The following is a 53247-nucleotide window of genomic DNA, read 5'->3' on the forward strand; positions in this document are numbered from 1 at the left end:
CATGGCGGCCGCTCTGGCTCTGTTTATCAAGCTCATTCCTCTGTATGTAACGGTCGCTCTTGGCTGGATTGCCGGGCGTTATCTGCAGGCCAGTGGCAAACATATCGCCGGAATCATGCTTTACATCGTAACGCCCTCGGTGGTGTTCTCGGGTGTGATGGCGGCGCCGCTGACGCCGCAGGTGATATTGCTGCCGGCGCTGGTGTTTGGCTTGTGTACCTTCATTGCCCTGGTGCATCTGGCCATTGCCCGCAAGGTGCTGACCGATGGCAGCGCGCCGATCATTCCGTTGTCGGTGGGCACGGGCAACACCGGCTACTTCGGCATCCCTGTGGCGTTGTTGCTGTTTGGTGAGCAGGGGCTGGCGCTGTACATTGTCTGCATGCTTGGCACCACGCTGTTCGAGAATTCGGTTGGTTTCTATCTGGCGGCGCGGGGCAAGTACAGCATCCGTGCTGCGCTGGTGCGGGTGGCAAGGCTGCCGTCGGTGTATGCATTTGCCGCGGCGGTGGCGTTGAATCTGTCCGGGGTGTCGATCCCATCGGTGTTTACGCCGCTGTTTGATAACCTGCGCGGCGCCTACAGCATTCTGGGGATGATGATTATTGGCATGGGCATACTGAGTTTCCGGGGTCTGGCTGGCAATCCGGTGTTCACCGGTCTGGCCTTCTTTGGCAAGTTTGTCAGCTGGCCGTTGCTGGCCCTGGCGTTCTGGTGGCTGGATGCTCACGTGCTGGGTATTTACGACCTGGCAGTGCACCAGGCCATTTTCCTGATTTCCATCACCCCGATAGCGGCCAATACGGTGGTGATTGCCACCCTGCTGGACGCGGCCCCAAGACAGGCGGCCGGCACCACACTGCTCAGCACGCTGTTTGCGCTCGGTTTTATTCCGCTGATGATTGCCTGGGTGTTCGGAGCGTAAGCAGGCTCAGCCCAGCGAAGACTGTCCCTCCAGCAAAGCCCAGGGCGTGAGCCTGCCAAACCACGGCCCCTCCGATGAGGGTGGCGGTATCGGTCAGGCCCAGCCCGGTTGACTCCATCACCAGTTTGCCGGTCAGCAGGGCCATAATGCTGGCAGACAGCACCCGCTCGCGCCTAAAACCATGAATGGCAAAGATCGCAATCAGCCCGTGCAGGCAGCCAGAAAAGCCCCGGTAGCCGGGCAGGTCTGGTGTAACAACCAGAAGTCCGCCGGAAATAAACATCGTCAGCCAGATCAGGGCTAGTGCCAGGGGTCGAAATGGCAGCGCTCGCGGGTAGAGGGTCAGCACCAAGGCAAGCCCCGCAAGGTTGAGTGCCAGGTGCCAGCCGTTCAGGTGAACCAGATGGCCGGTGACCAGTCGCCACCATTCGCCCGAGCGAGCCAGGTCTGGCCGCCACTCAAGGCTGCCGGCCGGCACCAGGAACAGGGCAGCCAGCAGAATCATCAGTGCCAGGGCAGGCTTGTTAACTGTTCGATACCCCAAGCGGGACGTACTCCTCATAAATACAGATTGTTACGGTAACTGGCTGGCTTGCCGGCTCTACTGTCTCTAGTTTGCGCGAAATCTTGAAAGCTGAACAGAAAGGGCTGCTCCTTGTGATACGTAAGTTCCGTTTGATGACCACCTTCGTGTTCCTGATGATGACCTTGCCGGCTAACGCAGAAACATCGGAAACACTGCAGTTGTGGATCGATGGCCAGAGCTATGACGTTGCCTTGACTGGCAATGAACGGTTGGCCTCGGCTCTGGGCACACAGCAGAATCAGAGCCAGGGCCGCCACTATCGTGGAAAACTCGCTGAAGATTCAGAAAGCTGGGTGCGGGTCTCCCGCCTCGACGGCGGCTGGGAGGGGCTGGCCTTCGTATTTGGGCGAATGCACGTAGTGGGCGGTGATTCTTCGCGCAACCAGTTAGCCAATCAGAGCTTCAGCTTCCAGAGTGCGCCCCAGTGCGGCCTGGACCACGCTCACACCGAGGCAGAAATTTCCCCGGATTCGATCATGTCGCCGATGATGGCGCAGGCCGTGTCTGCCAGTTATGACAGCCTGTGTGAGAACCGGGTGGCGGGCGCCTGTCTGCTGCTGGAGCTGGAGGTGGCGTTTGATCGGCAGTTTCAGGACCGGTTCCCGGGTGACTATCTGGACCGGGCCCTGAGCATTCTGAACATAGTGGAGGGCTTTTATTTCGAGCAGTTGGGTATCGGGCTGGATGTCCTGAGCATGACATTCCTCGACTCCGACGTATTCACTACCTCAAGCAGCGCCAGCGATTTGTTGAACGATGTCAGTGCAAAGGTTCTGGCGGGTAGCCTGCCTTTTCAGCAGAGCCGCCAGGCATTGTTTCACCTGATTACGGGCAGGGGCTTTGATGGCAACACCGCGGGCGTAGCTTTCGTTGGTTCCTTTTGTGGCGGACCAGGGCCGAGAACCGGGGTTTCCCGGTATACCAATTCCAACGTCACCACCGCCGTTGTTGTCGCCCATGAGCTTGGCCATAACCTCGGTTCTTTGCATGATGGCGATGGCAACAGCTGTGGCGACAGCTTTATCATGAGCCCCTTCGCCAGACCAACCGCAAGCACCTTTTCCTCCTGCTCCCAGTCCAGCTTTATATCCACTATCAACAATCGTACATCTCTGGAGCAGTGCTTCAATTTCCCCGCCGATGCGTCTATGGCTGAGAGAGAATCGAATCCGGAGGCGTTGGCTGCCGCAGAGAACTTTGTTGCCTACTTTGATGTGACCTATGAGCAGGCGTCTCAATCGGCTGATTGGTTGGAGGTTTCCGGCGAGATTGAAGGAGAAAGCGCCGCGTTTGAACTGGTGACCCTTGATGGCGCTGCCTGTGAAACGGATGGAAGCACGTATCGCTGCAAAGACATTATTCCCGGCATCAGCGATATGGCTTTGGTTGTTCAGGGCGTGTCCGGTACCGGCGAGGAGCTGGTGATTTCCCAGCGAGTTGCCCTGATCAGCCTGAGTGGCGAGGTACTGGATATTCGACCTGAGAATAACCGGCTGGAGAGTCGATATGCCGTAGAACCAGCCACGGAATCAGAGCCAGACAGCGGCGGTGAGCAGACGGGCGACGGCGATACCATTGTTCGTGCCGACCCGGACCAGACAGGCAATAACGCCTCAGTGGGTTCCGGCGGCAGCAGCGGTGGTGGCAGCATGGGGTTTGGCTGGCTGGTGCTGGCGGCGATGGCTGGTGCTCTGAAGTGGCGCCAGCAGGGGAGGAGGCCAGGGCCTTCTGGCAGTCCCGGGATGTAAAGGGCTATGTCACCCTGGAACAAACCCGCTTCTGCCCGCCTCCTATGCCTTCAGTGCCAGAATCCGGCGTGCCCCGCCCAGCACGATCAGGCCCACGAGGGTGCCGATCACCAGGTCCGGATAACTGGAACCTGTCCACGCCACCAGGGCTCCGGCTGCGATCACACCTACATTGATGACCACATCGTTGGCCGAGAAGATCCAGCTGGCTTTCATATGGGCACCACCATGGCGGTGCTTGGCAATGAGCAGCAGGCAGGCCGTGTTGGCAACCAGGGCAATCAGGGCAACCAGCATCATCGTCGTGGATTCCGGCTCGCTGCCAAACACAAAGCGCCGGCCGACTTCCAGCAGCACGCCCAGCGCCAGAATCAGTTGCAACACGCCGGCAACATGGGCGGCTCGCACCTGAAGTTTGATGCTGCGACCAACCGCAAACAGGGCAAGGCCGTACACGGCGGCATCGGCAAACATATCCAGGGAATCCGCAATCAATGCAGTCGATTGGGCGATGATTCCGGCGGTCATCTCCACCACAAACATGATGGCGTTAATAGCCAGCAGAATGCGAAGGGTGCTGGCTTCCCGGGCTGAGTCAGGTGCGGCACGGCTGGCGGCGTTCAGAGCCTCGGCATCTGCCGGGCGGGTTTCCTGTAATACTGCCCCCAGTCCAAGGGGGGTGAGTGTGCCGGTGATATCAGCCGCCTCGCCGTTGTGAATAACCTCAAGCTGGCGCTTTTGCAGATCGAAAGACAGTGCCTGCACCTGGTCTGCTCCGTTCAGAGCCAGGCGGATCATCCGTTCCTCCGAGGGGCAGTCCATCTTCGGTATGTTGTAAATGCTCAGCCGCTCGCCGCTTACAGCGGACGACTGAGGTGCGGGTGATGCATCTGTCTCTTGCCGGGTATCAGTGCCTGCGTTGCAGCCGCAGCTATTTTTGCCATTGTTGCTCATGCCTGGTTCCAGTTAATCGGTGTTACCGGCGTCGGATTTCGGAAAATGGATGTGCGCCGTCAAGCCGCCCGTCGGCCCGCTGCCGAGTTTGAGGTGGCCCCCGTAGCGATGGGTGATCTCTCGGACAATGGCCAACCCCAGCCCGTGACCGGGGGTTTGCTCGTCCAGCCGGACGCCACGGGTGCCAAGCGACGATAACTGCTGTTCGGGAACGCCCGGGCCGTCGTCAACAACCGCAATCACGGCGTCGTTATCCTGCTCCGCAAGCTGCAATTCCACGCACTCCTGTGCCCACTTGCCGGCGTTGTCCAGCAGGTTGCCCAGAATTTCGTTCAGATCATGTTGCTCTACAGGCCATCGGTGATCGTCGGCCAGTTCGGTGGTCAGCTCAAACGACTTTTCGGGGTAAAGACGACCCAGCATCCAGAGCAGGTCGCGGGCCTGTTTTACCGGCTCGGCGCTTTTGCCAACCTGCGGCCCGGCAAACCGGCTGCGGCGCATCTCAGCTTCGAGTTGCTTGTCGATGTCAATCAGGCGGTTGGCCATTTCAGCGCGTAATGCCGGATCGATGGCCCGGCCGTTGTCTTCCAGTATCTGTCTGACCGCCGCGATCGGGGTTTTTACGCTGTGAGACAGGTTGCCCAGTGCGTTCCGGGAACGCTCCAGCCGTTGATCCAGGGAATCCAGTAGCTGGTTGAGTTGTTTTACCAAAGGCCTGAACTCCTCCGGCGTGCGAACGCTGATGCGTGAAATGCTCCCCTCCTGAAGGCTTTTCAGGGCAGCCTGCAGCGATGCTACCGGCCTCAGTGCCAGCGCAATGCCCACCCAGATAACCGCGACCAGCAGCAGGATCAGAAGGGTAGAGACAATCGCTGTCCAGACATGTAACTCGGCCTGGCTTGCCCTGAGCACATCCATATCTTCGGCAACGATAATCACGATAGGCACCGCGCCAACATCGAGTTCGCGGCGGTAGGCGAGGATGTCTGATGGTGCGCCCGGTATGGACGAGTCCCGAACCCTGATGGCGCCTTGTTGGTCGGTCGAGAACAAGGGCGACAGCACCGGGGCCCAGAAATCCGGGCTGATGGTGGTTTCGGTGGGTGAGTTCAGCGCAAACGCATGATGGAAGACTTTCTCGAAATAATCGCCGGTTTGCAGCTGCTCCAGCTGGCCTTCGGACTGGCGAACCTGCAATTCCAGGAATGCTACCTCGTCGTGCAGCCGGCTCTCCACAAATCCCCGTGACATCCTGTCGAGTAGCAAACCGTGAACGATCCAGGCGATGGCCATCAAAACAATGCCGGACGGCAGCAGCAGCGTCAGCAGAGTGGTTCTGACGGATGCCGGCTTAGAGGCTGGTTTCATTGAACAGGTATCCCTGCCCGCGGCGGGTGGCGATGGTTTCGGCTCCGACCAGTTTCCGTAATCGGCGGATATAGGCCTCGATCACGTTATCACTGGGGTTGTCGTTCAGGTTGTAGAGCTGCTCCATCAACTGTTCCTTGGAGAAGACATGGCCCGGCCGGCTCATCAGGCAGCGCAGCAGACGAAACTCGGTGCCGGTCAGACTGTGCTCGGTGCCGTCGTCTGCCCGGAGGCTTTGCCGGTTTTCATCCAGTTCAAACCGCCCGGCCTTGACCGAGGAAGACACCCTGCCTTCGCTACGCCGGATGATGGCGTTCAGGCGGGCAATCAGCTCTTCGGTCTGGAAGGGCTTGGCCAGGTAGTCATCGGCGCCTGCCTTGAGGCCGTCGACCTTGTCTTGCCAGTCGCCCCGCGCAGTCAGGATAAGAACCGGGAAGTTGATGTGATTGGCGCGCCATTGTTTCAGCACCGTTAAACCGTTGCCATCGGGCAGTCCCAGATCCAGCACGCAGGCGCGATAACTCTCCTGAGAGCCCAATGTGCCGGCGTCTCGTGCCGTTTGGGCACTGTCGACACTGAAGCCGGCTTTCTCGAGCTGCCGTGACAACCCATCGGCCAACAGCCGGTCATCCTCTACCAACAGTAATCTCATCTGGTGCGCACCATCCTGCTCCGTTGCCTGTTGATTCTCACCAATACTATGCCCACGCAATCTGAATTGAGCCTGAACAGCATTTAATCCGGTTTTTCAGAAAGAATTCAGGTTAGTGGGCCATGGTAGCAGCTGCTCAGACATCACTCGAGTGCGATCACCAGCTTTACTGCACTCCAACAACGATAACGTAAAGGAGTTGTTATGTTGAAACATTCAAAGTACGTCATTGCCGCTGCGGCACTGTCTTTATCTTTCACCGCCTTCGGCGCCGGTACCCACGGCCATGGACACGGGGCAGGGGCCGCCACTGGCGAACCGGCAGACGCCTCGGAAGCCACCCGCACCATCACGGTGGCCATGTATGACAATTACTATGAGCCGGAAACCATCAACGTACAAAAGGGCGAAGTGGTTCGCTTTGTGGTGGAGAATCACGGGCAGTTGGTCCACGAGTTTAATATTGGCACCGCCGACACGCACGCAGCCCATCAGGCGGAAATGACGATGATGGTAAAGCATGGCGTGATCCAGGGTGGAACGATCAACCACGCGATGATGGAAATGGATATGGGCGATGGTCATTCGATGAAGCACGACGACCCGAACAGCGTTTTGCTGGAGGCCGGCCAAAGCGGGGAACTGGTCTGGCGTTTTTCCGGTGATGCGACTCTGGAATTCGCATGTAATGTGCCCGGTCATTACCAGGCGGGTATGTACGGCGATGTAAAGTTCCAACAGTAACGGGAGTAGCACTATGACCAAGCGCCTGATTGCGGCCACCTTGGCCCTGCTGATGCCCGTTATGGGTTTGGCGGGCGAGTTCGATCTTACGGTTGATCGGGTAAAGATTGATACCGGCGATTTTGTCAAAGAAGGCATTGGCTACAACGGCAGTTCGCCGGGCCCGGTTCTCCGCTTCAAGGAAGGTGAGGATTTGGTGATCAACGTCACCAACAATCTGAAAGAGACAACCTCCATACATTGGCATGGCCTGATCCTGCCATTTGATCAGGACGGCGTGCCCGGCATCAGCTTTCCCGGCATCAAACCAGGTGAAACCTTTACCTACCGCTTCCCGGCGGTGCAGGCCGGCACTTACTGGTATCACAGCCACTCGGGATTCCAGGAGCCGGACGGCGCCTATGGTGCCATCATTATCGAGCCAAAGGGCCGGGAGCCGTTCAGGTATGACCGTGAGTACGTGGTGCAGCTGACAGATAAGCACCCGCACGCGGGCGACCGCATCATGCGCAACCTGAAGTCGTCGCCCGACTATTACAACCGCCAGCAGCAAACGGTGATGGATTTCTTCACCGAATCCCGCGAGCAAGGCTTTATGGCCACCCTGCGCGATCGCATGATGTGGGGCCAGATGCGCATGATGAAGGCGGATGTGGAAGATGTTCAGGGCTTCACCGGCCTGATCAATGGCAAGGGCCCGGAGCAGAACTGGACGGGGCTGTTCAAGCCCGGTGAACGGGTGCGCCTGAGGTTTATCAATTCCTCCGCCATGACCTACTTTGACATTCGTATTCCGGGCTTGAAGATGACGGTAGTCCAGGCCGATGGCAACAACGTCCAGCCGGTGAGTGTCGACGAGTTTCGGATTGGTGTCGCGGAAACCTACGACGTGATCGTGCACATTCGTGATGAACAGGCCTACACCATCTTTGCCGAGTCCATGGGCCGCTCTGGCTACGCCCGCGGCACGCTGGCACCCCGCGAGGGCATGGTCGCCAAGGTGCCGGAGCTGCGTAAAGCGCCGATGCTGACCATGGCGGATATGGCTGGCCACATGGATCATGGTGATATGGACCACGGCTCAATGAATCATGGCAGCATGAACGATGGCGCGATGGACCATGGCAACATGGATCACGGCAACATGGATCAGGGCTCGATGGACCATGGCGCGATGAATCATGGCAGTATGAGCCAGGGTGGCATGGATCATTCTGCCCACGGTGGTGGCCTTCCGGAAGACCCCTTCTACGCCAGCGGCAGTGGCTTGCTGCCAACGGCCAGTAATGGCGGTAAGTTCCTGTCTTACTCCGATCTCCGGGCACAAAGCCCGCTGTATGACGAGCGTGAGCCAACCCGCGAAATCGAAATGCGGCTGACCGGTAACATGGAGCGTTACGAGTGGAGCATTAACGGCGTCAAATACGAGGATGCCGACCCGGTTGTACTGCAATACGGAGAGCGGGTCCGGTTCAAGTTTGTGAACGAAACCATGATGACACACCCCATGCACCTGCACGGTATGTGGTCGATTCTCGATGTCGGGGCCGGCAAGTGGAATCCGATCAAGCACGTGATCAGCGTGGCACCGGCGACCACGGTGTACATGGAAACCGAGGTGGATGCACCGGGTGAGTGGGCGTTCCATTGCCATCTGTCTTATCATGCAGCGACCGGTATGTTCCGCAAGATTGTGGTTGAGGGCGGCCCGGATGAAGAAGTCGCCGCCGGAAATACAAAACCGCAGGGAGGTGGCGCATGAAAACGTGTAACCCATGGCTCGCCCGGGTCTCTGCTCTGACTTTGCTTGGCCCCGCCGCAGTATTGGCAGACCAGGCGATTGATGCGCACAGTGTCAATGCGTTCTGGGGTGTCAGTGCTGAAAAGTTCGAGTACCGCTACAGCGACTCTGATGAAAAGCTGGCGGTGATTGAGACTGATGCCTGGTACGGCAGTGACGAGCTGAAATTCCGGTGGCAGTTCACGGGGGAGTGGGAGGAAGCCCACAACGCCTGGGAAACCCTGGAAAACCAGCTTCTGGTCCAGACCCCGGTCAGTGATTTCTGGGATGCCAAAGCGGGTATCCGCATCGATACGCCTGAGGGCCCGGACCGGGTTTATGGCGTGATCGGGCTGACGGGCCTGGCGCAGTATTGGTTTGAAATCGACACCAACCTGTATGTCAGTGACGAGGGCGATGCTTCGGTGGATTTCGAGGCTGAGTATGAGCTGCTGATCACCAATTACTGGATTGTCTCCGCCACCTTTGAAACCCTGCTGGCGTTCTCTGAAGACCGGGAAATCGGCGTGGGTAAAGGGATCAACTCGACAGAAGTCGGCTTGCGGCTGAGTTACGACCTGATCGACCGCTCCTTCTCACCCTATGTGGGCGTGGTTCACGAGCGCAAATACGGCGACACAGCCGATCTCGCCCGCGCCAGCGGCGGGGGTACCGAGGACTGGTTTGCCGTGGTCGGCGCGCGGCTGGCATTCTGAACTTTCTGCTCAAAGGCCCGGTTCCCAGCCGGGCCGTTTCCTGCTTCTGCAATTGATACAAGTCACGTCCAATAAATAAGCCTCCTTTGTTTTACCCTTTTTCAGGCTAGTTTCAGTTTCACCTGTTGGGATGGTGGTATGTCACCAAAGGAGGACTTGTCATGATGCACGACAACATGTACGGCTACACTATGTGGGCAGGCCACTGGCTCTGGATGCTGGTGATTGCAATTGCGGTGGTTATTCCAGCCTGGCGCATCTGTCAGCGCACCGGGTATCCCGGTTGGCTTGGTATTCTGATTGTGATCCCGGTGGTTAATCTGGTCCTGCTTTATTTCCTGGCCTTCTCCGACTGGCCGGGTGTCAAGGAAAGTGGAGGTGATGCCTGATGAAGGACATGTCAACGGCAAAACCCGGGGTCTATGAACTGACGGTCCCGGGGATGGGATCGAATCATTGCGCCGGTATTGTCAGCAAAACTCTGAACCGCCTGGACGGCATCGAAGCCGTTACCACCAATATTGCCAACCATAAGGTGCATGTGACCACCGGCGCTGACGGCCCGGATGGAGATGCCCTGAAACGCGCGGTGGAGGGTGCCGGCTACGATGTGGCGCGGGTAAACACGCAAGCCGATGCCAACCCGGACAACGAAGCGGAAGACGAAGAACAATATCTGAAGCAGGCCGTTCGCCGGCTTTGGATAGCGGCGGTGCCGACCACTCTGATCATGCTTTTGATGATACCTCACATGTTCTGGCAGCCTATTCCGGGGTATCTGGCCATTGTTGCTGTACTGGCCTTTCCGGTGGTGTTTCTGTTCGGTGGCGCAGCGACCCATAAGGCGTCTTTCCGTTCCCTGAAGAACGGCACCTTTAATATGGACGTGCTGATCTCAATGGGCAGCCTGCCGCCGTTCATTATTGGTCTGGTGGGCTTTGTGTATCCGATGACATCGTTTATCGAGATGGCGGCGACCATTATGACCTTCCACCTGGTTGGCCGGTATCTGGAGGCCAAAGCCAAGGGTAAGGCTTCTCAGGCGATCCGCAGGTTGCTGACACTCGGTGCCAAGACCGCCCGTGTGGAGCGGGACGGCGAAGAAATCGAAATTCCCGTGAAGGAGCTGGTGCCCGGCGACATCATGGTAGTGCGGCCCGGCGATAAGGTGCCCACCGATGGAGAGGTTGTCGATGGCGAGAGTCACCTGGATGAATCCATCGCCACGGGCGAGTCCATTCCGGTCTATAAAAGCACCGGCGATACGGTTATCGGCGCGACCATCAATAAAGAAGGGCGGCTGAGGGTGAAAGCAACCCGTGTGGGTGGTGATACCTTCCTGGCCCAGGTGGTCAAACTGATCGACGAGGCCCAGGGCTCCAGGGTGCCGATCCAGGAATTTGCCGACCGTATGACCGGTCGCTTCGTGCCGTTGGTTCTTATTATTGCGCTGGGCAGCCTGTTGGCCTGGCTGTTCGCCGCCGATACGTTGCGCCCGATCCTTGAATGGGGTGCAGGATTCCTGCCCTGGGTAGATCCGACGGCGGCGACGCCGGTGCTGGCGATCCTGGCGGCGATTGCGGTGTTGGTGATTGCCTGCCCGTGTGCTCTGGGACTGGCCACGCCAACGGCCCTGATGGTGGGGTCGGGCATTGGTGCCGAGCGCGGCATCCTGATTCGCTCGGGTGAGGCTATCCAGACCTTCAAAGACATCAAGGTGATGGTGCTGGATAAAACCGGGACGATTACCCGGGGTGAGCCAAAACTGACCGAAACCGTTGCCGCCTCCGGAGTATCGGAAACCGAGCTGCTGGAACTGGCTGCGGCCGTGGAAAACGCTTCGGAACATCCCATCGCCCGCGCCATTGTAGACGGTGCCCGGGAACGCGGTGTTAAACCCGGTGATGTGTCTGACTTTCGTTCCACCGGTGCCCGTGGTGTCTCAGGCGTGGTCTCAGGCCAGTCGGTACTGATTGGCAACCGGTTGCTACTTGAAGAGAACGGGGTGGCGGGGCTGGACGCTCTGGACAACGATCTTCAAGAGCTTGAAAGCAAAGGCAGAACCGCCGTGATCGTTGCCCGGGATGGCCAGGCCTGTGGCATCGTCGCTGTTGCCGACACACTGAAGGATGAATCGGTCGCCGCCATCAAAGCCATGCATGAGCACGGGCTGCACGTGGTCATGATTACCGGTGATAACGAGCGTGCCGCTAACGCCGTTGCCAAAGAAGTCGGCATTGATGAGGTGCGTGCCGGCGTATTGCCCGAGGGCAAGGTGGACGCCATCCGGGAGTTGCAGAAAAAATACGGCAACCACGTCGCCATGGTGGGTGACGGTATCAACGACGCTCCCGCGCTGAAACAGGCGAACGTGGGTATTGCCATAGGCGCCGGCGCGGACGTGGCCATCGAAGCCGCCGACGTAACACTGGTGCGTGGCGAGTTGTCTGGTGTTGTAGACGCGATGGTGTTGTCCCGTGCCACCTTCAAGAAGATCGTTGAAAACCTGATATGGGCCAGCGGTTATAACGTCGCCGCTATTCCCATCGCCGCGTCCGGCCTGTTGCACCCGATGATCGGTGTGGTGGCAATGACTGCCAGTTCGCTCTCGGTGATTGGTAATTCGATGTTGCTGAGGCGGCGTTATGACAAAGAGCGCCGCTAAATGGTGAGCAGTGGTTGGCGGCATCACTTATCACCATTATCGGTCTGATTTTCGTTCTGAAAGCAGCGGGCGAAGTCGGGAAGATACCCGAAGTTCGCCCAGGAATTGATTGAGATCAACTCGTTCTCCGAACTGACTGAAGCATTCAGTTTGAATTCAGACCGCTGTGATTACCTAGACTTATCACTTGGTTTTAGGAGCTGGTGAGTCAACATTGCTTGTCACAGCTTCAGGAGAATTCGTTATGAAATTTAGCCGTCGATACTGGATCACCCTTTCGTTCTTCGGTGTGATCGCGCTGGTGCTTCTGTGGGGCGAACACAAAGTCCACATTCTCGGTGCGTTGCCCTGGCTGGTTCTGCTGCTTTGCCCATTGATGCATATATTCATGCATGGCCGTCATGGGGGAGGCCATTCAGGACATCAACAGGGCTCAGAAAAGGAAGATCACCGTGAGTAACGAAACAAGTGACTACGGGCTCTGGAGTCTCGTAATCCTGAACTCAGCTATTTTTATCTTTTTTGCGTTCAGCTTTTTTAAGCCTAAAACGAAGCGCGACTGGCGCTCGTTTGGCGCCTTTAGCGCATTTCTGGTCGCATTGTTCACTGAAATGTACGGCTTTCCCTTAACCATCTACTTTCTCGCTGGCTGGCTGCAAAGCAGTTATCCGGATGTGGATTGGTTTTCTCATGACAGTGGGCACTTGCTGGAAATGTTGTTCGGGTGGCAGGGGTCTCCGCACTTCGGGCCATTTCATTTACTGAGCACGGCGTTTATCGGGGTTGGATTTTATCTGATCGCGGCCGGCTGGCGCGCGCTGTACACCGCTCAGAAAGTGGGCAAACTGGCCACCGGTGGGCTTTATGCCTGGGTTCGTCACCCGCAATATGTCGGGTTTGTACTGATCATGTTTGGTTTTCTGCTGCAATGGCCGACGCTGCTTACCCTGGCAATGTTTCCGGTGCTCCTGTGGATGTATTCACGTCTGTCTATTCATGAGGAGAAAGATATCGAGAAAGAGTTTGGGGAGGCGTGGCGAGACTATGCGGCTAAAACACCGAGGTTTATTCCACGGCTCCAGAATTTTCGGCGCCCGATATAGCTTTATGGTTAAGGGGCCTGATTGGAATCACATAGCTTACGAGATACGTTCAAACCAGTAGGAGAACATCATTATGGAAATCAGAACGATTGGTGAACTGATTAAATCGACCCGGGAATTGCTGGAGGGACTACTGGAGGTGGAAACGAACGAGTCCATACGCCTCGCCCGGCAGATAGAGCGGATGGACGATCTGTGACTTCTTACAGGCTTTCCTGCTTTCTCTTGTTTTCTTTGATTTCTGCCCCTCTTCTGGCGAGCACGCCTTCGGCTGTTTCTTTGATCGAAGGTATGGAACAGACCCTTTGGTCAGACAGCAATCATGGTCAGTACCTTATGCGTATCGAAAGCGAATACTGGACCCGGGAGCTGCTGCTGGAGGCCTGGATGGATCGGCCGGAGCACACCCTGATTCGCATTCACTCACCGAAAAAAGAGGCAGGTATTGGTTCGTTGAGAATCGGCGACGCCATGTGGAATTACCTCCCAAAAGTGGATCGTACCATCAAGATTCCGCCGTCAATGATGCTGCAGCCATGGATGGGGTCCAATTTCAGTAACGATGATCTGGTGAAGGAAAGCTCATTCGTTGACGACTACACCCATGAGTTGGCCGGGGTCGATGATTCTGGCGAGGTGACGGTCTACCGGGTTGTTTCAATGCCGAGGCCCAACGCGCCGGTGGTCTGGAGCCGGCTTGAATTCGAGATCCGTGCGGATGCGATTCCCGTGGCCGTAGCCTACTACGGGGAGCGGAACAAGATCGTCAAACGATTGACCTATGATCAGGTAAAAACCATGGACGGGCGCCGGATTCCGACTCGCTGGACGATGGTCGACGCGGATAAACCCACGGCCCGCACAGTCATCCTTATTGAATCTATCAAATTCGATGTTCCCATGGACGAGGCGCTGTTTTCACTGCGCCGCCTGCGCAACCCGGAATAAGTTCCCGCTATGAGCATCGTCAATGTGCAGCATGTATCGCGGATTTACCGGCAGGATTCCATCGCCGTCAAAGCCCTGAATGACGTATCGGTGGCCATTGAGCCCGGTGAGTTCACCACACTGGTGGGGCCTTCAGGGTCGGGCAAGACCACCCTGTTGAACCAGATCGGCGCCCTGGACGAACCGGATGCAGGGCGCATTCAAGTGGCGGGTGAAGAAATCACCGGACTCAGCCGCAAAAAACGCACCATTTTGCGGTTGTGGAAAATCGGTTTTGTGTTTCAGGAATACAACCTGATCGGTGTGCTGTCGGCTCAGGAGAATGTGGAGTACGTGTTGATGCTTCGCGGCGTTCCGTTTCGGGAACGACGAGCCGAGGCCCGGCGCATTCTTACGGAGGTTGGGCTGCAGGGAATGGAGCAGCGTCTGCCTCACGAACTCTCCGGCGGTCAGCAGCAGCGTGTGGCGGTGGCGAGGGCCATCGTGAGCAAACCTGCCATTGTCCTGGCTGATGAGCCCACCGCCAATCTCGACTCCGCGACCGGTGCCGCGCTGCTGGACCTGATGCGCGGGCTGAATGCGGAGCATGGTATTACCTTTGTGTTTTCCACCCACGATCCGATGGTGATGGAGCGAGCGCGTAGGGTGATTCATATGCGGGATGGCGGCGTTGAGCGAGAGGAGATGCGACCGTGATCGCGTGGCTGCGACTGGCGTTTGGCAACCTTCGGGTCAATCGTCGTCGTACCGGCATTACGCTGTTGTCGATCGCCGTAGGTGTGGGCGGGCTGGTGTTTCTCTGGGCTTTTATTGACGGCATCAATGCCCAGATGGTCAACAATATGACCGGTTATGTGACCGGTGACTTGAAAGTGCATCAGCGTGGATTTCACGACGACCGGGAAATGAACATTGCCATCGCCGAGCACTGGAACCTTGCTGAGGAAATGCTATCCGTAGCCGGTGTTGCGGCGACCACGCCCAGGGTGACGGGCAATGCGCTGGCCAGCCATGCCGACCAGTCACGGGCCTTGCAGGTGATGGGGGTCGACAGCACAACAGAGACGCAGGTAACCCGGCTTGATCGGTCGATCATTCGCGGCCGCTATCTGGAGGGGGACAATGAGATCGTTATGGGCGTGGACGCCGCCAGCGCCCTGAGTACCTCCCCGGGAGATGAACTGGTGCTGGTGGTCCAGGCCGCGGACGGCTCCATTGGCGCAGACCGGTTTAAGGTGGTGGGTGTTTTCGAAACCGGCATCAAACGTATTGATGGCTTTGTAGCCCAGATGCCCCTGGCATCCGCCCAGACATTGTATGCCTTTGACGGTCGGTTTACCGAGATGGCCGCCCGCGTAAAGGACTCTGACCAGCTCCAAGCGGTGGTTGGAAGGCTGCAGAACCAACTGCTGGAGCGCAATGTGGAAGTCCTGGGCTGGCCGGCGCTGATGCCTTCGCTGGTGCAAATGGTCGCATTTCACGACGCCGTCGCCTACATCGTCATCTTCGTGGTGTTTGTGGTGGTGGCGGCCGGCATCGTCAATACCATTCTGATGTCGGTGCTGGAACGTGGTCGGGAATTCGGTGTAATGATGGCCCTGGGTACGCCCAGCAGCCGGATTATCTGGCTTGTGCTCCTGGAAACGACGATTCTGGCCAGCCTGGGTTACCTGTTGGGGCTGGTGCTTGGGCTGTCACTGACCGGCTACTTCGGTTTTCGGGGGCTGGACTTCAGTGCCTATATCAAGGCCATGGATACCATGCCGGGGCTCAGTAGCATCGTCTATCCCGCCATCGAATTCTCTCGCCTGGTGGTGATTGGCATCGTGGTTGTGTCGGTGGCCCTGCTGGCGGCACTGCTCCCGGCCTGGAAAGCCAGCCGCAACAGCCCGCTGGAGGCGATGGGGGCGCGGCGCAATGTGATCAATCGTATCCGCAGAATCCATTGGGAAGTGACATCTGACCACCGGCTGCTGATTTTTGCGCAAATGGCCCTTCGCTCGGTATTCCGTAATCCACGCCGGTCAGTGATTACGGCATCGGCTACCGCGTTCGGGCTGGCCGCCTATCTGTTTCTGTACGCCTTCGCTGATGGTTTCTTCGAGCAGATGATCCACAACTCGACGCAACAGCTCAGCGGGCATGTTCAGGTGATGGAGGAAGGGCACAACGTCGATCTCTCGCCGGCCCTGCGCATTGCTGACAGCCAGATGCTGCACCAGCGACTGCAGGAGCGGCCAGACGTCGAAGCCGCCGCACCCCGGGTGGTGCTCAGAGCCATGGTGGCAAACCCCGGGAAAAGCCTCCCGGTAGAACTGGTGGGTATTGAATCGGAACAGGAGAAGGCCGTTACCGGGCTTTTCGGGTATATGATGCAGGGTGCTTACGTTCAATCTGGAGAGAACGGGATTGTGATCGGCCAAAAGCTGGCCGAGGAGCTGAATGCCCGGTTAGGGGATAAACTGGTGATCACGGTTCAGCAGGCTGGTGGAGATCTTGCCTCCAGTGCCCAGGCCATTCGCGGTATCTACCGTACCGGCAGTGACCTTTTCGACACAGAGTATGCTTTTATAGACATCAATGCTGCCCGAAACCTGGGCGGCCTGCAGGAATACGAAGCTTCACGGATCGTACTGAGACTGTCAGATCGTTCAGACAGTGCGGCCCTGGCACAGACTCTGAACCAGTCGTCGCCTCTGGCCAACCACGGGCTGGTGGCCCAGGACTGGGAAACCTTGCTGCCGGTGGTTGTGCAGATGGTGCAAATGAGCCAGGTGGATTTCTACCTCATTCTGTCGGTGGTCTTTGTGGTGGTCGCGATTGGCGTCATGAACACCATGGTGATGTCGGTGATGGAGCGTACCCCGGAACTGGGCGTTATGCTGGCATTGGGTACGAGGGGCGGACAGTTACAGCTGACGATTCTGTTTGAGGCAATCTTTCTTGCGGTGTTGGGTATGGTGGCAGGAACGGTGGTTGGCGGCCTGCTTGTGTTCTGGCTTGGCCAGACCGGTATTGATCTGTCCTCGGTCAGTCGCTCTCTGGAAGCCATCCCCGGTATCACCGACCGCATCTATCCGGTGTTGATTTTCGATCATGTCTGGCTTCCCAGCCTGCTGTTGTTCCTGTGCTCCGTGCTGGTAGCGCTGTACCCGGCGTGGCGGGCCTCACGACTGGACCCGGTTGAGGCCATTCGGCATGGTTGATCGCACTCCACTGGTGGCGGTGGGCCTGGCCTGGCTGATGCTGGCTTCGAACGCTGTGGCTGACTTCAGCCATTCCGGATCGCTCAAGAACCTCAGTGCCGGGTCGCGCTCGCTGGTTGATGACGATCGTTACTTCTCGAACCTTACCCGCCTGCGTCTGAAACCCCGCTATCGATATGAAAACTGGGTTCTGGATGCGGCCTACGACCTGGAATTGGTGACCGGCAGTTTTCTGGACAGCCCGGAATTCGCCCTGCTCAGAGAGGTTCCCGATCCACGCTACTGGGATCTTCAGGGCGACGTGTATGAGTCAGGGGATGTGTTGGTGCGTCATCAGCTCTACCGTGGCACGATTCAGTGGCGCTCGCCAGCCGGGGATTTCCGGTTTGGGCGCCAACAGGTGAACTGGTCCACGGCCCTGATCTGGAACCCCATGGACATCCTCAACCCTGTCAGCCCCCTCAATCTGGAACCTGATGAACGAATTGGTGTGGACGCCATACTATGGGACAGCTCTTGGGGGACCACCGGCCGAATAAGCGCTATTCATGCACCGCAACACAGTGGCAAAGCAGCCAGCACGGCGGCGAGGGCAAAGCGTTTTGTTGCCGGGGTCGATGCCAGTGTGATGATCGGCGATTTTGCCGGCACGACCAAAGCGGGCGCCAGCGGCAGCGGCTCAGTGGCCGGCACCGGTTGGCGTACTGAGCTCGTCTGGAGCGAAGCAGATATTGGCGACAGTTACTGGCAGGGTGTGGCAGATCTGAACTGGGCGTTTCGCAACGGCTTCAACCTGGCACTGGAGTATTTCTACAACGGTCAGCCCGCGCCGCCGGGTAATCTGGACCTCCTGAGGCTGGTTTCCACCCACCCACTGTATACCGGGCGCCATTATACCGGGCTGATGGCATGGCAGGATATCAATCCGTTCTGGCAATATCGCGTGGTGGCCATCCGCAATGCCGATGATGCCAGTTGGGTACTTTACCCCCGGTCCACATGGATATTGCCAGTGAAAAGGGAAATTTATCTTACGGCGGGAGTCCAGTGGTTCGGAGGTGACGACGACAGTGAATACGGGAGGTTGGAGCCGCTGGGGCTGATGGAGGTACAGTGGTTTTTCTGAACAATACCTGTCGGCCGGGAGCCGCAGATCGGAATGGCCGATCGCCTCCAGGTGAAGGCAATCGGCCGCCTGTTCCAAATCTGAACTGGCTTTAATCCGTGTTCAAAGCATCCTTTTCAGCTCACCATAATCACCACCCGTCCTAAGCACGAGGGTCACATCGTTATTATTGCGGTTCCGAAAGAACCAGCCATGGTTGCCGGTAAAGGCGGCCTCAAGCTCGCCCTCATCCTCGGGAACACCGCGGCCCTTTTGGTAGGAGATGGACCGGCCTCCACCGTCGCCGTGGGTGTCGAAGTTAACCGGGCCACCCTCGGATTCCCAGGAAAACCGGGCGATGGCACCCTCATTCATGGTGAGCTTGAACTCCGTGCCCTGGCCCGGCGTCAGCACAAAACGAACCTCATCTTTCCATTCGGTTTCGTGAGCGGTTGCCGGAGCAGGCTCTTCCTGCGCTGGCTCGGCTTCAGGAGCTGCTTCGGCAGTGGCGGCGGGCTCAACCGCTGCGGGCGCCGGTGCCTGGGTCTGGGGCTGCACTGCCACCATTTGCGCGGCAGCATCGGCGGCCGCTTCTTCGGCCAGCTGTTCCTTGATTTCACCCATCTCGGTCAGGCCCAGAACCCGGCCTGCACCGGTGGGGTCCAGCGCATACTCAGCGGGCATGACCACTGTTACCAGCAGGAGCAGCGCTACAATCGCAGCAATGATGGTTGATCGAACCAGTTTGGCGGTGGTGGGCAGTTCTTCACGGTTTGGTCTATCGGTGTTGTACATAACGAATCTCCAGAATTAAGCGACAAAATAACCGGTGAGCTGATAGCCGAAGAGCAGGAAGCCTGCGCTCATCATGGCCACATTGGCGGTGTAGGCGTGGCGGAAAAAGCCGTCGGTTTTGCGCCAGAAGCTGATGGCAATCAGGATCATGGCCAGGGCGATGAGCTGGCCAATTTCCACACCTACGTTGAATGCGAGCAGGTTTGGCACCAGGCCATCCGGCGAGATGTCGTATTCGATGATTTTTGACGACAGGCCAAAGCCGTGGAAGAACCCGAAGATCAGCGTGGCGGCCTTGGTGTTGGGCTGGAAACCAAACCACCGTTGATAGGCACCGATGTTGTCCAGTGCCTTGTACACGATGGACAGACCGATAATGGCATCAATGAGGTAGCTGTTGATGCCAATGTTGAAATACACACCCAGCAGCATGGTGGTGGAATGGCCCACCGCAAACAGGCTCACGTAGATCGCGATGTGCTTCATCTGGTACAGGAAGAAGATGACACCTAGCAGGAACAGCAGGTGGTCATAGCCGGTGACCATGTGCTTGGCCCCCAGATACATGAAGGCAATCAGATTAACCCCGGTGATCTCCTGGATATAACCTTTATCACCTTCGGCGACGGCATGGGCGAGCACATCGGCGCTCATGCCGAACAGCCCGAGGCCCAGAAAAATCCATAACAGACGGTACCCGCCGGTGGCATGACGCCTACGCCAGACGCCGCCAAGCAAAGTTGACAACATAGAAACTCCAATTGTGTTTGTTCAGTCAGCTGCAGTGCAGCGAGAATCAGCCAATCAGAGCGGGTTTTGGAGGGCGTTCAAGGCGATAACGAAAATTCTGGGGCGAGGCGCCGGCAAACGGCAGGGCTTGCCGGTGTGATATCACGTGCGCAGGTGCGAAGTTGACGGTCAGCCGATCCGCCGTTTCATGGGTATGGTTGCCAGAGTCGTGGTGCTGGTGAGCACTGTGTGAATTCTCGCCGTGATCCTCCAGGTCATGACTGTGGGCATGGTCACCATGATCAGTCCCGTTAAACTCTGTGAGTTCGGCAATGCCATGGGAAGAGGCTTCACCAATGGTGGAGAGCGTCATGCCAGCCAGTGCGATAAGCATAACCATCAGTGGCAACAGTGTTCTGTGGCGAATGGCGGCGATCATGGGCGTTAGTGCATGGGCTCGGTCATGGGCATCGTCGGGATAACCCGGGTTTGGTGGTTGTATTACTCGAGCGAATGAGGATACCTTTCTCGCCAATCGGATAATAATTAAATGTCAAAAATGTTCCCGGGTCGATCGCGCCTGCCCGGGTCTTATGGAGAGCAATACAATGACCTGGCTCATAACCAAATACGCCATCACCGCCGCCCTGGTGGTCTTGATTTCGGAAGTCGCCAAGCGCAGCGACAAACTCGGCGCACTGATTGCGGCGCTGCCCATGGTGACTGTGCTGGCGATGGTCTGGATGTATGTTGAGCATCAGCCGGCAGACAAGATCGCCAACCATGCCTGGTACACCTTCTGGTATGTGCTGCCGACCTTGCCGATGTTTTTGTTGTTTCCGTTCCTGTTGCCCCGTCTTGGGTTCTGGTTATCGCTGGCGGCCAGCGCAGTACTGACCATTGTTTGTTTTGCCTCCCTGGCATTGGTGATGAAACGGTTCGGTGTTGGTTTGATGTAGATTCGGCGGCTGGATCAGGCCGCGTGTCCGATTGTTTTGAGCGAGATCAAAAATCCATCATTTAGAATAAACCTTTCAGTCACAGTTCAGGTTGCCTCTCTAGCATTCTCCGCATTACAGACTTTTGCGGAGAATTCACTTTGCGTTATCTCAGACACCTTCCGAAACTGGGCATGGCCACGATGCTGGCCATCTCAGCCTTGCCCGCAGCGGCTCAGCAGGAGCTGGACCTGACGGCGGCCATTGAAATCGCCCTACAGGATGACCCCTGGCTACAAGGAAGCGTTTATCAGGAACAGGCCCTCAGGGAAGACGCTGTGGCACAGGGTGCGCTACCCGATCCTCGCCTGACGCTGGGGCTGGCAAACCTGCCAACAGACACCTTCGACCTCGGGCAAGAGGCGATGACCCAGACCACCATTGGTTTTACCCAGCGCTTTCCCCGGGGCGACAGTCGCCACATTGCCAAGGCCAGGGTGCTGCAGATGGCGTCGATACAGCCTCGTCAGCGAGACAATCGCGTAGTCAAAGTGACCGAAACGGTCAGCCACCTGTGGCTGGATGTCTGGCGCGCCCAGCAGAGTGTGCAGCTGATTGAGAGCAACCGCGGCCTGTTTGAACAACTGGAAGATGTTGCCCAGGCGGGCTACCGCTCGGCCACGATGGGTGCCCGGCTGCAGGATGTCATCCGTGCATCTGTCGAGCTGACGCGGCTGGATGACCGGCTAACGGCGCTGACAGCAGAGTTGAACTCAAGCCGCGAAGCGCTGGCAGAATGGGTGGCAAGCCGTGTCGACCAAATGGCCGTTGCGAACACCATACCGTCGTATTTAACAGCAGTGCCTGCGAACGGCCGCCCGAGGGTCGACAGTGCATTGGCCATCGACCATCCGATGATACGCGCCACGGATAAACTGATTGAGACGCGGGCTCTGGAGGTTGACCTGGCGAGACAGGCCTACAAACCGGAGTGGTCACTGTCTGCACAATACGGTTACCGCGACAAGGCTCCGAACGGCCAGGACCGGGCCGATTTTTTCTCCGTTGGCATCAGCGTTGATCTCCCCCTGTTCACAGGTAACCGCCAGGACCGGAACCTCAATGCCTCCGTAGCACGGGCAGAGGCGGTTAAAACGGAGCGCACACTGCAGTTACGTCAGCTTCAGGCCTCGGCTCGCAGTGCCCGTGTACGCATCGAACGCCTGGATGAGCGCATCACCCGTTACCGGGAAACCCTGCTGCCCCAGATGGAGCAGCAGGCTGAAGCCGCCCTGAGTGCTTACAACTCCGACGATGGTGATTTTGCTGAAGCCGTGCGGGCGCGTATCGCCGAGCTCAATGCCCGCATCGAGCTGGTTCAGATGGTGGCCGAGCGTGCCAAGTCGCAAGCCAGTTTTAATTACGTCACCGCCGGCGCGGATAACGCCTCACCCTTTTCATCGACTCGTTATCAGGACTGACAACTATGGCCAATTTCATTCGCCCTCTGGGCTTTCTCGTGCTGGGTGGTTTCGCCGGTGCTGGCGCTACCTGGTGGCTGGCGGCTGGCGCCAGCATGGATCACACCGCAGATCCCGCACATTCACAGGCCCGGGAGCCGCTTTACTGGGTGGCCCCCATGGATCCGGATTTCAGAAGAGACAAACCGGGCAAGTCGCCCATGGGGATGGACCTGGTTCCGGTTTATCCGGACGACGGGGCCGCGAATGACCCAGCGGGCACCGTACGGATATCCCCCGCGGTGACCAACAACCTGGGTGTGAGGACCGGCACGGTTATCCAGGGGCGCCTGCCGGTCAACATCACCACCGTCGGGCATGTCCAATATAACGAGGATGCCATGGCCCATGTGCACCCCCGTGTTGAAGGCTGGATTGAGGCGCTGTATGTGAAGGCGGAGGGGGAGCCGGTTGAGCAGGGCAAGGCCTTGTACTCGTTGTATTCGCCTACCTTGGTTAACGCCCAGGAGGAACTGGTCCTGGCGTTAAACCGGGGTAACGAGAATCTGATCCGTGCTGCGGAACAGCGTCTGCTGGCGCTGAATGTCCCGTCCAGTCTGGTGCGTAGCTTGAAGGACACCGGCGAAGTGCGCCGGACCCTGACCATCTATGCTCCGGCGGCCGGGGTTATCGAGAGTCTTAACGTGCGGGAAGGGATGTTTATCAAGCCTGGCGACCAGGTGGTGACCATTGCCTCTCTGGATGAGGTCTGGGTGTTGGGCGAAATGTTCGAGAGCCAGATTGCCGCGGTAAAGCCTGGCGATCGGGCGGTGATGACGCTGGACTATATGCCCGGCCGCCAGTGGCGAGGGAGCCTGGATTATGTCTATCCGGAGATCAACACAACAACCCGCACGGCCCGGGTCAGGCTGCGCTTTGACAACACCGACCGTACCCTGCGCCCCGGCATGTTCGCCCACCTTGATATAGAGGGCGAGAGGGGCGACCGGCGTATGCTCGTGCCCAGGGAGTCCGTGATCCGCACCGGCCAGAATGACCGGCTGGTATTGGCTCTGGAGCAGGGGGCGTTCAAGTCGGTCAACGTGAGTGTTGGCCGGGTAGGCGACCAGTATGCAGAGATTCTGCAGGGGGTGAGGCCCGGCGACACCGTGGTCACCTCTGCCCAGTTTCTGATCGATTCCGAATCCAGCAAAACCTCCGATTTCCTGCGTATGTCGCCTCGGCCGACGGAGCCGGATATGGATCACAGCGCCCATGGTACGCCCCATGAAGGAGGCCACTGATGATTGCTGCGCTGATTCACTGGTCGATCCGCAACCGGTTTTTGGTGCTGATGGCCGCAGTATTGCTGACGGGTCTGGGGCTGTATTCCCTGAAAAATACACCAGTGGATGCACTGCCGGATCTGTCGGATGTCCAGGTCATCATTAAAACCAGCTACCCGGGACAGGCTCCTCAGGTGGTGGAGGATCAGGTTACCTATCCGCTGACCACCGCCATGCTGTCGGTGCCGGGGGCGCAAACCGTTCGAGGCTACTCGTTTTTTGGTGACTCCTACGTTTATGTGATTTTTGATGAAGACACCGATATGTACTGGGCCCGTTCACGGGTGCTTGAATACCTGTCGCAGGTTGCGCCGAACCTGCCGGAACAAGCCCGGCCGCAACTGGGGCCGGACGCCACCGGTGTGGGCTGGGTGTACCTGTATGCGTTGGTAGACCGCACTGGCCAGAATGACCTGAGCCAGCTCCGAAGCCTTCAGGACTGGTTTCTGAAGTACGAACTGCAGACGGTACCCGGTGTTTCGGAAGTGGCCACGGTGGGTGGCATGATTAAACAGTACCAGGTGCAGGTCAGCCCGGAAAAGCTCCGTACCCTGGGGATTCCCTTGTCCCACATTGAAACCGCCATAAAACGCGGCAATCAGGAAGTGGGGGCCTCGGTGATTGAGATGGCCGAGGCGGAGTACATGGTGCGGGCCTCGGGCTATATCCAGTCCCGGGAAGACCTGCTCTTGATTCCGCTGGGGCTAGACGACAACGGCACACCGGTTTTGTTGAAGGATGTGGCCAGCGTTGAGGTGGGGCCGCAGATGCGAAGGGGCATTGCCGAGTTGAATGGCGAGGGCGAAACGGTTGGTGGCGTTATTGTGATGCGTTTTGGTGAAAACGCCCAGGAGACTATACGGGGTGTGAAAGCCAAACTGGAGTCTTTGCAGGGCAGTTTACCGGATGGCGTCGAGGTGGTCACGGTGTATGACCGCTCCGGTTTGATCGATCGCGCTGTGACCAACCTCTGGAACAAGTTATTGGAAGAACTCCTCGTGGTGGGGCTGGTGTGTGTGATCTTCCTGTTCCACGTGCGTTCGTCACTGGTGGTGATGATCAGCTTGCCGGTCGGCATTCTGACAGCGTTCATCGTGATGTACTGGCAGGGCATCAATGCCAATATCATGTCGTTGGGGGGTATCGCCATTGCCATCGGCACCATGATTGATGGCGCCATCGTGATGATCGAGAACATGCACAAACACATGGAGCGTACACCGCTGACTCGGGAAAACCGCTGGCAGGTGGTGGCGAAGGCGTCCGCCGAGGTGGGCCCGGCACTGTTCTTCTCATTATTGATCATTACCGTCAGCTTTGTGCCGGTGTTTGTGCTGGAAGCCCAGGAGGGCCGGATGTTCTCGCCCCTGGCCTACACCAAAACCTACGCCATGGCGGCCAGTGCCGCTCTGGCGGTTACGCTGGTGCCGGTGCTGATGGGTTACTTTATACGTGGCAAGGTGCTGTCGGAACACAAAAACCCGGTGAACCGGTTCTTGGTGTCGGGCTACCTGCCAATGCTGAAGGGTGTTCTGACGTATCCGGTGACAACCCTGATTGTGGTGGTTCTGATTCTGGCGTTGGGGTTGTGGCCTGCATCCCGGATAGGCAGCGAATTCATCCCGCCTCTGGATGAGGGTGACCTGATGTATATGCCAACCACCTACCCAGGGATTTCCATTGGCAAGGCCCGGGAATTGCTGCAACAGACCGACCGGTTGATTGCCTCGCTGCCGGAAGTGGAATCGGTTTTTGGCAAGGTTGGCCGGGCAGAGACCGCGACAGATCCCGCCCCGCTGACGATGATTGAAACGTTTATTCAACTCAAGCCACGCGATCAGTGGCGTGAGGGCATGACCACCGAAAAACTGAAGCAGGAATTGAATGCCCTTATCCAATTTCCCGGCGTTACCAATGCCTGGGTGATGCCGATCATTACTCGGATTGACATGCTGGCGACCGGGATAAAAACGCCGGTTGGCATCAAGGTTGCTGGGCCTGAGCTGGCAACCATCGAGGCAGTGGGCAAGCAACTGGAAGCCATTCTTTCGAAGGTTCCCGGTACGGCATCTGTGTATTCCGAGCGCGTTGCCGGTGGCCGTTATGTTCAGGCTGATATCGACCGATTACGGGCGGCGAGGTATGGCCTCAACATTGCCGATGTTCAGCAGGTGATCGCGTCGGCGGTGGGCGGGATTAACGTGTCTCAAACCATCGAGGGGCTGGAAAGATACCCTATCAATGTGCGTTATCCTCAGGATTACCGTGACTCCCCTGAAAAGCTCCGCCAGCTGCCGATCGTCACGCCATCCGGCCAGCGCATTGCCTTGGCCGATGTAGCTGACATTCGGATTGAGGACGGCCCTCCGGCGATCAAGAGCGAGAATGCCAGGCTCAACGGCTGGACGTTTGTGGACATCGAAGGTGTTGATGTTGGCAGCTATGTAGAGCAGGCGATGGCGGTGGTAACCGACGAGTTGCAGCTGCCTGCAGGCTATTCCGTGGCCTGGTCCGGTCAATATGAATACATGCTCCGGGCCAAGGAAAAACTGACTTATGTGGTCCCGCTGACATTGGCGATCATTGTTATCCTGTTGTTCATGAGCTTCCGCCGCATTGCTGAGGTGGCGATGATCCTGGGCACGCTTCCGTTTGCTCTCGTGGGCGCAGTCTGGTTCATGTACCTGTTGGGTTACAACTTTTCGGTGGCCGTTGGAGTCGGGTTTATTGCCCTGGCGGGGGTTGCCGTAGAGATCGGGGTCATCATGCTGGTGTATCTGAACCAGTCCTACCAGTCGATGCTGGAGAACTGTGAGCAAAAAGGTCTGAAGCCCGGGCGCGAAACCCTCAAACATGCCGTTTTACATGGTGCCGGATTACGGGTCCGGCCGATCATGATGACCGGAAGCTCTATAATTATCGGGCTGTTGCCCATCATGTTCGGAACCGGGACGGGTTCGGAGGTCATGGGGCGTATCGCGGCCCCGATGGTGGGTGGTATGGTCAGTGCCATGTTGCTGGCATTGTTGGTCATTCCCGTACTGTTTTATCTCTGGAAACGGAGGGGCCTTGCGTACAGATGACCTGAGTCAATTCTGGCCAAGAGAGGCTCAGGGAGTTGATGCTAATTCAGGTTCGATTCAGTTTTATGGTCTTTACTGTAGTGGACGCTCACTAATTACGATGTAAAGGAGAATCTTATGAACAGGTTTACCCGATTAATCGCATGTTCTGTTCTGGTTTCCGCGCCCCTTCTGGTGTTTGCCGGTAGCCACTCCGAGCAAATGCCCCAGGGTGGCATGATGAATGAGGAACACATGCAGCAGATGCATCAAAACATGTCGCAGATGCAGGACATGATGCAGGAAATGCGCAACGCCAAGTCGGATGCCGAGCGTCAGAGCATCCGCGAGAAGCACATGGAGTCCATGCGGCAGCACATGCAGATGATGCGCGGCGGCATGATGGGTAAAGGTCAGGGCAAAGACCACGGCCACGGCAAGAAGGGGCAGCATCAGGGTCAGATGGGTGGTGGCCAGGGTATGGGTAATCAGTCAAAGGGGCAGGCGGGCAGCATGATGGATCCTGAGCAGCGAGTGGAAATGATGGAACAGCGCATGGAGCAGATGCAGATGATGATGGAACAAATGCTGGAGCATCAGGCACAGGGCCAGAAAGGGCGGTAAATCGCTCACTGACATGGAGCGTTTATGACTTTTAGAAAATACCCCGGTGACTTGTTGTTGCTGGGGCTCTTTTTATTGCCTGTCGTTATTGCTGCTCCGGCGTTGCCCTGGGGCAGTCAAGGCTGGCTGTATTCGCTGGCGGAGCTGGCCGGGGTGTTTGCCCTGTCAGCGTTTCTGCTGGCGGGTATATTGTCGGCTCGTATTCCCGGTATCGACCCCTGGTTTGGTGGCCTGGTGCGGCTTTGGGTTGTGCACCGCTGGCTGGGCTTTTCGGCCTTTATGCTGGTGATGGCCCATGTGCTGTTGTTGGCACTGGCCACTTTGCCGATGTCTGTTGGCGCCAGTGTTGCTACGCTGTTTCCGCCCCTGATCCACAGGGAGGTCTGGCTTGGCTGGGCTGCCTTCCTCACCATGTTGGTGTTCATCGCGCCCACGCTGGGCTTCTTTGGCACCCTGCATTACCAGCGTTGGAAACGCTTGCACCTGTTGTCGGCACCGGCGCTGTTGCTGGCGTTGGTTCATACCCTGATGCTATCCACCACCGCCTGGGTCTGGTGGCTGCTGTCGGCACTGGCTCTGGCGGCCATCGCGTGGCGTAAGTTGTTGTCGCCCTGGTTGGCCAGGAAACCCTATGTGGTTGATGGCATGGATAAACTTGCCCGGGATGTGGTGGAGCTACGCCTGCGGCCGAAGGGTAAAGGAATTCGCTGGCAGGCCGGGCAGTTTGTGTATCTGACGCCCATGGATGCCTCTCTGGCGGCCGGTTATCGGGAAGAGCACCCCTACACCATTGCTTCTGGCTCCGGCGATGATGAGTTGAGGATCGGCATTAAAGCGGTCGGCGATGCCACCCGGGCATTGCTGGACATCAAGCCGGGTGCAGAGGTACGTATCGAGGGCCCTTACGGGATCTTTTTTGACAGCCCGGCGTTGGCGGCAAAAGGCGCGGATGGGCCAGATCCACGGCGCAAACAGTTGTGGTTAGCAGGTGGTATTGGCATTACGCCATTTGTCTCTGGCGCCCGGGACAGGATAGAGGCCGGAGAAACGCACCGGCCGGACGCCAGCCTGTTATATCTGGCTAATCGGCCGGAGCGGGCCTATTACCTGGATGAACTGATCCGCATTGCCGAGGCCTGCGATGGCTTTGCTGTGCATACCCACTATATGAACGAGCATGGAGTGATCACTCGGGATTATCTGGCCGAGCGCTGCCCGGATTTCGCCGAGCGGGAAATCTATATGTGCGGGCCGCCGGGCATGATCAACCACCTGCAAACCCTGCTCAGGCACGAAGGGGTGCCTGGCCATCGTATTCACACGGAGGCGTTTGATTTTCTATGACCAGTAACCGAATTGCTTACACAACGTTTGTGGCCTTTGTCAGCGTGGTGCTGACCTTGGTGGTGGTTAATCTGGTTCAGGGTAACCCGGATCCGTCATCAGCCAGTGCCGGTGAGAATGCCCGTGATGAGGCGGTTTACCGGCTTGGTCAGGTAGCGGAACACAATCATGCCGGCAGCTGCTGGAAGGCGATTGACGGTGTGGTGTACGACCTCACCGAGTACCTGCCGAATCACCCCACCGAGGAAGAGGTCTTTACCCGCTGGTGCGGGCAAGAGGCAACGTCAGCCTGGCTCGATAAGGGCAATGGTCGCCCCCACAGCCCCCGCGCCGCTGCCCGACTGGAGGATTATCGGATAGGCGTGCTTGAAGGCGGCTCTCCCGCCTCGGCGACGCCGCAGGCGGAAACCGTAGCGCATTCCACAAAGCCCGTCAGTGTTGATAACCGTCTCGGCCAAATGATGCTGGGGTTAGCACCTGGCAATTATCTGGATGGCACCTACCGGGGCAACTTCATAGACCGTGGGCTGATTCAGGTCAGCCTGCAATTCCGGCTTGAGGCAGGCCGAATCAAGGGGATGTCCTACCGGCACCTGTTTTATCGGGATCAGGATTATCTGAAAATGAATGATGGCGCTGAGCTTTACCCGGTGTTGCGTCAGTATCAGCAGATTACCGAGCGTCTGGAAGGCGAACCGATGGAGGCGATTTTCCGGCTGTATGAGCCGCAGAACGTAGTCGATGATATTGACGGCTACTCCGGCGCAACGCTTCGGGGTGCAAAGGTGATCAGCGCCTTTCGTGATGGCCTGAACCGGGGTGTGTATAGCTGGTAGGCCGTTTTCTGAGGGCGGATGAGTGCCTGCCCGGGGCGCATGTTTTCCGCCCGGGGGGCAGACTGTGTTAGGCTTTTGGGAACTTTAACAGGGAGTTAGCAAACCAATGCCCTGTTAACGCCTGAAAGGGAGAGCCTATGCCGCCAGCGCCAGCATCACCTTTGATCACGTTTTTGTTCCGTAGCACGGTTCTGTTTGTGGTGTGGTGGGCGCTGACCCTGGGTGAGCTATCCGGCCTGGGCTTCGGTGCCGTGGTTTCGGTACTGGTTGCCTGGCTTTCCGTGCGCCTGTTCCCGCCCTCGGGTTTTCCGCTCCGGCCTGGCGGGTTGCTCCTGTTTTTTGGTTACTTTCTGTCCCGCTCGGTTGTCGCCGGCGTCGATGTGGCCCGGCGGTTGTTGTCTCCGGCCTTGCCGGTGCAACCCGGTGAAATCACCTTGACGCTGAATGTGCCGGAGGGCAGCCCCCGCTGGTTGCTCGCCAATACCCTGTCGTTGATGCCCGGCACTTTGAGTGTGCTGCTTGAAGGCGACCAGCTGACCCTGCATTGTCTCGACACCCGCGATCCGGTGGAACGGGATGTGCGCGCGACCGAACGCCGGGTAGCCGGTGTATTCGGGCTGGCGGTTGATGACTGTCAGGAGGCAACCCGGTGACTCTTATGCTTAATGCCGTTGCGGCCTTTTTGTTGCTGACGCTGCTGATTGCACTGGTGCGCATCTGGCGTGGCCCGGCGCCGGCTGACCGGATGCTGGCCTCGCAACTGTTCGGAACCACCGGGGTGGCCCTTTTGATGGTGCTGGCACATGCTCAGTCCATGCCGGCTCTGATGGATGTAGCCTTGACCCTGGCGGTGCTGTCCGTGTTGGCGATCGTGGCCTTTGTTACCCGGGTAGTGCGGATCGACCAGCCGGCGAATTCACCCGATGCAGAGTCGGAGGCTCGCCATGACTGATTCCCTGATCTTTGTGAGTCAGGCAGTGCTGCTGATCCTGGGTTGCCTGTTCTTTGCCGTGGGCACACTGGGGTTGTTTCGGTTCTCCGACACCCTGACCCGAATCCACGCGCTGACCAAGGTGGACAACCTGGGGCTGGGTTTTATCGTGCTGGCGCTGTTACCGCTGGCACCGTCGCTGGCAGGTGGCCTGAAAACCCTGTTGATCTGGGCGGCGGCGCTGGCCGCCAGTGCCACCTCGGCCCACCTGATTGCCCGTGCCGTGCACGTTCGCCCGGAACCGCCGAACGCCGGGGAGGTCGAGCATGACTGAATGGCTGCTGGACGGCCTGCTGGTGCTGGCCTTGCTGACAACCGCGGTGGCGGTGCTGGCGTCCCGAAACCTGTTTAGGGCGGTGGTGATGTTTATCGCCTTTGGCCTGCTGATGGCTCTGGCCTGGGTTCGCCTTCAGGCGCCGGACATCGCGCTGGCAGAAGCCGCCATCGGTGCCGGCCTGACCGGCGTGTTGCTGCTGGATGCGGCCCGGCATTTGGGCTACAACCGGGGCCGCGCTGGTGACGGCGATGACCAGGGCGGGGCGTCGGGATGAGTCGTTTTTTGGGTATTACTGTCCTCGCGGCCGTGTGCCTGGTCTTTGCCGGTGCCCTCATGATCACGGTCTGGCAGATTGCCGGTACCCAGGCTCCGGTCGATCTGCCCGGACTGTTGGCGGACAACCTGGAGGCTAGCGGAGTAGAGCATCCGATCACCGCTGTACTGCTGAACTTTCGCAGTTACGACACTCTGCTTGAGATCGGTGTATTGGTCATCGCCGGGATTGCCGGTATCTCCATGGCGAACACCGCCTCCCTTGAAGACCCCGAACTGCGCACCTCGGATTCCTTGTTGTATGCCCTGCAGCGCTGGTTTGTGCCGCTGATGCTGGTGCTTGCCGGTTATCTGTTGTGGGCGGGTTCCGACCGCCCCGGGGGAGCGTTCCAGGCCGGGGCCGTGTTGGCGGCCTCGGGCGTGATGATGCGCCTTGGCGGAATCCCGATGGAGTTTCTGCGCCCCGGTGTGTTATTGCGTTTGGGGCTGGCGCTCGGATTTTCCGTATTTCTGCTGGTGGCTGTGGTCAGCGCCATGGCGGGCGATGCGTTCCTGGCGTATCCGGACGCCTTTACCAAGCCTCTGATCCTGATCATCGAGACCGTACTTACCTTCTCCATTGCCATGGTATTGCTGGCTCTGTTTGTGTCGGCACCGGTTAACGGCGCCGAAGAGCCGGAAGAAGGGGAGAGCGGATGACCCCGTCCTTGCTGTACGCATTTGCTGGCGTTGCCTTGTGCGGCATTGGCCTGTTCGGTTTCCTGCGCCTGCAGCACCTTCTGCGCAAGTTGATGGCGTTCAATCTGATTGGCTCAGGCGTGTTTCTGGTCATGGTTGGCCTGGCACAGCGCAACGGCCAGCCTGATCCTGTGCCTCAGGCTCTGGTGCTCACTGGCATTGTGGTGGCTATTGCAGCGACGGCCCTGGCCGTGGTGTTAATCCGCCGTTACTACCATTTGTCAGGCCAGACTACGCTGGCCGAGCCTGCCGCGAAGAGCGCCAGGCCCAAGGCTCGGTCTGTGAACCGGGAGGGTGCCCCCGAATGACCCTGTGGTTAATGGCAGGATTGCTGTTCACACCCCTGGCCTGGGCGGTGCTGACCCTGATGGTGGATTTCCGCAAGGGCCGGCTGGTTACCTGGCTGGGGATGGCGGTGCAGGTGCTGGTGTCGCTGGGTTTGTGGGCCGCCGTTGCCAGCGATGGCGGTTTTCTCTATTTGCTTGGCGGCTGGCAGGCGCCACTGGGCATTGAATTGCGGGTAGATGGCCTGGCGGTAACCTTTGTGTTGCTGACGGCCCTGGTAGCGGCAGCTTGCGGCTGGCATGCCAGTATTTACCTAGACCCGGGCAAGCCATGGCACCGGTATTTCTGGCCACTGTTCTGGTTTCTTTGGGCCGGGCTGAACGCGGTCTGGCTGGGCGGCGACCTGTTCAATCTGTATGTGGGGCTGGAACTGATCAGCCTTGCCGCCGTGGGGCTGGTGGCGCTGGGCGGCCAGGCGGATGCGCTCAGGGCGGCGATTCGCTACCTGATGGCGGCTTTGCTGGGCTCCCTGGCGTACCTGCTTGGAGTGGCCCTGATTTACGGCCAGTTTGGCACCCTGTCGCTGGCAGGCGTAACCGAACTGATGAATAGCGGTGATGCCCAGTCGGGCCAGACCTTCCCGCTGGTCCTGATGCTGTTGGGCCTGGCCCTGAAAACCGCGCTGTTCCCGATGCACGGCTGGTTGCCACCGGCCCATGGCATCGCCAAATCGCCGGTCAGTGCGCTGTTGTCTGCGTTGGTGGTCAAAGCCTCGTTCTACATTGCCGCCAGGCTATGGCTGGACCTGGGAGGCGAACTGGGTGGCTTCGCCCTGGCTCAGTTGATAGGCGTTCTGGGCAGTTTGGCGATTATCTGGGGTAGCTGGCTGGCGTTCCGGCAGACAAAATTGAAACAGGTGGTCGCCTATTCCTCCGTGGCGCAGATTGGCTATCTGTTTTTGCTGTTCCCGCTCACCTGGGGCGTCACCGAGGCCATCTCCTTGCAGGCGCAACAGGGCATTACCCTGCAGGTGATCAGCCACGCTCTGGCCAAGGCTGCGATGTTCCTGGCCGCCGGCAATCTGATCATGTCGGTGGGCAGTAACCGGGTGGATGCCCTGGCGGGTGTCAGCCGGTTCCTGCCATTCTCGCTGTTTTCCTTCGGTCTGGCCGGAGTGTCGTTGATGGGGTTGCCGCCCACGGGTGGCTTTGCCGCCAAGTGGCTGCTCCTTCAGGCCAGCCTGGCCAGTGGCCAATGGTGGTGGCTGGCGGTTCTGTTGGCGGGTGGCTTGCTTTCGGCGGCCTATGTCTTCCGGGTTTACCGGGCGTCGTTCATTGAATCGACAGACACGGACCAGTTCTATCACCCGTCCAGGAGCCTGGAGGTGATCCCGATGATTCTGGCGTTGATGTCGCTTGGCCTCGGTCTGGTGGCTGAACCGGTATTGTCGGTGATGTCTCTGCCGTTTGAGGGGGGCGGCCAATGACCCTGAGTGTATTAATGCCGGTTTTCGCGCTGATGACTTCGTTACTGGCGTCGGTGATTCTGTTTGCGTTGCCGGAGAAAGGGTACCGTCTGAGAACCATCATTAACCTGGCCGCCGCCATCCTTAAGATTGCCCTGGTTGGGGTAATGATCTGGGGTGTCGCACACGGGCGCGAATACGAGGCCGCGTTCACCATGGTACCCGGTGTGGAATTCGTGCTGCGGGCCGATGCGCTGTCGATGTTGTTTGCCGGGTTGTCTGCCCTGCTGTGGTTGCTGACCACCATCTATGCCGTGGGCTACCTTGAGGATTCTCCGAACCGGAGCCGGTTTTTCGGGTTCTTCAGCCTGTGTGTCGCCAGTACCATGGGTATTGCCCTGGCGGGGAATCTGTTCACCTTCTTTTTGTTCTACGAAATGCTCACCCTTTCCACCTATCCGCTGGTGGTCCATCGCGGCACAACCAAAGCGCTGCGGGCCGGGCGTAACTACATTATCTACACCCTGACCGGTGGCGCGGTATTGCTGTTTGCCATTGCCTGGCTGCATGGCCTGGTGGGGGATCTGCGTTTCCAGGAAGGAGGGTATTTCTCAGATGTTGACCCGTCGCTGAACGGCCCCCTGACGATTATTTTCGTGCTGATGATGGTGGGGCTTGGGGTAAAGGCGGCCCTGGTGCCGTTCCATGGCTGGTTGCCCCAGGCAATGGTAGCGCCGGCTCCGGTCAGCGCTTTGCTGCACGCCGTGGCGGTTGTAAAAGCCGGGGCTTTTGGAATCATTCGCGTGGTTTTTGAGATTTATGGGCTCGAGGCCGCAGAGGCCATGGGGCTGCTGGCCGGGCTTTCGGTCGTGGCGGCACTCACCATAATCTACGGTTCCACTCGCGCCCTTTACCAGGTTGATCTGAAGCGCCGGCTGGCGTTTTCTACGGTCAGCCAGGTGTCTTACATTGTGTTGGGTTTGTGCCTGTTTGGACCGCTGGGCGTTATAGGTGGCCTGGTTCACCTGGTGCATCAGGGCATCATGAAGATCACCCTGTTTTTCTGCGCCGGGAATTACGCTGAAACTCTGGGGGTTCATCGCATCGACGAACTGGACGGCGCAGGCAAACGCATGCCGGGTACCTCGGTGGCGTTCACCCTCGGCGCCTTTGGCATGATTGGTGCGCCGCCATTGGCCGGGTTCATTACCAAGTGGACCATGGGTGCCGGGGCACTTGAGGTGGGAATGGATTGGGTGGTGGCGGTGCTGGTGATCAGTAGCTTGCTGAATGCGGCGTATTTTCTCCCGATACTGCACCGGCTCTGGTTTGCCGAGCAGTGCGAACCGTGGCCCCACGAGCGCCGCTGGGGACGCCTTGAAACCAGCGCCTGGTTACTGTGGCCGCCCCTGATAACTGCGACCCTGATGGTGTTGGCGGGTTTGTTGGCCAATGTGCCGTTCAGCCCTCTGAGCTGGGCTGAGTTGATTGTGTTGCGGGAGGTGGCGCTGTGACCCTGTTTTCTGCGCCGTTTGTCTTGCTAAGTGTGATGTTGCCGTTGGCTTCAATGGTGCTCAGCTGTCGGACTGAATGGCAGCGGGGCTATCGCTATTGCCTGCCACTTCTGCCATTGCCGGCCCTGTTACTTGGTGTGGCAGTGGAGCCTGGCTGGTGGCTGGAGTTGCCGGGGTTGCTCATTGGTGGCTTGTGGGGTGCGGACGACCTTCGCCGGGCCTTTCTTGTATTAACCGCAATGCTCTGGCTGATCGGTGGCGTGTTTGCCATTGGCTACCTGAAAGACCACCACTTGCGCCGGTTTTGTGTGTTCTGGTCGCTTACCCTGGCGGGCAATCTGGGGCTGATTATTTCTCTGGATATTGCCAGCTTTTACAGCTTTTTTGCCCTGATGACCTTTGCCGGTTATGGCCTGGTGGTGCATGAAGGCACCGACGAAGCCAACCGGGCGGGCCGTGTTTACCTGGGTATGGCGGTCGTGGGGGAGATGGCGATTTTGTCTGGCTTGCTGATGGCCGCGCAATTGGCGGGCAGCGGCCTGTTGGCAAACCTGCCGGCAGCCATCGCAGGGGCAGATAGGCAATGGCTGATCATGCTCTTGTTGTTGGCGGGTTTCGGGGTAAAAGCGGGCTTGCCCTTACTGCACTTCTGGTTGCCCCTGGCGCACCCGGTCGCGCCGACGCCGGCCAGTGCGGTTCTCAGTGGTGCCATGATCAAGGCCGGCCTGTTGGGTTGGCTGGTCACCTTGCCGTTTGGTGAGGTGTCTTTGCCGGGCTGGGGCAATGCGCTGGTGATCCTGGGCGCCGTCGGTTCCCTGGGTGGTGCTTTGCTTGGCGTGCGCCAGCAGCGCCCGAAGGCCGTGCTGGCCTATTCCAGTATCAGCCAGATGGGCCTGATGACCCTGATGGTGGGCGCGGCGCTGGCCAATGCCGATTATGCGGGCCCGCTGTTTGCGGTGATGGCGTTGTACGTGTTGCATCATGGCCTGGCCAAAGGCAGTTTGTTCCTCTCCACGGCCATGGCGTTGCCGACGAGCCGGGGTGGCCAATGGCTGTTGTGGCTGTTGATTGCATTGCCGGGGCTGTCGCTGGCGGGGTTGCCGTTTACCAGTGGCGCGGCCAGCAAATTGGCTATGAAGGAACTGCTCAAACCGGACAGCTTCGGGTTTGCGATGGCTCCCTACCTGCCAACGCTGATGAGTGCTGGGGCCGTGGCCACCATGCTGCTGGTCTGGCGTTTCTTGTGGGTGCAACGGGCGGTCGCCGGCGTTGGCAGCAATCCTGCGTTTATGTGGCTGGGCTGGGGTCTGGCCACGGCCAGCAGTCTGATACTGTTCTGGTGGTTGCCCTGGCCGGAGGCAGTGCCGGAAAAAGCCTGGCTGAGCGCGATGGTTTATGAAGCCTGGAGCCTGTTTTGGCCCATGTTGTTGGCCACGGTTATTGCGGCGCTGGCCTGGCGTTCAGTCAAACAGCGATAGCTGGTTGTCCGGTGGCTGCTTGCTTGCGGCTTTCGGCCGTGTTTGATGCGGCCCCTTGCGGCTGCCGTGGCGGTGCAGTACCCGGCCCGTCTCTTCCCGGCTGACGTGTTGTTTTCGGAAGTCTCCCACCGCTTTGCGCGCGGCGCGGGCCGCCTGTTCGTGGTCGCACACCGGCGCAATGTAGGTGTTGCCGCCGAACTTCGCTTTCTGGGCGGGCGTCATCAACCACGGGGTATGGATCATTTCTGCTGGCACCCCGGCCAGTTCCGGAATCCAGCGGCGGATAAACTCGCCGTTCGGGTCCAGCTTCTGGCTTTGCAGCACCGGGTTATAGATGCGCAGGGCGTTAATGCCGGTCAGGCCAGATTGCATCTGGGTCTGGGAATAGTGAATGCCCGGCTCGAAATCGGTAAACAGTTGCGCCAGATGCAGGGCAGGATCACGCCAGTGCAGCCAGAGTTGATAGCTGGCCACAGCCATCAGCATCGCCCGCATCCGGAAATTGAGCCAGCCGGTGTGCTGCAGGCTGCGCATGCAGGCATCCACCAGCGGCCAGCCGGTCTGGCCTTGCTGCCAGCGCTGCAGCCGTTCGGAATTGTTCGGCCCGGTTTTCATGCCCTCCAGTTCCCGGTGCATGGCGCGGAATTCCAGCTCCGGCTCGTCTTCCAGTTTCTGGATAAAGTGACAATGCCAGTGCAACCGGGAGCGAAAACTGGTCAGGCTTTTCTGTTTCCGAGGCAGGGTATTACGGTGATGGCCAGCTGCCTTGGCCTGTTGGTAAATCTCCCGGAGGCTGACCGTGCCATAGGCGATATGAGGGCTTAGCCGGGAGCAGGCGCGCACGGCGGTGCTGGGGCTGGAAATGTTGTACTGGTAACCCACACAGCGGCGCTCCAGAAACGACGCCAGTAACGTCTCGCCGCGACTGCTGCCGCCGGTTTGCCGATCCGGGCACGAGTCTGCGGCGGTGGCGCCAGGTTCTACACCGCGCCAGGCTACCCCCTGAATGGCGCCGGCAACAGGAACGGAGCCAGGTGCCTCAAGCACGGGCTGCCTCATCAGTTCGGTCCAGGCTTTGTCCCAGACATCCCGATCTTTGAGCCGGCGTACCACGCCGAACTGATTCCACTCCCTAAACTCTATCTGACTGTCGAAGCACCACTGTATAACCGCTTTGTCGCGCTCGAAGGTCCATTGCCCGCCGGTTTCCTGATGGCAAAACACACGCTCAATGGCATGGCTTGCCTTGAGCCTTCTCAGAGCCTCAATGACCGATCCACGCAACACCACCAGTTGGTTGCCCGCTTTGCGCAACTGCGTATCCAGATCATCCAGGGAATCCTGGATAAAACACCATTGCCGCCCGCTGGTATTCGGTTGCTGCCAGTAGTCGTCTTCAATCACGTACAGCGCAATAACAGGCTCCCCCAGATTGGCGGCTGCCACCAGAGGAGCGTGATCGCGGGTGCGCAAATCCCGTTTGAACCAGACCACCGTGGTCATGGTTGCAGGCTCCGGTTACGGCGGCACCGTTCACTGCAATAGCGGACCTGGTCCCAGTCTTTTGCCCATTTTTTGCGCCAGCTGAAAGGGCGCTGGCACACCGGGCAGGTTTTCTCGGGCAGGTGTGGTTTTTTGTGCATGTGGTCGCACTGGTATCTGGTTGAGGTGTCAGAAATCTGCAGGTGTTTACGTTGTACCTGCGCCTGCAGACTTCTCAAACGCCCTCGATGGCGACCCGTATGTTTATTCCATCACAATGGTGGGTATCGCTTGTGCTGCGCTTTCGCTCTTGGTTTCCATAGCCGAAATCGCATCAACAATGCGCGTGGCAATGCTCTGGTAGGCAGCTGCCAGAGAACTGTCGGGGCTTGTAACCAGGATGGGTTGGCCGGAATCGGAACCGGTACGGATTCGGATATCCAGGGGCAGCTCTCCCAACAGCTCGGTCCCGGCCTCTTCCGCCATTTTTTTCGCCCCACCTTCGCCAAAGATGTGTTCCTCATGGCCACACTGGGTGCACACATGGGTGCTCATGTTTTCGATAATCCCGATAACCGGAACGTTTACCTTCTCGAACATGCGCAAGCCCTTGCGGGCATCCAGCAGGGCGATGTCCTGGGGCGTGGTGACAATCACGGCGCCGGAGACCGGCATGCGCTGGGCCATGGTCAGGTGGATGTCGCCTGTGCCGGGTGGCAAATCCACGATCAGGTAATCCAGGTTGTCCCAGCGGGTTTCATACACCAGTCGGGTCAAGGCCTGGGTGATCATTGGACCGCGCCAGATGATGGGTGATTCCTCATCCACCAGAAAGCCGATGGACATGGTCTGGATGCCATGGCCGATCATCGGCTCCAGGATCTTGCCGTCGGCGCTGTCGGGTATACCTTTGAGGCCCAGCATCCGGGGTTGGCTGGGCCCGTACAGATCGGCATCCAGAACGCCAACCCGAGCCCCGCTGCTGGCCAGGGCCAGCGCGAGGTTGGTGGTGGTGGTGGATTTGCCGACGCCGCCTTTGCCGGAGGCCACCGCAATCAGGTGTTTTACACCAGGTACGGCTTTATGCTCGGGGCCTGAGCGGGACTGTGGGTGAGCGGGTAAATAGGATACGGGATTGGTCATGATGATTGCTCCGGTTACTGTTCCACAAAGGCGCGTTCAATCACATAGTCGCCCCGCTCGCCTTGATGAGGCGATGCGGTAAAACCCAGGTTGTCGAGCATGGCGGTAAGATCTTTGAGCATGGCCGGGCTGCCGCAGAGCATGGCTCGGTCTGTTTCCGGGTTCAGTGGTGGAAGGCCGATGTCTTTGGCCAGTTGGCCGGTCTCGATCAACGTGGTGATGCGGCCCTGGTTTCGGAAAGGTTCCCGGGTAACGGTGGGGTAGTAGACCAGCTTGTCGCCGATAATCTCCGCCAGGAATTCGTGGCCAGGCAATTCGCTGGTCAGGTAGTCGTGATAGGCCAGTTCGCTGACTTCACGCACGCAATGCACCAACACCACTTTCTCGAACAGCTCATAGGTTTCCGGATCTCGGATGATGCTCATAAAGGGTGCCAGTCCGGTGCCGGTGCCAAAGAGATAAAGGTTCTTGCCCGGGTTCAGATCGTGCATAACCAGTGTGCCGACCGGTTTCCGGCTCACGAACAGCGAGTCACCTTGCTTGAGGTGCTGCAGGCGGGAGGTCAGCGGGCCGTCCTGAACCTTGATGCTGAGAAATTCCAGGTACTCCTCGTGGTTGGCGCTGACAATGCTGTAAGCCCGTAACAGAGGCTTGCCATCGACCGGCAAGCCGATCATCACGAAGTGACCGTTCTCAAAGCGCAGGCTCTGATCGCGGGTGGTGCGGAAACTGAACAGGGTGTCGTTCCAGTGATGAACGCTGATGACGCTTTCGGTTCCAAGTGCAGCCATGGGGTAGTCCTCCGTATTGGCCTGATGTTCAACAGATCAAAGTGAATAGATGGCCATGGACGCCATGGCCGTGATAACCAGTAGAATCGTGAGTAATGTGAGCAGGGCAAAAGGGCGCCAGCCCTGGGCGAACAGTGACGGCAGACTGGTGCGCATACCGAGCGCTGCCATGACCACCAACAGGCAGGCCTGTGAGGTGGTGGCCAATGCCTGCCGCAATTCCTCGGGTAACCAGCCCAGGCTGTTCATGCCGAACAGGGTGACAAAACCCAACAGAAACCAGGGATGCTCGGCCTTGCCGGTTCGGTCGCGATTCAGCAACGCGCCCAGCAGCAGAACCAGGGGTGCCAGCAGAGCGACTCGTAACAGCTTGGTCAGGGTGGCGATGTCGCCGGCGGTATCCGATACCAGATAGCCAGCTCCGGCGGCCTGAGCCACGTCGTGAATGCTCGCGCCCAGCAGCAACCCGGTTTGCGGTTCGCTGTAACCCAGCAGGGCGAACAGGGGCGGCAGCGCCAGCATGCTCAGGGTACCCAATGCGGTGACTCCCACCACCACGCCCAGCAGGCGCCGATCTTCCAGTTTGCCCTGGGGAATCACGGCAGCAACCGCAACCGCCGCTGAAACGCCACAGATGGCCACGGCCACACCAGCAACCAGGCTTTGTAAGCCGGGCAATCCCAGCCAGCGACCCAATAACAAAGCTGAGCCAATGGTGATGGGCACGCAGGTGAGCACCACCAGCAATGGTAAGCTGCCGACCGTCATCAGTTGTTCGACGCCAATTCGTGCTCCCAGCAAGGCGATGCCAACACGTAGCACCTGGCGGCTACAGAACTCAACGCCTGGTTTCAGGCGGCTATCCGTCGCCTGATGGGCAAAGCCGAAACCCAGCAACAACACCAGCACCAGGGCTGGGGCGCCATAATGATTGGCCAGAAAGCTGCCGGCCAGGGCCAGCACCACGCACAGGGCGGTGCCGGGGTAGCGCAGCCGTGCTGGCGCCCACCAGTGGGTGTCAAGGGCGCGTAGGGTCTGATTCATGACACCTGCTCGCTCAGTTCGCGTAGAAAAGCCCAGGGGTACAGGCCCCGATAATGGCCGTCGCTAAAGAAGAACTGCAGACCGCTGACGCCAGACAACTCCACACGTTCAACTTTGACATCGGCATCAATCAGGCTGAGCCGCCCGGTCCGTTTGGCCTGAACGCAATGGGAGCAGGCACAGGACTTGCGCAGCATCAGGCAGCTCAGCCGGGTGGTCAGGCCATCGGGCCAGCTCAGTTCCAACTCGTTGAGCTTTCGCTTCAGGCGTACTTCCTTTGGGGGCTCAATCAGGATTTGGTTAGCCATGACGGACTCCTTCAGTCAGCGATGAGATCACCAGTTCCGGCGTTTCAGGCATTGGGATATGGCGATCGGGCAGCTCCATCGGGCGGGTGCTGCCGAGAGCGGCGGCAGACATCAGAACCGATCCCAGCAACAGCGCCCGAAGGCAACTCGTTATGACAAGTTGGGGCATGAATCAGCGCTCCAGGTACTGCATTTTGTCCGGCTGGTCGACCCAGGTTTCTGCATCTGGCAGGGGGGCAGAGGTGGCGTCGATCACCGGCCAGACTTGTGACAGCTCCGCGTTCAGCTGAAGGAAGTGGTGTTGATCGTCCGGCAGGTCTTTTTCATCGTAGATGGCATCGGCGGGGCACTCGGCGACACACAGGCTACAGTCGATACAGGTTTCCGGATTGATTACCAGAAAGTTCGGGCCTTCGTGGAAGCAATCCGTAGGGCAGACATCGACGCAATCGGTGTACTTGCAGCGGATGCAGTTCTCGGTCACAACAAAGGTCATGGCAGTCTCCTTAACATTGGTCGGCAGTTTTCGGCCAGCCCCGAAAAACCGGGCTGGCCGAGGGCTCAGGCCGCAGCGTCCAGTTTTGAGATGGCCCAGCGGGCCAGTTTTCGTACGTCCGGGTCCGGATCATCGAGGGCGGTCACCACATAGGGCCGGCCATCGTTGTGGGCAATGGTGCCCAGTGCGCCGATGGCGGCTTTGCGCAGGTTGCTCATGGCATCCTTTGAGCACTCACCCAGCACCGGTATGGCCTCGATCACGCCCAGGGTGCCAAGGGCGTCCACGGCTTTTTCACGCACTTGCCAGAGTTCATCTTTGGTGGCGTCCATCAGGGCGGGTGCAGCCGCCTGATGGTTCAGCTTTCCAATGCTGATGGCGGCTTCGCAGCGCACCTGCCAGTGCTCGTCTTTCAGCAGACTGACCAGTGCCGGCCCAACCTGCTGAGGGCTGGCATAGACCAGAGCGCCGGTGGCAGCCCGTCGAACGTCCGGGTCGACATCGTGCTGGGCGGCTTCCACCAGGGCTGGCAGGTTTTCGGGTTGCTTCAGCCAGCCCAGTACGCCGACGGCTTCGCGGCGCACCTGTGCGCTGGCGTCGCCAAGGCGTTTCAGTGCCGGGCGCTGGGCTCCGGAGTTGCGCAGAGGTTTGAGGGCTCTCAGGATGCCAGACACCACAAAGCTGTCGGTGCTGCTCTCCAGTGCTTCCAGCAGGGGCTCGGCAGCGGCCGGGTCTTTGAGGTCCGCCAGGGCATGGGCGGCACTGTTACGCACTACCTCATCGCTGTCGCTGAGGGCGGCAATCAGGGCGTCGGCCATATCGGTGGCCTCAAACTCATCGACGACTTTGGCGGCTTCCTGGCGGACGTTGGTGTCTGGGTCCTGTAGGGCCAGGATCACCAGTTCAACCGCTTCCGGTTCGCCGGAATCCACCAGGTCCATGACCGCGACCCGGCGAATGCCCGGATCGTCAGAAGTAAGCTTCACCGCAATGGCCTGCAGTTCGGGATCGTCATAGGTTTTCATGGCTTACCTCAGCGCAGCAGGTAGGGAATGTTGACGGTAACGGCGTCGGTAGGGCAGTCCGCCTCGCAGGGCATGCAGTACCAGCACTCGTCGTATTTCATGTGGGCTTTGCCGGTCTCCTCGTTAATCCAGAGCACGTCCAGCGGGCACACGTCGATGCACACGGTGCACCCTTTATCGGCAATGCATTTGTCCTCGTCGACAATGACGGGAACGCTTGAATGATGATTTGCGATGGGCATGTGGGTGTTCCTCTTTCGTCACGAAATCAGTTGCGTGCGCGCAGGCCATCCTGAGCGCACAGTGGTGTCACTCGTTGGCCGCTTTCTGAACCCGCATCTTGCGATAGGCGTCTTTCTCTTCACCCAGAGACACCAGATAGTCCGCTACCGGTCGTTTGCCGTGGGCCATCTGGCCGTTCTCATCCTTGAACAGGCGGCTGTGGTAGAACCATTCGCTGTCGTCCTGATCCGGGTAGTCCACCCGATAGTGGTAGAGGCCCCAGCGGGATTCAGTCCGGTAGAGCGATGCCCGGGCCGCCATCTCGGCGCAGTCGATGATGGACTGCACTTCCATGGCCCTGAGCAGTTCGTGGGGGTCGCGGGCACACAGCTGGGGCAGGTCTTCCCGCACAGCCAGAATGCGCTCCAGGCCGATCTCCATTTTCTTGGTGACTTTCGGCGGCTGCAGATAGTCGTTCACCAGACGGCGCACTTTGTATTCCATCTGCTCCGGGGGAATGCCGTCGGCCCGTTTCATGGGTGCCTGGATGCGTTCCAGCTCGTTGATGATGAACCCTTCGTCGAGCTGGGGTTCGCTGCGTGATTTGGCGAACGCCACGGCGCTTTCGCCGCAGATCTGGCCATACACGAAAGCGCCCAGCATGTAATTGTGGGCCACGCTGGCCATGTCGCCGGCACAGTAAAGGCCCGGAACGGTGGTGGCGCCGGTTTCGTCGGTCCATACACCCGAGGCAGAATGCCCGGAACAGAAGCCGATTTCGGAAATGTGCATCTCCACCATGCGTTCCCGGTAGTTCACGTCCCGGCCTTCGTGGAAGCGGCCGCGGGTGGGGCGTTCGTTGGTGTGCAGGACGGTTTCGATTTCCTGGATGGTTTCTTCCGCCAGGTGATCCAGCTTGAGAAACACTGGACCAGTGCCGGACTCCAGTTCCTTGAAGAACTCCAGCATCATCTGGCCCGACCAGTAGTCGCATTCGATAAAACGCTCGCCATAGGCGTTGGCGGTAAAGCCGCCGAGCGGGCCGGTAACGTAAGCGCAGGCCGGGCCGTTGTAGTCTTTCAGCAGCGGGTTGACCTGGAAGCACTCCAGGTTGGCCAGATCCGCGCCGGCGTGGTAGGCCATGGCGTGACCGTCACCGTTGTTGGCGGGGTTCTCATAGGTTCCAAACAGGTAGCCGGACGTTGGCAGCCCGATGCGGCCAGCCGCGCCGGTGGCCATGATCACTGCCTTGGCGCGGATGATGATGGGCTCGGCAGTACGGGTATTAACCCCGATCATGCCGGCGATGTTACCGTCCGGGTCCTTCAGCAAGCGGGTGGCCGTGTAGCGGTTTTCAATCTCTACCCGGTTACGGCGCAGGCGGCGATAGAGAATTTTTTTGACGTTGTGGCCTTCCGGCATCGGCAGCACGTAGGTGCCCAGGTGATGCACCTTTTTCATGTCGTAGTCGCCGGTTTCATCCTTCTGGAAATGCACACCCCAGGAGTCCAGCTTTTCGATCATCGGGAACGAGCGGGTGGCGTAGGCCATCAGCGCCGGCTGATGCACGATACCGTCGTTGGCGATGGTGATTTCCTTAACGTACTGCTCAGGTGTGGCGTGGCCTGGGACAACGGCGTTGTTCAGGCCGTCCATGCCCATGGAAATCGCGCCGGAGCGCTTTACGTTGGCTTTCTCCAGTAGTATGACCCTCAGGTTTGGGTCCTGTTCCTTGGCGGTGACGGCCGCCATCGGGCCGGCGGTGCCGCCGCCAATCACAAGAACGTCGGTGTCGATCACAGGGATGTCGTTAATCTTCATGGTGCGCTCCTATTTCCGGTCAATCCGGAACTGGTACTTGAATGAATCGCCGCGATAGCAGAGATATTCGAAATCGATGGGACGGCCGTCCCGGTTATGGGTCAGGCGTTCAACCCTGAGAATGGCTTCTCCGGTTTTGAGGTTGAGGTACTGCTGGGCTTCGTCGTCAGCGAGGATGGCGTCGAGGCTGATGTCGGCGCCGCCCAGCGGAATGCCGAACAGGTTTTCCAGCATGGGGAAGATGTCGCCGGACAGGTCCAGGCCGAACATGCGTCGCCCTATGTCCATGGGGAAGTAGCTGTTCTCGATGCACACTGGAGAGCGGTTAAGATATCTGACCCGCTTCACCTCAATGGCGTCTTCGCCGGGCTGAAGATCCAGCGCTGCCACCACCGCTTTAGGTGCCTTCAGTTGCTGGATGCTGAGCACCCGCGCCGACGCCTCATAGCCCTGAGCCGCCATGGCTTCGCCAAAGCCCTCCAGGCGTTGAACGTTCTGAACCGCTTTGGGCTTGCTCACGAAGGTGCCTTTGCCCTGAGCACTGAACACCAGACCCTCGTTGTGCAGGTCCCGAAGCGCCTGGCGGATGGTGATCCGGCTGACGCCGAAAACCCCCATCATCTCGTTCTCTGACGGCAGACGTTCATGCACTTGATAGGTGCCATCGAGGATCTCGCGCCGCAGGCGGTCCCGAATCTGCACATACAGCGGCAGTGGTGAATGCTCGGCCATTGGATGTATCCCCTGGTTCATCGCTCACCCTCCCGGTTGTTATGACAGGTCATGGCGAGTGCTGGCGAAGTCATGCTCGGGATGCTCATGGCTTTACCCCGCCTTGTTCTGTTGCTGGAAAGCATTCAGGGTTTCCTGACGAATCAGGTCCAGGCACTGGCGTTTCAGCGCCATGAATTCCGGACTGGTCAGTAAGGACTGTTCGCGGGGGCGGGGTAGTTTCACGTCAATGTCTGCAATGATCCGTCCGGGGCTGGCGCTCATCACCACAATCCGGTCAGACAGGAACACCGCCTCGTCTATGTCATGGGTGACAAACACCACGGTGTTGCGGAACTCCCGCCAGATATCCAGCAGATTCTCCTGCATCATGACGCGGGTTTGGGCATCCAGAGCGCCGAAGGGCTCGTCCATCAGCAGCACGCTGGGGTAGTTGGCCAGAGCCCGCGCAATGCCGACTCGCTGCTGCATACCGCCCGACAGGGTGTTGGGATAGGCATTTTCAAATGCTGCCAGGCCTACCAGAGAGAGGAAGGTTCGCGCAACACTGTTGGCCTCATTCTGGCCGACGCCAGCCATCAGCGGACCAAACGCAACGTTCTCTTTCACGGTTTTCCAGGGGAACAGGGAATGCTGTTGGAACACCATGCCGCGATCGGGGCCCGGCTCGGTCACCGCCTCACCATCAATCGTGACCTCGCCGCTGCTGGGGGGTACGAAGCCGGCAATGCTGTTCATCAGGGTGGATTTGCCGCAACCGGACGGTCCGAGCAGGCAGATGAATTCGCCAGGGCGGACTGCAAGGTTGGCATTCTTCACAGCAACATGAGGACCGTTTGCGGTATCGAACACGATGTCGACATCGCGTACTGAAATTCGGCCACGTTCGGCGCCTGGTTTACCGGATTTTGCTCGGGTCCGGCTGTGGTCGAGTACGGCAAGGCGGTTGTCGTTCATCAGGGTCTCGTTCATGACCGGCCTCCTCTGGCTTGCCACTTCAGAAGAGGGCTACAGCCTTTGCGAACCAGCAAGGTGCACAAGGTGCCGAGGCCGCCGATGGTCAGCATGCCGATGATGATTTGCGGGTACTGAATCAGCGTGTAGGAATTCCAGGTGTAATAGCCGATGCCGTATTGACCGCTGATGATTTCGCCAGCCAGCAGCGAGAACCAGGCCACGCCCATGCCGATGGCAAGTCCGGCGACGATGGAGGGCATGGCACCTGGCAGAACGACATGCCACAGAATGGCGGTGCGGCTTGCGCCCAGGCTTCGTGCGGCGCGAACCAGCAGGCCATTGGTTTGCTCAACACCGTGCACGGTATTGAGAATGACCGGGAAAAGAGCGCCCAGAAAGGTAATGAACACGATGCTGGACTGCTCCGTTGGCAGCATCAGAATCGCCAGTGGAATCCACGCTACCGCAGGGATTGGGCGCAGCAGTTCGATATAGGGCAGGATGATGTCTTCTGCCCAGCGCGAGCGCCCCATGGCGACACCAATTACCACACCCAATACCACGGCCATAACGTAGGCAATGGCCACCCGCTCAAGGCTATGAAGTATGTGTAGATAGAATTCCTGGCCGGCCAGTTCTGCGCCGAGAGCCGCGCCCACCACGGAGGGAGCCGGGATGTTCTCGAAATTGACGTAGAAGCTGAAACCGTTGTCCGATGCCAGTTCCCAGAGCAGAACAGCGGCGACCAGTGCCATGATTCTTACCAGGTAACGAGGGCCCGATGTCCTGAACCAGATCATGACTGGTGTGCGGGACTGAACCTGCGACTTCTCTTCTGGTGGTGACAATTCCGCTGAGACACAGGCATCTGGCGTGGCTTCGGTGCCAGAGGGTTTCGCCGATGTATCCACAAGTGCCTCAGCTGTTCGTATTGCAGCATTACTTTGGCTATCCATTATCTTTACTCCCCAGATCGGATGCTGTGCGGGTGCTGATGACACCCGCACAGGGGCGGATCAGTAGGCCTTGGCCAAGGCACTCTCCGGCTTTACCGGGGTGCCGCCGTAGTTGGCTATATGCTTTTCAGAATCGGCTTTCTTGAGAAAGGCCACCACTTCACCGTCGTCACCGCGAACCAGATAGGCCGCTTTGCCGAACAGCTTCAGGCCAGTCAGGTTGTCGTAAACGTAGGTGGCATAGATGGGAGTGTCGGCGCTATCCGCCGCCGCGAGCATGTCGGCTACGCTCTCGAAGGTCACAATGCCCTTGTCCGAAAACCAGATTTCAGCGGGCTTCAGGGCCGGGTTATTGGGTTGGGTATCGACCACGGAACTGACCAACGCGTCGTAATCCAGATCCATGGCCTGATAGGCGGCGCGCAGGTAGGTGTCATCTACCCAGCGGTCGAAATCCAGATCAGGCACGCCAACTTCCCGTTTCAGCAGGTCCAGATCGTACTTCATGGCCTCTATCCATTCAGGTTTGATGCTGGCCTCAGCGGTGGTGATTCCGCCCTCACTGAAGTAGAGGTAGAGCACTTCCTTCTCGACGCCGGTCCATTCAGACACCTTCACCGCCGCTTCCATGGGGTTTTCCTGGATCCATTTCTGAGCTTCGAGCGTTGCTTTCAGAACGCCCTCGACCACTTCCGGATACTGTTTGGCATAACGTTCACGGACAACAATGCCGTGGAAGGTGGGGATGCCAGCTTCGCTACCATCGTAAATTTTGCGACCTGTGCCCCGGAATTCCATGATTTCGGACCATGGACAGAAATCTGCATGGGCATCAATGCGCCCGGCCTGAATGTTGGCCACGCCAACCGCCGGGCTTTGATTCACGATCTGGACCTTGCCACTCAGACCTGCCTCACTCAGTGCCTTGAGTGTCATACCCCAGGCCGCGCTGCCCACCGGAACAGAGAGGGCCTTGCCTTCAAGGTCTGCCAGGCTTTGGACGCTGGAGTTGATGGGCACCACGATGCCGTTGCCAGTACCTCGGAGGTTGTAGCCGGTAAGTCCAATAAAGCGGGTTTCTTGCCGGCCGGTTTCCTGAAACTTGGCGCCGTTCACGATCAGGGGGTAATCCCCCATGACGCCGAACTCCAGTTTGTTGGCCAGCATCTGGTTGGTAATAGGTGGGCCAGAATCGTAGTCGCGGAATACGATGTCGTACTTAACGTTTTCGTATCTGCCTGTGGTGGGTAAGTGTTTCTTCAGCAGGTCGAGTTTTTCCAGCACAATGCCGCCAGACACGGTGTTGGTGACCATGCTTTGATGGCCGATACCGACCCGGATGGTTTCTGCGGAAACCGTGCCGGCAAACAATGCCAGCGAACCGCAGAGTGTGATTGTTGCCAGGGTGCTTGAGCTTTTCATCGTCTTCACCTTCCTGTGTGGTTCACTTGTACTAACAGGTCATGATCCCTGCTGTAGGTGTTGCACCTGCCGTGCCAGAAGCCGAATGAGATAAACAAGCCGGTTGTTTTTATTGAAATTTAAAAATTCCCTTGGCGAAGGACGGGGAGTGAACGCCAGGCGACAGTGCGCCCGCGTTTGGTGCGAAGGGGTCGTGGCCGTGCCAGGACGGCGCAACGTAAATTCGTGTCGCTATAACAAGTAATGCAAGTTAAGGAGATACCTGACCGGCGGTGGGGATTTTTGTGAATTGGCGTGTAATGGTTTTAACTGAAGGTGTGAGCTGAATACTCAAGAATTCTCCAAGGAGAGTCCATGACCACATTGAACGAAGGCATCCAGCCCCCCTCCGTCCTGATCTTTGACTGGCACGGTACTCTGGTGGACACCCACGATGCCATGTTCAGTGCCATGGAAGACATGCTGCCGCAACTGGAAGATCTTGGGTTAGTGGATGAACTGTTGCCTGAGGAAGCGTGTCGCACCGAAGACGATGCCCGGCTGGTGCGTTACATCCGTATCTTCCGGCGTCTGCACCCGCGGATTCTGGCAGAGCGGCGGGTGTCCAGGACGGATATCTTCAATGCAATCTTTGGCGACAACAAGGCAGCTAAGCTGATTGCCCATAAGGCCTACAACTCGGCTTATCGAAAATATTTTGGTCGGGTGAAGCCCTTCCAGCCGGGCGCGTATGAGTACCTGTGCGCGCTGAAAGCGATGGGTATCAAGCTCGCGGTCTCCACGAACCGTAACCGGGAATTTCTCGACAAGGAGCTGCAAACGGTGGATGAGGGCCGCTGGCATCATTTGTTCGATGCGACGGTGTGTGCCGATGATGTTACCGAGTACAAACCGGACCCTCAGGTGATTCTTAAGGCTCTGGAAAAACTGGTGCTGCCGGCGGATGCCCGGGCCTGGTATGTCGGTGACAGTTATGTGGACATGCTTACGGCTCACAGTGCCGGTGTCTCTGGAGTGTTCTACAACGGCGCCTGCTGGGAACCGGAGCGCGTTTCAAGCTGGTTTACCTCAAGAGACGCACCAGTGGCAGTGCTGGACAGTTTTGAGGATCTGATGGACCTGTTGGCGTTGCTTGAGCGTGAACAGCCAGACGTCTTTACGGCCAGCCCCGCTGAAGTGCGCCCGAAACCTTTCCCGCCACCTGAGCGGCCAGAGCCGCGCATTGAGCCAGACTGGCACCCGGCGGTGGTCAAGTTGATTCGCCCGGCCGTGGTGTTGTTCGACTGGCATGCCACCTTGGTGGACACCCTGGACGCCATGTACCACGCGGTGGACGATATGCTGCCCGATTTCCACACGCTGGGGCTGATGAACCGGATGGTGGCGCAGGAAGACAGCAAAACCCCGGAAGACGCACGCCTGGTGGCCTATGTGCGCGAATTCGCCAGGCTGCATCCGAAGGTCAAAGCAGACAGGAAGATCTCCCGCACGGATATTTTTGAGGTGCTGTTTGGCGATGATCAGGAGGCCAAGCAGATTGCCCACAAAGCCTTTAATCATCACTACCGGAACCATTACGGTACGGTGAAAGCGTTTGAGCCAAAAGTGCGGGAGGTGCTGGAAGGGCTTCGACGACTGGGCATGCAGGTGGGAGTGATCACCAACCGGGATCGCGAATTTTTCGAGCACGAACTGGCAGCGGTAGAGGAGACTGGCTGGACGCATTTGTTCGATGTGGATGTCTGCGGTGATGATACCCCGCTCAGAAAACCGCACCCAGACCAGTTACTGCTGGCGGTGCAGAAACTGGATTACCCGCCAGACCCGAGCGTGTGGTACGTGGGCGACTCTACCACGGATGTCATCGCTGCCAAGCGTGCCGGCATGACCTCGGTGTTCTTCAACGGGGCGCAGTGGGATCTGCCCTGGCTGAACCGTATTTTTCCGGGCACCCACAAACATCCGGACAAACCGGATGTTGTGGTGAATGATTTTTCCGAGTTCTGGGCCTTGGTGCTGGCCTGTGAGTTGGGCCCGGCCTGAGCGTGTTACTCCGCGATCGGTAACTCAGGGAGGGCCGGTTCTGACAGTGCCAGTTGCTCGTAGTTGTGCAGGGCTTTCTCGATGGCGAGGCCGATGGCCAGAATGCCTTCTAGGCCATTGTTAGGCTCTCTTAGCGGAATGGGCACACTGACCGTGATCTGGAACTGGCGCGTTGACGCATCGTAGCGAATCGGCGAGATCCACAGGTCGGATTTCCGCTCCACGCCCCGTTCCGTCTCTACGGCAATTTCCTGATATTTGGGCTCGTCACCCTGCCAGTAATCAGACGACAGTTGGCTCATGGCAACCAGGGCACCTCGGTTGCCTGTCAAAAGGATCTCCGTGACCAGCCCGCCTTGCTCTTCTTTCCACTGTTTCAATCGCTGTGACGATGGCAGCGCCTGAATCTGGGAGGCCAGAGGCGTTTCCCGTTCCGGCGCCAGCGCTTGCCAGAGGGTGTCCTGAGTCAGGATTTCGGTAAAGGTGTCAAAGCTCGGCCCCTGGTATATCGCGTCAGTCAGGTTTATGTGTTGCTCGAGAGATGTAATCAATCGCCGGGTTTGCACGGCAATGTGTGCACGTTCGTCTTCAGACAACAGCATGTGCTGACCCAGGCACTCGGGAAGCTGACGGTTGAAACGGGCCAGAAAGCCCGGATGTTGGTCGGCAAAGCGGGGAGTCAGGTAAAGATGAAGGGGGGCGTAACGCAGGAACTCGCGTTTCAGGCTCTGGCCAACGGTGGAGCCGCCCTTTTGAAGCAGGTCCATGACACGTTGATCCATCAGCGCCAGATCAATCCGTTGCCGCTTGAGCAAAGCTGGCAACTGCTCGGTTGCGCTGACCGTAACATATGGCTGTATGCCATTCTGGGTAAGCCAGGTTTCCTCGTTGCTGCCGCCGACAACTCCGATTTTGGCGTTGGTAGGGTCAGGGCGTTCGCCAAGGTAAAACCAGTACCATTTTTCCAGCGCCACCGGGTGACTGATCACGGCCGCCTCATCCAGTTCCGGTGACGGATCCACAGCGAAATAACCGTCGACCAGGTTGCGCTGGAGGGCAAAGCGGGCACGATTCTGGGGCATCAAACGAATGTTCACCTGCGCGCCGGCATGTTCCATGGCGCAACGAACGGTATCGACGGTTTCGCCGGTAACTTCCGGCCCCCCCGGTACGGGGTTTGCCTGCTGATAGGGTGGGGAATCAAAGGTGTACAGGCTGAACGTTTCATGGCCAGCAGCGGCGCCCAAGGGTATCAGGGCGAAGAGTAATCCTGTGGTCAAGGGTCGGATAGACATGCCGCTTTCCAGCGTCCTTGTTGCTGACAATTTACCAATATTTATAGCATAGCAGTCAACTCGCTAATTATCTCTTAGCTGTTTTTCCTACGGAGTTTACAGTTGCTCCAGATGGGCTAGCAGCCACTCGCCTCGGTTGAGGATGGCTTCGCGCTTCTGTTCTGGTTGTTTGTCCCAGTTCCGGTACATCATGGCCATGCGCGGATTGTTGGCAAAGTCATCCCTGTGGCGATCGATGAAATGCCAGTACAGAGCATTGAACGGGCAGGCTTTCTCTCCGGTGGCATCCTGTACACGGTAGTGGCAGTTCTGGCAATGGTCCGACATGCGCTGGATGTATTTGCCACTGGCGGCGTAGGGCTTGGAGCCCAGATAGCCGCCATCGGCGTGCATCACCATGCCCAGGGTATTGGGCAATTCCACCCAGTCGAAGGCGTCGATGTATACCGCCAGGTACCAGTCACAGATGTCTTCCGGATGAATGCCGGCCAGCAGGGCAAAGTTGCCGGTGACCATCAGGCGCTGGATGTGATGGGCGTAAGCGTTGCGGGCGGTGGCATCAATGGCTTTGTGCATGCAGCGCATTTTGGTTTCGCCGGTCCAGTAGAACCAGGGCAGGCTGCGCTGGTTGTTCAACCGGTTCTCTTTGGCGTAACCCGGCATCAGCAACCAGTAAATGCCGCGCACAAACTCGCGCCAGCCGATGATCTGGCGAATGAAACCTTCCACTGCATTGAGTGGCGCCCGGCCCGTATACCAAGCTTGTGCTACTGCCTGGCACACATCCGTAGGGTTCAGTAACCCGGTGTTCAGATAGGGGGACAGGATGGAATGGAACAACCAGTCTTCGTGGTC

At 58.5% G+C, this 53247-nt stretch carries 53 protein-coding genes and 2 pseudogenes; 31 read left to right on the forward strand and 24 right to left on the reverse strand.

Annotation, left to right across the window (positions count from 1 at the left end; translation table 11 throughout):
- The first annotated feature begins 1 nt into the window (after position 1).
- On the forward strand, positions 2 to 925 hold the full coding sequence (locus IBX51_RS04565) for an AEC family transporter (protein ID WP_291829131.1): 924 nt from the start codon (positions 2 to 4) through the stop codon (positions 923 to 925).
- Here the strand turns inward: IBX51_RS04565 and rrtA are convergent.
- Positions 888 to 1469, reverse strand: a complete 582-nt coding sequence (rrtA, locus tag IBX51_RS04570; protein WP_291829132.1) for a rhombosortase — start codon at positions 1467 to 1469, stop codon at positions 888 to 890. The genes IBX51_RS04565 and rrtA overlap by 38 nt on opposite strands.
- Before the next feature lie 113 nt (positions 1470 to 1582).
- Here rrtA and IBX51_RS04575 point away from each other — a divergent pair, with 113 nt between their 5' ends.
- On the forward strand, positions 1583 to 3259 hold the full coding sequence (locus IBX51_RS04575) for a M12 family metallo-peptidase (protein WP_291829134.1): 1677 nt from the start codon (positions 1583 to 1585) through the stop codon (positions 3257 to 3259).
- 42 nt (positions 3260 to 3301) lie between these two features.
- Here IBX51_RS04575 and IBX51_RS04580 read toward each other — a convergent pair whose 3' ends face one another.
- The 3 genes from IBX51_RS04580 to IBX51_RS04590 are packed head-to-tail and all read right to left on the reverse strand — an operon-like array spanning position 3302 to position 6233.
- Entirely contained in the window at positions 3302 to 4213 is a 912-nt protein-coding gene (locus tag IBX51_RS04580) for a cation transporter (protein WP_367166339.1), read from the reverse strand.
- 12 nt (positions 4214 to 4225) lie between these two features.
- Positions 4226 to 5581, reverse strand: a complete 1356-nt coding sequence (locus tag IBX51_RS04585) for an ATP-binding protein (protein WP_291829136.1) — start codon at positions 5579 to 5581, stop codon at positions 4226 to 4228.
- Positions 5565 to 6233, reverse strand: a complete 669-nt coding sequence (locus IBX51_RS04590) for a response regulator transcription factor (RefSeq protein ID WP_291829138.1) — start codon at positions 6231 to 6233, stop codon at positions 5565 to 5567. The genes IBX51_RS04585 and IBX51_RS04590 overlap by 17 nt, the downstream gene beginning before the upstream one ends.
- 207 nt (positions 6234 to 6440) lie before the next feature.
- Here IBX51_RS04590 and IBX51_RS04595 point away from each other — a divergent pair, with 207 nt between their 5' ends.
- From IBX51_RS04595 to IBX51_RS04650, 12 genes are all read left to right on the forward strand, one after another.
- Positions 6441 to 6977 (forward strand): cupredoxin domain-containing protein, encoded by a 537-nt coding sequence (locus IBX51_RS04595; protein WP_291829227.1) that lies wholly within the window; start codon positions 6441 to 6443, stop codon positions 6975 to 6977.
- Between the two features lie 13 nt (positions 6978 to 6990).
- Positions 6991 to 8739: a copper resistance system multicopper oxidase gene (locus IBX51_RS04600; protein WP_291829140.1), complete on the forward strand. Its 1749-nt coding sequence runs from the start codon at positions 6991 to 6993 to the stop codon at positions 8737 to 8739.
- The gene (locus IBX51_RS04605) at positions 8736 to 9473 is read left to right on the forward strand and encodes a copper resistance protein B (protein WP_291829142.1); all 738 of its coding nucleotides are present in this window, start codon (positions 8736 to 8738) and stop codon (positions 9471 to 9473) included. The genes IBX51_RS04600 and IBX51_RS04605 overlap by 4 nt, the downstream gene beginning before the upstream one ends.
- Before the next feature lie 161 nt (positions 9474 to 9634).
- Positions 9635 to 9862, forward strand: a complete 228-nt coding sequence (locus tag IBX51_RS04610) for a hypothetical protein (RefSeq protein ID WP_291829144.1) — start codon at positions 9635 to 9637, stop codon at positions 9860 to 9862.
- The gene (locus IBX51_RS04615; RefSeq protein ID WP_291829146.1) at positions 9862 to 12138 is read left to right on the forward strand and encodes a heavy metal translocating P-type ATPase; all 2277 of its coding nucleotides are present in this window, start codon (positions 9862 to 9864) and stop codon (positions 12136 to 12138) included. Before IBX51_RS04610 ends, IBX51_RS04615 begins: the two co-directional genes overlap by 1 nt.
- Positions 12139 to 12382: 244 nt before the next feature.
- On the forward strand, positions 12383 to 12598 hold the full coding sequence (locus tag IBX51_RS04620) for a DUF2933 domain-containing protein (RefSeq protein WP_291829148.1): 216 nt from the start codon (positions 12383 to 12385) through the stop codon (positions 12596 to 12598).
- Positions 12591 to 13241 (forward strand): isoprenylcysteine carboxylmethyltransferase family protein, encoded by a 651-nt coding sequence (locus tag IBX51_RS04625; protein WP_291829229.1) that lies wholly within the window; start codon positions 12591 to 12593, stop codon positions 13239 to 13241. The genes IBX51_RS04620 and IBX51_RS04625 overlap by 8 nt, the downstream gene beginning before the upstream one ends.
- A 73-nt stretch (positions 13242 to 13314) precedes the next feature.
- Positions 13315 to 13440 carry a hypothetical protein gene (locus tag IBX51_RS04630; RefSeq protein ID WP_291829150.1) on the forward strand — a complete coding sequence of 42 codons (126 nt, stop codon included), beginning with the start codon at positions 13315 to 13317 and terminating at the stop codon, positions 13438 to 13440.
- A 92-nt stretch (positions 13441 to 13532) separates the two neighbouring features.
- Positions 13533 to 14189: an outer membrane lipoprotein-sorting protein gene (locus IBX51_RS04635; RefSeq protein WP_291829152.1), complete on the forward strand. Its 657-nt coding sequence runs from the start codon at positions 13533 to 13535 to the stop codon at positions 14187 to 14189.
- A gap of 9 nt (positions 14190 to 14198) precedes the next feature.
- Positions 14199 to 14885: an ABC transporter ATP-binding protein gene (locus IBX51_RS04640; protein WP_291829154.1), complete on the forward strand. Its 687-nt coding sequence runs from the start codon at positions 14199 to 14201 to the stop codon at positions 14883 to 14885.
- Positions 14882 to 17395 (forward strand): ABC transporter permease, encoded by a 2514-nt coding sequence (locus tag IBX51_RS04645; protein WP_291829156.1) that lies wholly within the window; start codon positions 14882 to 14884, stop codon positions 17393 to 17395. Before IBX51_RS04640 ends, IBX51_RS04645 begins: the two co-directional genes overlap by 4 nt.
- Positions 17388 to 18521, forward strand: a complete 1134-nt coding sequence (locus IBX51_RS04650) for a hypothetical protein (protein ID WP_291829158.1) — start codon at positions 17388 to 17390, stop codon at positions 18519 to 18521. The genes IBX51_RS04645 and IBX51_RS04650 overlap by 8 nt, the downstream gene beginning before the upstream one ends.
- A gap of 102 nt (positions 18522 to 18623) precedes the next feature.
- Here the strand turns inward: IBX51_RS04650 and IBX51_RS04655 are convergent, their stop codons facing one another.
- The 3 genes from IBX51_RS04655 to IBX51_RS04665 are packed head-to-tail and all read right to left on the reverse strand — an operon-like array spanning position 18624 to position 20463.
- Complete coding sequence (locus IBX51_RS04655; protein WP_291829160.1) at positions 18624 to 19295, reverse strand: hypothetical protein; 672 nt, start codon at positions 19293 to 19295, stop codon at positions 18624 to 18626.
- A gap of 15 nt (positions 19296 to 19310) precedes the next feature.
- Complete coding sequence (locus tag IBX51_RS04660; RefSeq protein WP_291829162.1) at positions 19311 to 20045, reverse strand: HupE/UreJ family protein; 735 nt, start codon at positions 20043 to 20045, stop codon at positions 19311 to 19313.
- Between the two features lie 46 nt (positions 20046 to 20091).
- The gene (locus IBX51_RS04665) at positions 20092 to 20463 is read right to left on the reverse strand and encodes a hypothetical protein (RefSeq protein WP_291829164.1); all 372 of its coding nucleotides are present in this window, start codon (positions 20461 to 20463) and stop codon (positions 20092 to 20094) included.
- 169 nt (positions 20464 to 20632) lie between these two features.
- Between IBX51_RS04665 and IBX51_RS04670 the strand changes: the two genes are divergently transcribed.
- The 16 genes from IBX51_RS04670 (at position 20633) to IBX51_RS04745 (ending at position 36655) form a co-directional block, all read left to right on the forward strand.
- Positions 20633 to 20983 (forward strand): DUF3147 family protein, encoded by a 351-nt coding sequence (locus IBX51_RS04670; RefSeq protein WP_291829166.1) that lies wholly within the window; start codon positions 20633 to 20635, stop codon positions 20981 to 20983.
- Positions 20984 to 21123: 140 nt separating this feature from the next.
- Positions 21124 to 22443 carry a TolC family protein gene (locus IBX51_RS04675; protein ID WP_291829167.1) on the forward strand — a complete coding sequence of 440 codons (1320 nt, stop codon included), beginning with the start codon at positions 21124 to 21126 and terminating at the stop codon, positions 22441 to 22443.
- A 5-nt stretch (positions 22444 to 22448) separates the two neighbouring features.
- Positions 22449 to 23726 carry an efflux RND transporter periplasmic adaptor subunit gene (locus tag IBX51_RS04680; RefSeq protein ID WP_291829169.1) on the forward strand — a complete coding sequence of 426 codons (1278 nt, stop codon included), beginning with the start codon at positions 22449 to 22451 and terminating at the stop codon, positions 23724 to 23726.
- A complete protein-coding gene (locus IBX51_RS04685; RefSeq protein WP_291829171.1) occupies positions 23726 to 26851 on the forward strand; it encodes an efflux RND transporter permease subunit in 3126 nt (1041 codons plus the stop codon). Before IBX51_RS04680 ends, IBX51_RS04685 begins: the two co-directional genes overlap by 1 nt.
- 117 nt (positions 26852 to 26968) lie before the next feature.
- Positions 26969 to 27454, forward strand: coding sequence for a hypothetical protein (locus IBX51_RS04690; RefSeq protein WP_291829172.1), 486 nt, complete (start codon positions 26969 to 26971; stop codon positions 27452 to 27454).
- Between the two features lie 24 nt (positions 27455 to 27478).
- A complete protein-coding gene (locus tag IBX51_RS04695) occupies positions 27479 to 28798 on the forward strand; it encodes a ferredoxin reductase family protein (RefSeq protein WP_291829174.1) in 1320 nt (439 codons plus the stop codon).
- Positions 28795 to 29634 carry a cytochrome b5-like heme/steroid binding domain-containing protein gene (locus IBX51_RS04700; RefSeq protein WP_291829176.1) on the forward strand — a complete coding sequence of 280 codons (840 nt, stop codon included), beginning with the start codon at positions 28795 to 28797 and terminating at the stop codon, positions 29632 to 29634. The genes IBX51_RS04695 and IBX51_RS04700 overlap by 4 nt, the downstream gene beginning before the upstream one ends.
- 137 nt (positions 29635 to 29771) lie before the next feature.
- Positions 29772 to 30287, forward strand: a complete 516-nt coding sequence (locus tag IBX51_RS04705) for a Na+/H+ antiporter subunit E (protein ID WP_291829178.1) — start codon at positions 29772 to 29774, stop codon at positions 30285 to 30287.
- 5 nt (positions 30288 to 30292) lie between these two features.
- On the forward strand, positions 30293 to 30586 hold the full coding sequence (locus tag IBX51_RS04710; RefSeq protein ID WP_291829230.1) for a monovalent cation/H+ antiporter complex subunit F: 294 nt from the start codon (positions 30293 to 30295) through the stop codon (positions 30584 to 30586).
- A complete protein-coding gene (locus tag IBX51_RS04715; RefSeq protein WP_291829180.1) occupies positions 30579 to 30899 on the forward strand; it encodes a monovalent cation/H(+) antiporter subunit G in 321 nt (106 codons plus the stop codon). The genes IBX51_RS04710 and IBX51_RS04715 overlap by 8 nt, the downstream gene beginning before the upstream one ends.
- Positions 30892 to 31176, forward strand: a complete 285-nt coding sequence (locus IBX51_RS04720) for a DUF4040 domain-containing protein (RefSeq protein ID WP_291829182.1) — start codon at positions 30892 to 30894, stop codon at positions 31174 to 31176. The genes IBX51_RS04715 and IBX51_RS04720 overlap by 8 nt, the downstream gene beginning before the upstream one ends.
- Positions 31173 to 31874, forward strand: coding sequence for an MnhB domain-containing protein (locus tag IBX51_RS04725; RefSeq protein WP_291829184.1), 702 nt, complete (start codon positions 31173 to 31175; stop codon positions 31872 to 31874). The genes IBX51_RS04720 and IBX51_RS04725 overlap by 4 nt, the downstream gene beginning before the upstream one ends.
- Positions 31871 to 32221 carry a cation:proton antiporter subunit C gene (locus tag IBX51_RS04730; RefSeq protein ID WP_291829186.1) on the forward strand — a complete coding sequence of 117 codons (351 nt, stop codon included), beginning with the start codon at positions 31871 to 31873 and terminating at the stop codon, positions 32219 to 32221. Before IBX51_RS04725 ends, IBX51_RS04730 begins: the two co-directional genes overlap by 4 nt.
- Entirely contained in the window at positions 32218 to 33684 is a 1467-nt protein-coding gene (locus IBX51_RS04735; protein WP_291829187.1) for a proton-conducting transporter membrane subunit, read from the forward strand. The genes IBX51_RS04730 and IBX51_RS04735 overlap by 4 nt, the downstream gene beginning before the upstream one ends.
- On the forward strand, positions 33681 to 35177 hold the full coding sequence (locus IBX51_RS04740) for a proton-conducting transporter membrane subunit (RefSeq protein WP_291829189.1): 1497 nt from the start codon (positions 33681 to 33683) through the stop codon (positions 35175 to 35177). Before IBX51_RS04735 ends, IBX51_RS04740 begins: the two co-directional genes overlap by 4 nt.
- On the forward strand, positions 35174 to 36655 hold the full coding sequence (locus IBX51_RS04745; RefSeq protein WP_291829191.1) for a complex I subunit 5 family protein: 1482 nt from the start codon (positions 35174 to 35176) through the stop codon (positions 36653 to 36655). Before IBX51_RS04740 ends, IBX51_RS04745 begins: the two co-directional genes overlap by 4 nt.
- On the opposite strand, the gene IBX51_RS04750 is transcribed toward IBX51_RS04745, so the two are convergent.
- The 15 genes and pseudogenes from IBX51_RS04750 to IBX51_RS04820 all read right to left on the reverse strand — a co-directional run bounded on the left by IBX51_RS04750 (position 36638) and on the right by IBX51_RS04820 (position 49054).
- Positions 36638 to 38158, reverse strand: coding sequence for a deoxyribodipyrimidine photo-lyase (locus tag IBX51_RS04750; RefSeq protein WP_291829194.1), 1521 nt, complete (start codon positions 38156 to 38158; stop codon positions 36638 to 36640). The genes IBX51_RS04745 and IBX51_RS04750 overlap by 18 nt on opposite strands.
- Positions 38155 to 38298 carry a DUF2256 domain-containing protein gene (locus IBX51_RS04755; protein ID WP_106694711.1) on the reverse strand — a complete coding sequence of 48 codons (144 nt, stop codon included), beginning with the start codon at positions 38296 to 38298 and terminating at the stop codon, positions 38155 to 38157. Before IBX51_RS04755 ends, IBX51_RS04750 begins: the two co-directional genes overlap by 4 nt.
- Positions 38299 to 38401: 103 nt before the next feature.
- Positions 38402 to 39229: pseudogene (gene apbC, locus IBX51_RS04760) on the reverse strand (iron-sulfur cluster carrier protein ApbC); the annotation flags it as partial.
- A 65-nt stretch (positions 39230 to 39294) separates the two neighbouring features.
- On the reverse strand, positions 39295 to 40071 hold the full coding sequence (locus tag IBX51_RS04765) for a ferredoxin--NADP reductase (RefSeq protein ID WP_291829198.1): 777 nt from the start codon (positions 40069 to 40071) through the stop codon (positions 39295 to 39297).
- A 36-nt stretch (positions 40072 to 40107) separates the two neighbouring features.
- Complete coding sequence (locus tag IBX51_RS04770) at positions 40108 to 41115, reverse strand: putative sulfate exporter family transporter (RefSeq protein WP_291829200.1); 1008 nt, start codon at positions 41113 to 41115, stop codon at positions 40108 to 40110.
- Positions 41112 to 41423, reverse strand: coding sequence for a DUF971 domain-containing protein (locus IBX51_RS04775; RefSeq protein WP_291829202.1), 312 nt, complete (start codon positions 41421 to 41423; stop codon positions 41112 to 41114). The genes IBX51_RS04770 and IBX51_RS04775 overlap by 4 nt, the downstream gene beginning before the upstream one ends.
- Positions 41416 to 41592 carry a hypothetical protein gene (locus IBX51_RS04780; protein WP_291829204.1) on the reverse strand — a complete coding sequence of 59 codons (177 nt, stop codon included), beginning with the start codon at positions 41590 to 41592 and terminating at the stop codon, positions 41416 to 41418. The genes IBX51_RS04775 and IBX51_RS04780 overlap by 8 nt, the downstream gene beginning before the upstream one ends.
- A 3-nt stretch (positions 41593 to 41595) precedes the next feature.
- The gene (gene fdxA / locus IBX51_RS04785) at positions 41596 to 41919 is read right to left on the reverse strand and encodes a ferredoxin FdxA (RefSeq protein ID WP_291829206.1); all 324 of its coding nucleotides are present in this window, start codon (positions 41917 to 41919) and stop codon (positions 41596 to 41598) included.
- A gap of 65 nt (positions 41920 to 41984) precedes the next feature.
- The gene (locus IBX51_RS04790; RefSeq protein ID WP_291829207.1) at positions 41985 to 42944 is read right to left on the reverse strand and encodes a HEAT repeat domain-containing protein; all 960 of its coding nucleotides are present in this window, start codon (positions 42942 to 42944) and stop codon (positions 41985 to 41987) included.
- A gap of 8 nt (positions 42945 to 42952) precedes the next feature.
- Complete coding sequence (locus IBX51_RS04795; protein WP_023012262.1) at positions 42953 to 43186, reverse strand: ferredoxin family protein; 234 nt, start codon at positions 43184 to 43186, stop codon at positions 42953 to 42955.
- Positions 43187 to 43253: 67 nt separating this feature from the next.
- On the reverse strand, positions 43254 to 44987 hold the full coding sequence (locus IBX51_RS04800; protein WP_291829217.1) for a fumarate reductase/succinate dehydrogenase flavoprotein subunit: 1734 nt from the start codon (positions 44985 to 44987) through the stop codon (positions 43254 to 43256).
- Between the two features lie 9 nt (positions 44988 to 44996).
- Positions 44997 to 45719 carry a GntR family transcriptional regulator gene (locus IBX51_RS04805; RefSeq protein WP_291829219.1) on the reverse strand — a complete coding sequence of 241 codons (723 nt, stop codon included), beginning with the start codon at positions 45717 to 45719 and terminating at the stop codon, positions 44997 to 44999.
- A 93-nt stretch (positions 45720 to 45812) separates the two neighbouring features.
- Positions 45813 to 46691 (reverse strand): ABC transporter ATP-binding protein, encoded by an 879-nt coding sequence (locus IBX51_RS04810; protein ID WP_291829221.1) that lies wholly within the window; start codon positions 46689 to 46691, stop codon positions 45813 to 45815.
- Positions 46688 to 47476: an ABC transporter permease gene (locus tag IBX51_RS04815; RefSeq protein ID WP_291829232.1), complete on the reverse strand. Its 789-nt coding sequence runs from the start codon at positions 47474 to 47476 to the stop codon at positions 46688 to 46690. Before IBX51_RS04815 ends, IBX51_RS04810 begins: the two co-directional genes overlap by 4 nt.
- A gap of 216 nt (positions 47477 to 47692) precedes the next feature.
- The gene (locus tag IBX51_RS04820; RefSeq protein ID WP_291829223.1) at positions 47693 to 49054 is read right to left on the reverse strand and encodes an ABC transporter substrate-binding protein; all 1362 of its coding nucleotides are present in this window, start codon (positions 49052 to 49054) and stop codon (positions 47693 to 47695) included.
- 354 nt (positions 49055 to 49408) lie between these two features.
- Here IBX51_RS04820 and IBX51_RS04825 point away from each other — a divergent pair, with 354 nt between their 5' ends.
- The gene (locus tag IBX51_RS04825; RefSeq protein WP_291829225.1) at positions 49409 to 51097 is read left to right on the forward strand and encodes an HAD family hydrolase; all 1689 of its coding nucleotides are present in this window, start codon (positions 49409 to 49411) and stop codon (positions 51095 to 51097) included.
- Positions 51098 to 51102: 5 nt separating this feature from the next.
- On the opposite strand, the gene IBX51_RS04830 is transcribed toward IBX51_RS04825, so the two are convergent.
- Both IBX51_RS04830 and IBX51_RS04835 read right to left on the reverse strand, forming a co-directional pair.
- The gene (locus IBX51_RS04830) at positions 51103 to 52392 is read right to left on the reverse strand and encodes a hypothetical protein (RefSeq protein WP_291829226.1); all 1290 of its coding nucleotides are present in this window, start codon (positions 52390 to 52392) and stop codon (positions 51103 to 51105) included.
- A 96-nt stretch (positions 52393 to 52488) separates the two neighbouring features.
- Positions 52489 to 53247 (reverse strand): annotated as a pseudogene (locus tag IBX51_RS04835) (cryptochrome/photolyase family protein); the annotation flags it as partial.

It is taken from the genome of Marinobacter sp. (assembly GCF_014859525.1).
In the GTDB taxonomy this organism is placed as follows: Bacteria; Pseudomonadota; Gammaproteobacteria; order Pseudomonadales; family Oleiphilaceae; genus Marinobacter.

Coding starts and splice junctions, on each gene's coding strand:
- IBX51_RS04565 (WP_291829131.1), top strand. CDS start 2: ATGGCGGCCGCTCTGGCTCTGTTTATCAAGCTCATTCCTCTGTATGTA.
- IBX51_RS04580 (WP_367166339.1), bottom strand. CDS start 4,213: ATGAGCAACAATGGCAAAAATAGCTGCGGCTGCAACGCAGGCACTGAT.
- IBX51_RS04585 (WP_291829136.1), bottom strand. CDS start 5,581: ATGAAACCAGCCTCTAAGCCGGCATCCGTCAGAACCACTCTGCTGACG.
- IBX51_RS04590 (WP_291829138.1), bottom strand. CDS start 6,233: ATGAGATTACTGTTGGTAGAGGATGACCGGCTGTTGGCCGATGGGTTG.
- IBX51_RS04600 (WP_291829140.1), top strand. CDS start 6,991: ATGACCAAGCGCCTGATTGCGGCCACCTTGGCCCTGCTGATGCCCGTT.
- IBX51_RS04605 (WP_291829142.1), top strand. CDS start 8,736: ATGAAAACGTGTAACCCATGGCTCGCCCGGGTCTCTGCTCTGACTTTG.
- IBX51_RS04610 (WP_291829144.1), top strand. CDS start 9,635: ATGATGCACGACAACATGTACGGCTACACTATGTGGGCAGGCCACTGG.
- IBX51_RS04615 (WP_291829146.1), top strand. CDS start 9,862: ATGAAGGACATGTCAACGGCAAAACCCGGGGTCTATGAACTGACGGTC.
- IBX51_RS04620 (WP_291829148.1), top strand. CDS start 12,383: ATGAAATTTAGCCGTCGATACTGGATCACCCTTTCGTTCTTCGGTGTG.
- IBX51_RS04630 (WP_291829150.1), top strand. CDS start 13,315: ATGGAAATCAGAACGATTGGTGAACTGATTAAATCGACCCGGGAATTG.
- IBX51_RS04635 (WP_291829152.1), top strand. CDS start 13,533: ATGGAACAGACCCTTTGGTCAGACAGCAATCATGGTCAGTACCTTATG.
- IBX51_RS04640 (WP_291829154.1), top strand. CDS start 14,199: ATGAGCATCGTCAATGTGCAGCATGTATCGCGGATTTACCGGCAGGAT.
- IBX51_RS04650 (WP_291829158.1), top strand. CDS start 17,388: ATGGTTGATCGCACTCCACTGGTGGCGGTGGGCCTGGCCTGGCTGATG.
- IBX51_RS04655 (WP_291829160.1), bottom strand. CDS start 19,295: ATGTACAACACCGATAGACCAAACCGTGAAGAACTGCCCACCACCGCC.
- IBX51_RS04660 (WP_291829162.1), bottom strand. CDS start 20,045: ATGTTGTCAACTTTGCTTGGCGGCGTCTGGCGTAGGCGTCATGCCACC.
- IBX51_RS04665 (WP_291829164.1), bottom strand. CDS start 20,463: ATGATCGCCGCCATTCGCCACAGAACACTGTTGCCACTGATGGTTATG.
- IBX51_RS04670 (WP_291829166.1), top strand. CDS start 20,633: ATGACCTGGCTCATAACCAAATACGCCATCACCGCCGCCCTGGTGGTC.
- IBX51_RS04680 (WP_291829169.1), top strand. CDS start 22,449: ATGGCCAATTTCATTCGCCCTCTGGGCTTTCTCGTGCTGGGTGGTTTC.
- IBX51_RS04685 (WP_291829171.1), top strand. CDS start 23,726: ATGATTGCTGCGCTGATTCACTGGTCGATCCGCAACCGGTTTTTGGTG.
- IBX51_RS04690 (WP_291829172.1), top strand. CDS start 26,969: ATGAACAGGTTTACCCGATTAATCGCATGTTCTGTTCTGGTTTCCGCG.
- IBX51_RS04695 (WP_291829174.1), top strand. CDS start 27,479: ATGACTTTTAGAAAATACCCCGGTGACTTGTTGTTGCTGGGGCTCTTT.
- IBX51_RS04700 (WP_291829176.1), top strand. CDS start 28,795: ATGACCAGTAACCGAATTGCTTACACAACGTTTGTGGCCTTTGTCAGC.
- IBX51_RS04705 (WP_291829178.1), top strand. CDS start 29,772: ATGCCGCCAGCGCCAGCATCACCTTTGATCACGTTTTTGTTCCGTAGC.
- IBX51_RS04710 (WP_291829230.1), top strand. CDS start 30,293: ATGCTTAATGCCGTTGCGGCCTTTTTGTTGCTGACGCTGCTGATTGCA.
- IBX51_RS04715 (WP_291829180.1), top strand. CDS start 30,579: ATGACTGATTCCCTGATCTTTGTGAGTCAGGCAGTGCTGCTGATCCTG.
- IBX51_RS04720 (WP_291829182.1), top strand. CDS start 30,892: ATGACTGAATGGCTGCTGGACGGCCTGCTGGTGCTGGCCTTGCTGACA.
- IBX51_RS04725 (WP_291829184.1), top strand. CDS start 31,173: ATGAGTCGTTTTTTGGGTATTACTGTCCTCGCGGCCGTGTGCCTGGTC.
- IBX51_RS04730 (WP_291829186.1), top strand. CDS start 31,871: ATGACCCCGTCCTTGCTGTACGCATTTGCTGGCGTTGCCTTGTGCGGC.
- IBX51_RS04735 (WP_291829187.1), top strand. CDS start 32,218: ATGACCCTGTGGTTAATGGCAGGATTGCTGTTCACACCCCTGGCCTGG.
- IBX51_RS04740 (WP_291829189.1), top strand. CDS start 33,681: ATGACCCTGAGTGTATTAATGCCGGTTTTCGCGCTGATGACTTCGTTA.
- IBX51_RS04750 (WP_291829194.1), bottom strand. CDS start 38,158: ATGACCACGGTGGTCTGGTTCAAACGGGATTTGCGCACCCGCGATCAC.
- IBX51_RS04755 (WP_106694711.1), bottom strand. CDS start 38,298: ATGCACAAAAAACCACACCTGCCCGAGAAAACCTGCCCGGTGTGCCAG.
- IBX51_RS04765 (WP_291829198.1), bottom strand. CDS start 40,071: ATGGCTGCACTTGGAACCGAAAGCGTCATCAGCGTTCATCACTGGAAC.
- IBX51_RS04770 (WP_291829200.1), bottom strand. CDS start 41,115: ATGAATCAGACCCTACGCGCCCTTGACACCCACTGGTGGGCGCCAGCA.
- IBX51_RS04775 (WP_291829202.1), bottom strand. CDS start 41,423: ATGGCTAACCAAATCCTGATTGAGCCCCCAAAGGAAGTACGCCTGAAG.
- IBX51_RS04780 (WP_291829204.1), bottom strand. CDS start 41,592: ATGCCCCAACTTGTCATAACGAGTTGCCTTCGGGCGCTGTTGCTGGGA.
- fdxA (WP_291829206.1), bottom strand. CDS start 41,919: ATGACCTTTGTTGTGACCGAGAACTGCATCCGCTGCAAGTACACCGAT.
- IBX51_RS04790 (WP_291829207.1), bottom strand. CDS start 42,944: ATGAAAACCTATGACGATCCCGAACTGCAGGCCATTGCGGTGAAGCTT.
- IBX51_RS04795 (WP_023012262.1), bottom strand. CDS start 43,186: ATGCCCATCGCAAATCATCATTCAAGCGTTCCCGTCATTGTCGACGAG.
- IBX51_RS04800 (WP_291829217.1), bottom strand. CDS start 44,987: ATGAAGATTAACGACATCCCTGTGATCGACACCGACGTTCTTGTGATT.
- IBX51_RS04805 (WP_291829219.1), bottom strand. CDS start 45,719: ATGGCCGAGCATTCACCACTGCCGCTGTATGTGCAGATTCGGGACCGC.
- IBX51_RS04810 (WP_291829221.1), bottom strand. CDS start 46,691: ATGAACGAGACCCTGATGAACGACAACCGCCTTGCCGTACTCGACCAC.
- IBX51_RS04815 (WP_291829232.1), bottom strand. CDS start 47,476: ATGATCTGGTTCAGGACATCGGGCCCTCGTTACCTGGTAAGAATCATG.
- IBX51_RS04820 (WP_291829223.1), bottom strand. CDS start 49,054: ATGAAAAGCTCAAGCACCCTGGCAACAATCACACTCTGCGGTTCGCTG.
- IBX51_RS04825 (WP_291829225.1), top strand. CDS start 49,409: ATGACCACATTGAACGAAGGCATCCAGCCCCCCTCCGTCCTGATCTTT.
- IBX51_RS04830 (WP_291829226.1), bottom strand. CDS start 52,392: ATGTCTATCCGACCCTTGACCACAGGATTACTCTTCGCCCTGATACCC.